Here is a 57,671-nt window from a genome sequence, read left to right on the forward strand (position 1 = left end):
AAGTTTGGAGTTAGACTTCTTGTGAAACCAAATCACTTTGATTTCTAAATACAAGTTTGTCATCAAAAGCATCCAATAAAATAATACTGTCGGTATTTACCGTTCCTGCGAGTATTTCTTTACTTAAAGCATTTAAAACTTCTTTTTGAATAACACGTTTTACAGGTCTAGCGCCATATTCAGGATTGTATCCTTTTTCGGCTAAATAATCAATCGCTTCCAGAGTGGCATCAAAAGTGATGCCTTGTTTGTTAATCATTTTAGTGATGCTCTTTAGTTGTAAGCCTACAATATCCTTAATGTTTTCCTTAGATAGAGGTGTAAACATAATGGTGTCGTCTATACGGTTTAAAAACTCTGGTCTCACACTTTGTTTTAATAAAGCAAGCACGTCAACTTTAGCTGATTCAATTGCAGAATCAAGGTCTTTAGTAGCTTCAAAACGGTCTTGGATTATTTGACTACCAATATTTGATGTCATAATAATAATAGTGTTTTTAAAGTCAGCTACACGTCCTTTGTTATCTGTTAAGTGACCTTCATCCAATACCTGTAATAAGATGTTGAAGGTGTCCGGATGCGCTTTTTCGATTTCATCTAATAACACAACAGAATACGGTTTGCGTCTTACGGCTTCGGTTAACTGACCACCTTCGTCGTAACCAACATATCCTGGAGGCGCACCAACTAAACGACTTACTGCGTGGCGTTCCTGATATTCGCTCATATCGATACGGGTCATGGCGTTTTCGTCATCAAACAGATATTCAGCCAAAGCTTTTGCTAATTCGGTTTTACCAACTCCTGTTGTTCCTAAGAATAAGAAGGTTCCAATTGGCTTTTTAGGATTTTGCAACCCTGCACGACTTCTGCGAACGGCATCACTCACAGCTTCAATGGCTTCTTCTTGACCAACTACGCGTTTATGTAATTCGTCTTCAAGTTTTAAGAGCTTTTCGCGTTCGCTTTGAAGCATTTTAGTAACAGGGATACCTGTCCATTTCGCAACAACTTCGGCAATATCATCATAAGTAACTTCTTCTTTAATTAAAGAGTTTTCAGACTGTGCTTTCAATTGTTTTTGGTAGTCTTCTAATTGCTCCTGAGCTTCTTTTATTTTACCATAACGCAATTCGGCTACTTTGCCATAGTCACCATCACGCTCAGCACGTTCGGCTTCCAGTTTATAGTTTTCAATATCCTGTTTTGTGTTTTGAATATTATCTACAACTTCTTTTTCACTTTTCCACTTCGCGTTAATCTCGTTACGTTGTTCTTTAATATTTGCTAAATCGGCCTGTAAGGCTTTTAATTTAGCTTCGTCTTTTTCGCGTTTAATAGCTTCAATCTCGATTTCCAATTGCATAATCTTTCTGTCTAAAACATCAAGTTCTTCTGGTTTCGAGTTAATTTCCATACGTAATTTTGAAGCCGCCTCATCCATTAAGTCTATAGCTTTGTCTGGTAAGAATCGATTAGTGATGTAGCGTTGAGATAATTCTACAGCACCAATAATGGCTTCGTCTTTAATACGAACTTTATGGTGAGTTTCATATTTTTCTTTAATACCGCGTAAAATCGAGATGGCGCTTTCAGTATCGGGTTCATCAACCATTACTTTTTGGAAACGTCGCTCTAAGGCTTTATCTTTTTCAAAGTATTTTTGATACTCGTCTAAAGTAGTGGCACCTATGGCGCGCAGTTCACCACGTGCTAAGGCTGGTTTTAAGATGTTTGCGGCATCCATAGCGCCTTGACCACCACCAGCACCAACAAGAGTGTGAATCTCATCGATAAATAATACAATATCACCTTCGCTGGTTGTTACTTCTTTAACAACGGCTTTTAAGCGTTCTTCAAATTCGCCTTTGTATTTGGCGCCTGCTATTAAAGCACCCATATCCAGAGCGAAAATTTGTTTGTCTTTTAGGTTTTCAGGAATGTCGCCGTCCACAATTCTGTGTGCTAAACCTTCGGCAATGGCTGTTTTACCAGTTCCGGGTTCACCAACCAGAATCGGGTTGTTTTTGGTTCGGCGTGACAGAATTTGAAGTATTCTACGAATTTCTTCATCACGACCAATAACCGGATCTAGTTTGCCGTCTTTAACTAACTGATTTAGATTTTTTGCATATTTATTCAAGACGTTATAGGTTTCCTCTTGGCTTTGAGAAGTTACATTTTCGCCTTTACGTAATTCCTGAATACTTGCAGTCAAGGCTTTTTCGGTAACGCCTTGGTCTTTTAGCATTTGGGCTATTTTACTATTCGATTTAAAAATAGCGATGATTAAATGTTCTATTGAAACATATTCATCTTTCATCTTTTTAGCAATAATAGAGGCTTCATTGAGTGTTTTTCCCGCTTCACGAGATAGCATTAATTCACTGCCAGTAACTTTAGAGAAACTTTCAATTTGTTTGTCTAATGCCTGTTCTAAGATGCTAATATTTACATTCAGTTTTTTTAAAATGAATGGGAGTACATTTTCATCAACTTCAAGAATGCCTTTAAACAGGTGTTCGTTTTCTATTTGTTGATTACCGAAGCCTTGCGCTATTTGCTGCGCCTGTTGTATGGCTTCTTGCGATTTAATGGTATAATTATTTAAGTTCATAAGTGTTCTTTTATTTGTGTTTCGCCGGAACGATTCATTAAAATTTAGTTTCTTTACACCTTCAATAAGTCAATAATCTTACCATCTCAAACAGAGAGACAAAATGTCTTATTTGTTTGGTTTTTAGATGACGATTAGTCAGTTGTAAGGTTTGAAAATAGATTCGACTTATGCTAAAGAATAGAATAAATGTATGGGAATATTTAATAAATTTTTAAAAAGTTCGTCGGAACAAAAAGAGGTTAAGACTTTACCCTGGATTGATTTAAATTCGTTGGGGCAGCTTGATGATATTGAAAATAAATCATCGGAAAAACCTCAAATTATTTTTAAACACTCTACGCGATGTGGTATCAGTCGTATGGTTAAAAATCAGTTTGAATCGGATTATCGCGTTTCAGAAGATCAGGCCGATTTATATTATCTCGATTTATTGAATTACAGAGAAATATCAAACCAAATCGCTCAAAAATTTGGTGTTTATCACGAATCTCCTCAATTATTAGTTATTAAAAATGGCGAGGTTAAAATACATAATAGCCATGGAGGAATTAACGACTTAGATTTAGAGAAATATATTTAAAAATACGATTTATAAAACATGTATAATACGCGTACAACGTACTTATTTGTTTACGGAACTTTATTGGAAGATAGTAAAAACGACATGTCTGAGTTTTTAAGCAAACATTCAGAATTTGTAGGGAGAGGTTTTTTTTGTGGTAAATTATACGACGTCGAGGAATTTCCGGGAGCTGTTTTAAGCGATACACTGCAGGATAAGGTTTATGGAAAGATTTATGAGATTTCGGAAGCCGAAAAGGTGTTCAGCATATTAGATGATTACGAAGGTATAGAATCTCTTGAAACCGAAAAAGGGCTGTTTAAACGTGTGGTTGTCGAAGCGTTTCTGGAAGCAGGTCATACCGTAAAAACCTGGGTGTATTTGTATAATAAGTCTGTTTTAAACTTGCGATTAATTTCTTCTGGAAATTATTTAGACTCTTAAAAGCTTCTTACCATTAAAATTGAAGTGTTTAATCTTTATATCTTTGCAGCGATTTTTACAAGCCGATATGACTCATTTTTCCGATTCCCGATTTCATACTTTAAACTTAAGTAAAACAGTAGCGTTACCTGAAAAATTTACGTTTCCATTTTACTATGAGCCGCATCCGTTATGTATTGAGGCAGCAAAAGATTTACAAACTTATCTGGAGTCGCAAACGGACTTTCTTCATAATTTCGGACTTGATCCAGAAATGGAAGGTTTGGTTATAGGCAAAATGTTTGGTGTTATGGTGGTTAAAAATGAAAAGGGAGATTTAGGTTATCTCGCTGCTTTTTCAGGGAAATTATCAGATAATAATTACCTCGCCGGGTTTGTGCCGCCTATTTATAACACTCTTAATACTGATGGTTTTTATAAGAAAGGCGAAGCTGAATTAAATGCTTTTAATCGGCAAATAGAAACCTTGGAAGCAGCTCCAGAACTTAAAGATGCTCAAGATGCTTTAAGTGAAAATAAGAAATTAGCTGAAGCTGAAATTGAAGCGTTTAAAACGCTGATGAAAGCAGAAAAAAAGAAACGCAATAAAAGGCGCGATGAAGCTAAACCTGTTTTAAGTGATGACGCTTTTCAGGAACTTTTTAATGAGTTAAAGGAGCAGAGTATAGGTTACCAGTTACGATTGAAATATTTGAAATTTGAATGGGAACAAAAAATAAAGGAAGCCGAAGAAGCGCTTAACTGTCTTTTAAAGCCGATAACTGATTTAAAAAATAAAAGAGCTTCACAATCTTCAGACTTACAGAAACGTATTCATGAGCAATATCAGTTTTTAAATGCTGAAGGAGCAACTAAAGATTTACTGGATATTTTTAAAGATACGAACTCACCAATTCCACCGGCAGGTTCTGGAGAGTGTGCAGCGCCAAAATTATTTCAATATGCCTACGAAAATGATTTTAAGCCTATTGTAATGGCTGAATTTTGGTGGGGTGCTTCACCAAAATCGGAAGTACGTAAGCATAAACAGTTTTATCCGTCTTGCCGAAGTAAATGTGAACCTATTTTAGGACACATGATGCAAGGTTTGCAGGTTGATGAAAATCCAATAGAGCAGGGTATAAGCTTTGAGGCGGATTTAGAAATAGTTTACGAAGATGATTACTTGTTATTAGTTAATAAACCACATGAGTTTTTATCGGTGCCAGGGAAAACCTTTAGTGAGTCTGTATTAACTAAAATGAAAGCCTATTTACCAAAGGCCAAAGGTCCGCTATTGGTACATCGTTTAGATATGTCGACTTCCGGGTTGTTATTGGTGGCTAAAAACGAACGTATACATAAGCATTTGCAGAAGCAATTTATTGAGCGCACAGTTAAGAAGCGTTATGTGGCTTTGTTAGATGGCGAGCTTAAAACAAAATCAGGTCAGGTAGATTTGCCTTTACGTGTCGATTTAGATAACCGTCCGCAGCAATTAGTGTGTTACGAGTATGGTAAACCTGCTGTAACCAATTTTGAGGTTCAGGCTATTGAAAATGGTAAGACCAGAATTCATTTTTATCCGATAACCGGTCGTACACATCAGTTACGTGTTCATGCTGCGCATAGTAAAGGGTTGAAAACGCCTATAGTTGGAGATGATTTGTACGGTGTTAAAACAAACCGCTTGCATTTACATGCCGAGCAATTAACTTTTGTTCATCCAATAACCAAAGAGGAGTTAACTATTATTTGTGAAGCCCCTTTTTAGTATTAATTAATCAATTGGTATTCGAGAGCTATTAAGAGATAGCCACTTATCGAAGTTTTGTAATTCGGGATTAAGTTCTAATGAAAAGGCTTCGTCTCGAACTTTATTGAAGTCGTCGTTAAAATCTCTTTTAAACTGAAACATATTACCTAAATCGTCGGCTCCAGGAAAACCAAAACTTCTATAGGTCTCAGGGCTTACGTTGTTGTAAATAACATTTATGTTTAAAGCTTTTGAAAGTTTTTCAGCCATGTCGGTTCCGCTTAATTTTTCGCCAACAATACCAACGGTTTTATGGAGTAATTCTTTTCCTTTTTTGAAGATGCCATAGGCGCATTTTCCAATATCTTGGGCGGCTATTCCGGCAAGGGTTTTATCATTCATAGGGAATGCAATGTAATAATTGCCATCTTCTCCTTTTTGCGGCCCCATGCCAAAATAGATAAAATTATCCCAGTAAAAGGATGTTCTTAAAAAGGTAACAGGTAAGCCTGCTTCAGAAAAAAGTTTGTCAGCTTCACCTTTGCCATCGAAATGAGGAACTTTGTATTTGCCTTGCAACGTAGGCATGCGATCATCATTTAAAGGCACCCAGTTTCTCGTGTCTTCTAGGGTAGACCAAACAATGTGTTGAAGACTACTATCTTTAGCGGCTTTTATAAAATTCTCTACTTCCTCAATTTCTTTTTCGGCTGAAAAATGTTCCCAGAAGAAGGTTACAAAGTATGCACCATAAGCTCCTTCGATGGATTTTTCTATACTTTTTATGTCATCAATATCCGCTTCAATGATTTCAGCTCCTAAAGCTTCCAGGGCTTTTGCTTTTTCAGAATTCACATTTCTGGTCACTGTGCGCACCGAGAATTCAGAATTAGAATCTGCAAGTATAGCTTTAACAAGCCCGCCACCTTGAGCACCTGTGGCGCCAAATACAGTTATAATTTTTTTCTTTTCCATGATTTACTTTTTAATTTATGATGTTTAAATAAGCAGAAGAAATGGAAAATGGTGTCTTTGGAGTAAGTTCTCTAAAGATAAGAAAAAATCATTTTAAAATTAAGAATGAGAATTTGTGAATTATAAACTTGCGATGTCTTTTGAGTGGTCTGTGTTGTGTTGATTATACACCTGTTTAATAATTTCTTTTAATTCAGGTATAACGTTTGCAGCAATTTTTGAGTGACTATTTAAAAGCACGCAAATGCCTAAATCGTCTTCTGGAAATAATGCAATTTCGTTTCTAAAATCATTCACGCTACCACCATGATGAAGGATTGTTTTTTCTTCGTGAGTGTCTTCATCTGCATATTTATGAATACGCCATCCAAAACCGTAATAAGATTTTAAATGTCCCGGCCAGCGTTGGTAGTATTTACTACGTCCACCAATTTCAACAAAAGGATTAAAGGCGTCTAGTAAAGCTGATTTATCCATGATTTCAGGATTGTGGCCTAATAGAAAACGCATCCATTTCGCCATATCAAGAGCACTGGCATTAATTCCTCCAGCCGCAATTGCGTTATAATATTTATTGGTAAGTTTTATGGGTTTCCAGCCGTGTGTTCTTTTTATATGCGGCGAGGCTACATTTTCTGCATGAGTTAATGTTTCGTGATCCATACAGGTGGAATGCATGTCAAGTGGCTTGAAAAATCGATTCATTAATGCCGACGCTAAATCCTGCCCGGTTTCTCTGCGGATAACTTCACCGCAAAGCGCGAACATGGCGTTTTGATAACTGTACATAGAACCCGGAACGCTCACCGGTGTAATTTCTTTAAAGTGTCCTACAATATCAGTTAATGGTAAACCAGCTTCAACCAAATCAGTAAAGCTATGGTAAGGTGTACCTGCTGTATGTGATAGCAGATTTGCTAAGGTTATTTTTTCAGTATTACTTTTGTCTCCTAATTGAAAACCTGGAATATAGTCACTTACTTTATCTTCCCAATGAATAAGTCCTTCGTTTTCAAAACTTGCCGCTAATATGCCGGCGAAGCCTTTAGAAATTGACCCTAATCGAAATATGGTTTCATTGTTTATATTGTCCTCTAATTTAGCATTTCGTTTACCAAACCCTTCGGAAACCACAATGGAATCGCCTTTTACAATACTTACTCCAGCTCCTATAATATCACCTTTTGCTATGGCGCTCTCGAAATAGGATTCAACCGCAGTTTTTAAATCTTCTTGCTGGGCTTTATATTGTTTTAAAACTTCAGGATCTATGGTCGGTTTTTGAGGTAATTCAGGACTTTCAACAACTACGGTCTCAGGAGTTGTTGAGTATTTAAATATAGTTAGCGCTAGGGCAAAAATAGCCAGAACGATAAACGCAGACTTTACTAAGACTTTAGATCTTCGCATTAGGGTTAAGTTATGGGTTACTAACAGTTGGTTTTCGCAAATATAGGATAAAATGTATTGATAATCCGATTAAAAGCGTAAAATTTAATATTTTTTAACGATTTAAGATGTTGGTTTGTAGGTGTTTGGGCGGTGAATTTTATTGAAGAAATTAATAACTATATCTGTTTAGTAAGAATTTTCTATATTAGTTTTTTATTAAATGTATTTATGCGGCTCGTTATTGTAATTGTATTTTTTGGATTTTCTTTAATTTCAAATTCTCAAAATTCTAAAGAATTTGAGAAATTAATTGTGGAAGGGAACATTGCATTGAAAAATGGTGAATTGAAGAAAGCAGAAGAAATCTATTTAAAAGTTCTTCAAAAAGATTCTAAAAACACAGACGTTTTATATAATCTGGCATTAGTTGAATTCCATTTAGAGAATAGAGCAGTTCTTGCGGGTTATTACAAAAATCGTATAAATTAAAGGATAAAGGTGCAGGTAAGCTCATTAAGGAATACTGTGGTGATATTTTTTATAATGATTTTATGTTTTATGAGGATGTTGAAGTTGGGTTAAAGTTTAGAACAAGAGGTAGAGAATATGATTTAATAAAAGAAGGTAGTATTCATCCTATTTTGGTTAACCAACTATCTCAAAAGATATATGGTTCCGAAGAGTTTGTTGACTTTGATGGTGGTAAAGTTCGAGTTTCCCTTTTAGTGGATAAATATGGAGCTGTAAAGAGTAGGGTAACGGGTGGTTTTGAGGACGTATTAACTAAGACTGGCAAAGAAGCAAGAATGGAAGTTATTAATAAGGTATTTCAAGAAGAAATTGATTTCATCCCTTGTCAATACCAAGGTAAGCCAGTAGGGATGTGGAGCCCCGTTGTTTTTGTTTTTAATTTGAGAGAAAGTGGCTATCCTTTCAATTAATTATTTTGAAGGAGATTAAAAAAAAACGCCCAAACTCAGTTTGGGCGTTTTTCATTCTATCTTATGGAATAGGAATTTATAATCTGTTTGAGCTGTGCTTTAAGATCTTCACCTGTATCGTAAATCATTTGCGATTCACTAGGGAAGGGCACACGCTGGTTGTTTAAATATTGTAACAAATCGGTTTCCAAAGCACGACGATCTCCTCTTGACGTAGCAAAAATATGCTGAAATACAAATTCACTGGTAATAGGGAAAGCATCTTCCAGTTGTTTGGTGTTTAAATTTATGTATTCAACATTACCGGTAACCTGTACTGATTTAAATTGTGTCGATTCGTAATACTCGCAACGTACAGTTTTTAAATTATCTACCTGAATGGTATTGCCTAAGCTGTCTTTTACCTGATTGCCATTTGCGTCCAGTAAATTCTTTTTGCCATCAGCAATTTGTTTTTCTTTAATAATTTGTCGCTCTTTAATTTGTTCGGGAGAAATGCTGATGCCTCTCAAATTCACACGCATACTGTAATCGTAATTTACATCGTTTACAGCATTGTTGTGGTAAACCGTCCATAAGTTGTTTAATCCGTAGGTGCTGAAATTAAGTAAATCGTCTTCCAGGCGCTGTGGAATTACCTTTTCGGTATCGTTAACCATGTCTACTAAAACAAAATCGGTTCCTTTAGCATGCGCAACATCCATAAGTTGACGTACGTCTTTGAAATTCGGATTTATAGTTTCAATTTCTTTGAAATCGTTATAAGCCTGACGGTAATCTAACTTGTTTTTTGAATTTAGTAACGACGATGCTGTTTTATACATTTGTTGAGATGCATCATTTTTAAAAGAAATAATGTGGCTTGAGTAATTGTTAAAATCAAATTTTACTTCTTTGCCGTTAATATATAATGGTAAAACAGGTTTAATGCGTTCCTGACGATTATCTAAATTCACATAGGTATCGTAGATGCGAATGTAGTTCTCGGGGTTATTATCTTTCTTTAAAAAGTCAACAGAGCTTAGGTCGCGTTCGGTGGCTTTATTGTAAGCCTCGTGAAGCATTACAATATATTCAGCTTTTCCTTTTTTATCTTTGTTGGTACGTAATTTATTTAACGCATCATAAATTGCCTGGTCATAATTACCTGAGCTTAATGATTTTTCAATTTGCTTGCTGCTACTACAAGCACAAAGTATAAACAAAGAAAGAATAGAGAGTAGTTGTTTTTTCATGCTTTAAAATTTTGAGTTTTGATAAGGGGTAAACAATAGTAATGCCATTTTATAATAAAGAACCCTCAAATGTAATATTTGAGGGCTAATATTAAGGGGTTAAAATAAATTTATTTCTTTTTAAATACGGGTAATAATTTGGTTGACACTTCGCCGAAACCAATTCGTGTTCCGTCTTTTTCGCAATAGCCTCGCATGATTACGGTATCGTTATCATTAATGAATTTACGTTCTGTGCCATCTTTTAGTTTGATTGGTTTTTCGCCTTTCCAGGTTAATTCAAGCATCGAACCATAAGATTCTGGAGAAGGCCCCGAAATGGTTCCGCTTCCCATTAAATCACCAGAATTTACAGGGCAACCATTAATAGTATGGTGAGCCAGTTGCTGCGAAATATTCCAGTACATATATTTAAAGTTAGACTTCGATACAATATTTTCTTTAGCACCTTCCGGCTGTATCGATACCTCTAAATTAATATCGAAACTTTTCTTTTTACCAGAATATTTAAGATAATCTAACTGTGGTTTTACAGGTTTTGGGCCTTCAACACGGTAAGGGTCTAGCGCATCAAGAGTTACAATCCACGGAGAAATAGAGGTTGCAAAGTTCTTAGCCAGGAAAGGTCCAAGTGGTACATATTCCCATTTTTGAATATCGCGTGCACTCCAGTCGTTTAATAATACTAAACCAAAAATGTATTCTTCGGCTTCGTCAACAGGAATAGGTTCTCCTAAATCGTTGGCGGCTGTAGTTATAAAAGCCATTTCTAATTCGAAATCTACCAATTTACTTGGTCCGAAAACTGGTTCGGTTGCGCCTTCCGGTAAGGTTTGACCTTGCGGACGATGTACCGGAATGCCTGAAGGAATAACCGAAGAACTTCTTCCGTGGTAACCTACAGGAATATGAAGCCAGTTTGGTAACAAGGCATTCTCAGGATCTCGAAACATAGTCCCTACATTTGTAGCGTGTTCCATGCTTGAGTAAAAATCGGTGTAATCACCAACTTCAACAGGAAGTTGCATTTCAATTTCGTCTAAACGAAACAGGACAATTTCTTTATGACTTTTATTATTTTTTAGTGTGGTGTTTTTGCTGTCGAAAACTTCGGCAATACGGTCTCTTACGGCACGCCAGGTTTTTCTACCATCAGCAATAAAATCGTTTAACGAATCCTGAAGAAAGATATCATCGGTTAAAGGAATGCCATCAAAATACCCTAACTGGTGTAAAGCCCCTAAATCTATAGCGGTATCACCAATACGGGTTCCGATAGTAATGATGTCATCACGCGTTAAAAAAACACCAAACGGAATGTTCTGAATTGGGAAATCTGAATTTTTATCGACGTGTAACCACGATGTTCTATCTGGATTGTTAGCTGCTAATCGCATAACGTTTACTTTTATTTAATAGTTGATAATATTCAAACCTACATAAATTTTTCATTTTTAAGGAAAAAAATAAATAAAAATTGGGTTTAAATACCGGGTTATCAAAAAGGTTAAAAACTTAATAGTAAATATATGTTTTTTGATGCTTTTAACTAATCTATTTGTTACTTTTGCACAATATTTAACTAGAATTTAATTTTATATGCAACGCGACGAACAAATTTTTGAATTAATTCAAGCTGAAAATGAGCGCCAATTACATGGTTTAGAGCTTATTGCGTCTGAAAACTTTGTAAGTAAACAAGTTATGGAGGCTGCTGGTTCAGTATTAACTAATAAATACGCAGAAGGATATCCAGGGAAACGTTATTACGGTGGATGTGAAGTAGTTGATGAAGTAGAGCAAATAGCTATTGATAGAGCAAAAGCTTTGTTTGGAGCCGAGTATGTAAACGTACAGCCGCACTCAGGAAGTCAGGCAAATACAGCTGTTTACCATGCATGTTTAACACCTGGTGACAAAATTTTAGGATTCGATTTATCTCACGGAGGTCACTTAACACACGGATCGCCAGTAAACTTCTCAGGAAAATTATATAACCCTGTATTTTACGGTGTTGAAGAAGAAACAGGCGTATTAAACTACGATAAAATTCAAGAGATTGCGACTAAAGAGCAACCAAAATTAATCATTGCCGGAGCATCTGCTTACTCTCGTGATATTGATTTTGCTCGTTTTAGAGTTATTGCTGATAGCGTTGGTGCTATTTTAATGGCTGATATTTCTCATCCAGCAGGTATGATTGCAAAAGGTATCTTAAACGATCCAATGCCACACTGTCACATTGTAACAACAACAACTCACAAGACGTTAAGAGGTCCAAGAGGAGGTATGATTATGATGGGTAAAGATTTCGATAACCCATTCGGAATCACTTTAAAAGACGGAAGCTTACGTAAAATGTCTTCTTTATTAGATTCAGCGGTATTCCCAGGAAACCAGGGAGGTCCATTAGAGCACATTATTGCTGCTAAAGCAATCGCTTTTGGTGAAGCTTTAACCGATGAGTTCTTACACTACCAGTTACAAGTAAAAGCTAATGCAGCAGCTTTAGCTAAAGCATTAGTGGCAAAAGGATACAACATTATTTCAGGAGGTACAGATAACCACTGTATGTTAATCGATTTACGTAATAAAGATATTTCAGGTAAAGATGCAGAGCAGGCTTTAGTAAAAGCAGATATCACCGTAAACAAAAACATGGTGCCTTTTGATACCCGTTCTCCGTTTGTAACTTCAGGTATCCGTATTGGTGCTGCTGCTGTTACAACAAGAGGTTTAAAAGAAGCTGAAATGGAGCAAATCGTTGAGTTAATTGATGAAGTGATCATGAATTACCAAGATGAAGCTGTTTTAGAAGCTGTAGCTGATAAAGTAAACGCATTAATGGCAGACAGACCATTATTCGTAGCGTAATTGACTTGTCATGCTGGACTGGTTTCAGCATCTATACATATTCAGAAAATCCCGCTCATGTAGCGGGATTTTTTGGTTTTGGGCGTTACCCTTCGTTGTTACTTCGGGTCGGGCTTTTCGCGCTACATGGTAGCTTGCTACAATCCCTAACGCAATTAGATTTAGAATCTTAAATTCAATATAAAATTTGGTATAAACTAAATCAATATTGGTAGTTTTGAGATACGACTAATAAAACGAATCATCCTATGAGTATCTTCGATATAGAACACAACGTTGAAAACCATTTTGTAAAGAACAATCCTAAATATTTAAAAATGGTTTTAGGCACAGACGATGTGATGCCATTATGGATAGCAGATATGGATTTTAAAGTCGCTCCGCCAATTACTGAAGCTTTAAAAGATATTGTTGAGCGTGGGGTTTATGCTTACGAAGATATTAGTCCGCAGGTTAAAGAAGCCATTGCTAACTGGAATTTAAAGCGTCATGGTTTAGAATTGAACCCGAATAATTTTATTCAGGTCAATGGGGTGCTTACCGCCATTGCTGTTATTTTAAGAGCCTTGACAGAAGAAGGAGATGGTATCATGATTCAAACGCCAGTGTATCATCAGTTTTATACGGCTATAAAAACATCAAACCGCACAGTTGTTGAGAATCCGTTAAAAATTGAAAACGGACACTATGCGTTCGATTTCGAAAATATCGAAGAGCAGCTTAAAACCGGAAACACAAAAGTGATTTTACTGTGTAATCCGCATAATCCGGTGGGGCGGGTTTGGAATAGAGAAGAATTACAAAAGCTGGTGGATTTAGCAAATATTTATAACGTAATTATTGTAAGCGACGAGGTACACTCCGAAATTGTGTTTTCAAACTCTAAATTCCACAGCATACTATCGTTTGAAAATACTCAAAATCATATTGCTGTTCTAGGGTCTCCGGCAAAAACGTTTGGTATGCAAAGTATAGCTAATGGTTATATTTACACCGAAAACAAAGCGCAGTTTGAAACGATAAACAGTCTGGTAACCTCAATGTATTTAAATCAGGGAGGCGCGTTGTCGGCGTATGCGATTTTAGCAGCCTACACTCATGGTCATGATTGGGTAGATGCGTTAGTTGTGTATTTAGAAAAAACAGTTGACTGGATTGAAATGTTTTTAAAAACAGAATTACCACAGGTGAGAATGATTCGACCTGAAGGTACCTATCAAATCTGGTTAGATTTTTCAGCGTTGAATATCTCCGAAAGGGAATTAAAAGATTTAGTATTCAATAAAGCAAAAGTAGGTTTGGCTTTGGGCTTAACATTCGGAGCCGATTATCAATTATTTATGCGTATGAATATCGCATCGCCACTTTCAAAAATTCAACGTGCATTTCAGCAATTAAAAGCAGCGATGGATTCCTAAATCAGTTTAATTCTGCATTTCCTGCAGTTTATATAAATCGTATAGTTTTTGATTAAACGGATAATCCCAGCAGCCCATACGGTGATATAAATCGCCACCAAATCCTTTTTTGTAAACATGCACACCGTGTAACGGGTGGCTACGATTTAAATTAGGTGCCGAGCCAAACATATCATATTCGGTGCAGCCCCAGGCTTTCGATACTTTCATCGATTCCCATTGCAGAGCATAGCTAGCGGTTAAATTGTTTTTGTCGTTTGCCGAAGCACCATATAAATAAGTGCCTCGTTTTTTTGATAACACTAAAAACATAGACGATAAAAATTCGCCATCTTTTTCAGCCATTAACATTTTAACCGTAACCCCTTTTTTACTGTTGTCCTGATTATTGAAAATAGTTGAAAAGAATTCCTCGTTTTGGGCAGGCATACCATGGCGATTAGCTGTTTCCAGATACAACTTATACCAGTCGTTCATGTGTTCTATACCATATTCCTTAACGTTAATTCCTTTCTTAGTAGCTCTTCTTATGTTATATCGCGTGTTATAGCGCATATTGTACAAAAGGTCCTCTTCATCTAAAGATAAATCGATAAAAAAGGTGTTTTTGGGAAGATTATCGCCTACACTTTTTTGTAAGTTCCAGTTGGCGGTATTGAAATTCACACGAAATTCCTGTGTTTTGTTGGGTGGCGGACCAATCCAGTTGCCGTCGTTATCAAAATATTCCTCTTCGGTAGCCCATTGGTTTTCCCAGATTAAATCGTAACGGATAAAAATACAGTTAGGTGGGAGGAACGGACGTATAGATTCTGAAAGTTGCTCTAAAAACAACCCTTGATTTTCAAAGTCGGGCTCTAATTTAGGGCCGTAAGGTACGTAAGCAAAGCAGTGATTCTGATCCACGTACTTAATAAGTATTAATAAATCTTCGCCCTTTTTTTCAATAGAACTGGCATCGCTAACCAATAAGTCTTTTGAAATGGTAAGTTCAAAACCTTTAGGAATGAACCCTTGGTTTTCTTTTACGCGGCCCCAGAACGGCGTTTGCGGTAGTATGTTTGTTGCATCAAATTCTTGTATATCCTTTTCGCGTAGCTCACAAATCATGTTTTTGGCTGCAAAACTACAGAATCATATATATAATATGAAATTATTAAGGAGTTTATGTTCGAATTGGGTCTTATTTACAAAACCAACTCATGTATTTTAATTCTCCTCCTCTGGAAATGTAATATGTTGGTAAGCACCTAAATCGGGAGTAGTCGTTCGGTTTACATTTAATATATCGGTTGGAACCTGTGATGCAAAACCAGGTAATCCTTGATTGATTGCAGCCGAGTTCTCTCCAATAATCAACTTATTTTCTTCAGGATTAAAGAAGTCGGGTGTTTGATTAAAGATATTCCCTTCGTAATGTATAGTATCTTCAAAATCGTAATTGGGCCCTGAGTAATAATTGGTGTAATCCTGAAAACGAATTAAACAGTTGGTAAATTTAAAATTAAAGTTTACGGTTTCTTCTTCAACTTCATCGAACAAGAGCTCTGGGTTGTCGTTTCCGTATATAATGCAGTTGTTAAAATTAGCTTCGGTTAAATCGGTAACCACTATGTTTTCATCGGCATCAACAATATAATTATTTAAAAGCAGGGCGGGGAACTGTCTGGCATTATTCCAGTAATTGGCAATCGTACAATGCGTAAAATTATAACGGCCACCAAAAGTACCAGCAAACGATGATTGTCCGGCGTTATTCAACACCACGTTTTCAGCAGTAATCGAGGTATTTCTTCCTAAAATGCCAAAACCTGTGTTGTTGTAAATCTGCGAATTGGTGATTTTTAAAGCGTCTTCTGAAGCTTCCGCACCGCCATCGCATAAAATACCGATAGAGCCATTTTTAATGGTAGCGTAGTTAATAATATTGTTCGTGCTGCCTTCAAAAAGCCATATGCTGCCCCATTGACCAGGAATGTCAGAGAAGTCAGGTTCTAAGCGGTCTCCTTCAAAAATGACTTCGTTTTCCAGTAAGTCCTGATCTGAACTGAATTCACCATTTACGTGAAGTGAAGCGCCTTCAGAAACCAACAGCCCTGAACTTTCATGGAAATGAATACGTGCCCCGGCATCGATGGTTAGCGTGTAGCCATTAGGTACGGCAGCATATCCGTAAATGACATAAGGTTTTTCGTTTGTAAAATGTAATTCATTGGGTTGTAAAGTGCGTCCTTGAATATCGGTTTCGTATTCCTCACCACCAATATTTAAGCTTAAGGTTTCAATAATTTTAGTGTCGTAATCGCGATTCGGATAAATAAATACGGCATCCTGAACCAAAGTTACCAGTTCTACATTTTGCTGGTTAGTTCCGTCATCAAACTGAATTTGGTCTGTATATAAAAAGGTACCGTCATTGGCGAAATCGTTAATATTGATAGTTGATTCTACAAAAATATAAATACTGTCTTTGGCTTGAATTTGCACATTGCTAAATACTTTCCCCGCCATGCCATCAATATTTAAGCGGTAGTTTGAACCGTTGCCTAAACCTAATTGCACAGACGGAATATTGATGTCGGTATTACTACGATTATATACTTTTAGTGTGTAGGTGCTGGACCCAATATTTGTAAACGTGGTGTCCAAATACACAGTATCTTTTGAAAATTCCAGATTTCCGGTACTTGGTGAAAACTCAAAATCTTTGCGACAAGAACTCCAAAACATTAAAAATAAAAAAGTAAGTAAAAAGTATATGTAGCGTTTCATTAAAGGCATTTGTTTTGTAGGCTAAAAATATAACTTTTGAAGTTATGATTTAGTGTATTGTTTTAAAAATTAAAAACCTGATGGAGTGCATCAGGTTTTATTGTTCATCTATTTTTTTAGAGGCTATAGTAAATTACGAAGCATTTTTACAGCGCTTTCTGCTGTAATATCGCGTTGGGGCGAACCAAACATTTCGTAACCTACCATAAATTTCTTAACCGTTGCACTACGTAATAATGGTGGGTAAAAACTCATGTGCCAGTGCCAGTGGCTGTTGTCTTCCCCATTGGTTGGTGACTGATGAATACCACTTGAATATGGGAATGAAGTGTTGAACAACTTATCATAAGCCTTGGTGATTACCGAAATGGCTTCAGCAAACAATAAGGTTTCGTTGTCTTTCATTTCAGAAATATTTGTCTGATGTTTTTTAGGGACAATCATGGTTTCAAAAGGCCATACTGCCCAGAATGGAATTAACACCACAAAAGCATCATTTTCAAAAATAATGCGCTCTTGTTTCTCTAATTCCTGAGCAAGATACGTTCCTAAAATACTTTTTTTATGCTCGTTATAGTAATTACGTTGCTGTGTATCTTTCTTTTCAACTTCGTTAGGTAGTGTTGTCTGGCTCCAGATTTGTCCGTGAGGGTGCGGATTACTACACCCCATAACAGCACCTTTGTTTTCAAAAATCTGAACGTAATTTATTAAGTCGTTATCACCAAGTTCCTTGTATTGTTTTTGCCATTCTAAAACGACCTGCTCAATTTCTGCAGGAGCCATGTCCGCTAAACTTTTAGAGTGGTCCGGACTAAAACAAATCACTTTGCAAATACCTTGTTCGCTTTGCGCTTTTAATAAACCGTCGTCTACTGTAAAGGTTTTTGAATCGGTTTGAAGTGCTGCGAAATCGTTGGTAAATACAAATACGTTTTCGTATTTCGGGTTTACTTCTCCATTAATACGAGTGTTGCCTGCGCATAAATAGCAGCTTTCGTCGTAAGATGGTCGTACTTCGTTTGAAACCGCTTCGTTTTGTCCTTGCCATGGGCGCTTTGCACGGTGTGGAGATACTAAAACCCATTCACCTGTAAGTATGTTGAATCGTTTGTGTGAGTAATCTTGTAAATCGGTATTCATTGTTTTTTTAGCTTTAATCAGTTACTAATCCGGTTCCATCCGCCAGTTCTACAGAATAGATGGAGCAGTCTTTACCAAATTCGTTTTTATAAAGTTCTGAAATTTTTGTTTTAAAATCGTTAACGGCAGATTTGGCAATCAGGTTAATGGTGCAGCCGCCAAAACCACCTCCCATCATTCGGGCACCAAGTATCTGGTCGTTTTCTTTAGTTTGATCTACTAAATAATCAAGCTCTTCACAGCTTACTTTGTATTGGTGTTGCAGTCCGTGGTGAGAGCCGTAAATGAGTTCTCCTAAAGTTTTTAAATCACCATCGGTCATGGCTTTAGAAGCTAATTCGGCACGTTTATTTTCCTGAATAACGAACAACGCTTTTTGGTAGTTTTCTTCTGTAACTTTGTCTTTTACGGTTTCTAAATCGGCTTCAGTAGCATCTCTTAAAGCTTTAATGTTTAGCATTTCAGAAATTGATTCACAAACCGAACGACGATCGTTATAAGCACTATCGGACAGGCTGTGCTTTACATTGGTGTTGATTAACATTAATTCGTAACCTTCAAAATCTATATGGAAAGGTTTTGCTTCAATCGATCTGCAATCTAAAAGTAAGGCGTGGTCTTTAATACCAAACATGCTCGCATATTGGTCCATAATGCCGCAGTTGACACCCACATAGTTGTGTTCTGCTTTTTGGGAAATAAAAATCATTTCTTGACGGGTTAATCCTAATTCGAATAATTCATTTAACCCAAAAACCACGCTGTTTTCAAGTGCTGCTGAAGAGGACATTCCTGATCCCGCAGGAATATTTCCACTGAAAACCACGTTGAAGTTTCCAACCGTAAGTCCTTTTTTCTGGATTTCAGCTATAACACCTAAAACGTAATTTCCCCAGCTTTCTTTAGCTAAAGGTTGAATGCTGTCTACTGAAAATTCTAAGGTATCTTCAACATCAATCGCATAAGCTACAGAAGTGTCAGAATCGTTTTTTTGAAATGCCGCAACAATACCTTTGTTTACGGCAGCCGGAAATACAAACCCGTCGTTATAATCGGTGTGTTCTCCAATAATATTGATACGCCCTGGAGAAAATACCACGAGCGGTTGCGCGTTAAATTTATCTACAAAGGTTTCTATTACCTTGTTCACTAATGCTTTATTCATCTGTAAATATTTATTTTTTAAGTCAGATGGAATACCCTAAAAGGGGTATTTCATAATTAACTATTGTAGTTTAATGTTCCAGTTTAATTGATAGGTTTCTTTTGGTTTTAAGGTTTGTAATCCCATGTTATTATTGAAGCTATCTGAGACACCTGTAGTTGGCTCAATAGCTACATGCGTTTTTTTAGGCGGTGTATAGATTTGTAAATAACTTTCTTTTGAAGAACTACTCATTACAAAACTATATTCCGGCGTATTGAATGTAATATCGTTATGGTTTAACAGGAAGCAATCGTCAAGATATTTATCCTTAATTTCAAAAAGATTGGTGCTTGAAGCATCTGTTGTTCCTGTAGTAATGCAACGTTCGTTTAAAACCAATTGTTTGTCACTGTCAAAACTTAATGTGCTTTCAAAAAGGTTAGCCGATTCAAAATACGGATGCCATCCCAAAGTAAAAGGAAATGTTTTATTATCGGTATTTTTTATAGTCACATTTAAATCTAAAGACGTCGCCGTTAACACATATTCCAATTGAATCGCAAAAGTATATGGGAATCCTTCAGATTCGTTTTTTTCTAAGTATTCCAATTTTACTGAAGCTTGATTATCATCAGCAACTTGTTCAATAATTTTAAAAGTTTTATTGAATACCAAACCGTGCAGTGCATTGTTATTTCCCGGTTCGTTTATTGGAAATTGAAACGTTTCGTCTTCAAAAGTATAAGTGCCATTGTCTATTCGGTTTGCAAAAGGAAATAAAATCGATGATGCGTAAGTATCGGAATAGGGTAGCGGGTCTAATGAAGTTATTAATGGTTTTCCATTTAGAGTTAAAGCTTGGAGGCTGGCACCCAGACTGGTATATATTTTTGCGGAGGTTTGAATTGAGGAATTCTCAATTTCAATATATTCTAAACCATTAGAATTATCCGTTTTAAGATTTATGTTGTACAATTTTGTTGAATTAACAGATTAAGAACTACAAATATACTAACTAAATATTGAAAAATAATGTGTTATAAACGTATTTTTTACGTTTAATTAAAATGGTTTTTTTTGAATAATTCAGTGTTTGTTGTAGATTATTAAAAAAAAGCCCGTAAACGAATTTACGAGCCTTTAAATTATGATAATAAACGTGTTTATTGCTTTTGAAATTTTTTACTGAATACCAGAAATAATACACCACACATTAGCCATGTTGGTAAAGTAACAAACGATAAAAAGATATCGAATTGAATGGAAATAAAATAGAACAGCCCAAAACTAATTGCCCAGGCAAAAAGTACTGATTTGTTAAACTTAATTCCTGCGTGCTCGGCATAGTTTTTAATGATACCATATTTTTTTGCAAAGAAATGCTCGAATACAATTACTGCTCCAATAGGTGCTAAAATAAATCCGTAGAAAGCGACAAAATCTAATAATTTCATGGCGAATGCAGGGAATATTCCAGCTAAAGTTGCAATGGTACCTGCAATAATGGTTACCCAGAACGTTGATACTTTTGGAATAATTGCTTGAAACGCTAAACCAGCTCTGTAGATGGTTGGGTTAGCTGTTGTCCATCCAGCCAGAATTACAGCAATGATACCGAATACACCAATAGCGTTATATGCTAAAGGGCCTGGAGCTACCGAAGGAGCCTGACCAGTTCCTAATAAAGCCTGGGCTTCTGGAGACTGTAAATACACAGCATATAATAAACAAGCAGCAATCCAAGCCATGTAGTGACCTACATACATACCTGCAGCTGTTGTCCATCCTGAACTTGCCTTTTTTGCAAAACGGAATACCGATAAATCAGACATACCAATATGCATAGCTGCATTTGCAAACCAAGACCAGATAACCACGTGCCAGAAGGTGTATTTAATTTGTCCAGGAAATGGTTCTGAACCTTCTCCCCAGATATTCCAGAAATCGGAAAAGCTTTCAACTCCTAACTGATTTAATGCCACAATACCACAGGCTAAAAACGCCAAAACAATAATAGGAGACATGTAATTTGCTGCTTTCGATACGGTATCATAACCACGAGCTGCGATAATTGAAATCACAGCACCAATAGCCAATACGATAACAATCCATGTTACGCCGTTAGGCATAGTGTCTGTTAGTTTTGGCATTGGCATATCAAAAGGGATACCTACCGCTGTTGCTGAAACGGTAATCATGGAACCTGCAAGAAAGCAGAATAAAATTCCGTTAGCTAAATTGTATACAGTAACTAAGTTTTTACCGCTTATTTTTTCTAATTGAAAATATAAGGTTAAACGGTTTTTTACCGCAACTTCAGCAGTAAGGAAACGCCAGCTTAATACGGCTAACAAGTTTCCTAAAAGTAAGCCTATAATTAAATCGAAAGCACTAACTCCGGCAGTTAAAAACAGGGGGCCGATTACGAATTCGGTACCTGCGGCATGCTCACCGGCATACATACCTAAAAAGCTTTTCCAACCTTTTAATTTTGATTGCGGGACAGGGGTTCTCTCAAACTCCCCTCCAGCAATATCTTCTATCATGTCTTCTTCTTGATGATATTGTGTCATATATGTTAGTTTAGTTAATTGTTTATTTATGTTAAAAATTTCTTTCTTAATTCTTCTACCTGATCGTCGTTAATAGGCACCATATTACCTAAAGAAGCTCCTAAAACAATAGATTTAGCACTAAATTCGGCAACTTCAAGGTAGTCGAATGTTTGTAATAATTTATCGCCCGTAACAATCACAGAATCGTTTTCAATAATTAAAGCTGTTGTACAATCGTCGATAATCTGAGAGTTGTTATTCGCTTTAAAATGCGTACCGTATTCCACCATAGGTATATCCTGTAAAAAGATCCAGCTTTCCGGAATGGTTCTCACGTTTAAATACGATTTAGTCACCGAGAATGCCATTAAATAAGGCGATTGCGTCATGATAATGGAATTCACCTTCGGATTACGTTTATAGATTTCCTGATGTATCCATGTCGCTCTACTAGGGTTTTTACCAGCTTCTCGTTGTCCGTCTTTAATTTGAACAATATCTTCAATAGCCATATCCCAACGATTTACGTGAGTAGGGGTAATTAAGAAATCATCCCCTTTCCAACGCATAGAAACGGTTCCGTAAGAGCTTATCATTAAACCTTGTTCACAAGAACGCTTAACAATGTTACAGATTTCCAAACGCTTTTCAACTTCATCCGAAGGATACTCCGTAGTTTTCATTTCAGGAAGTGTCGACTGGGTTTGAGATTCAAACTGTTCTATTTGATCGTCGGTTAAGTAATTAGGTGTTCCTATTTGAGAACCGTATAAAATAGTGCGCGCACATAATTCTAAAGCTTCAAAGCGCTCGAAAGCATCATTTAAATCGCTTCCACCTAAAACAGTTCCGTGGTTTTCCATGATAACTGCTTTAAATCCTTTTTTAAATTCTTCAGCAATAACATCTCCTAATTTATGACTTCCAGGCAATTCGTAAGGCGCATAACCAATAGGTCCGCAAACGTGTTTAGCTTGTGAAATGATATTGGTATTTGGAATTTGGCGAACAATACTGAAAGACACCAACGCCGGTGGATGCGCGTGTATTACCGATTTAATATCCGGCCTAATATCGTATATGGCTTTATGAAAAGGAAACTCAGACGACGGTTTGTGTTTACCAACCACGGTACCATCCTTCCTGACGCAAATAATATCTGATGCTTTTAGCGATCCTTTATCGATTGCTGAAGGTGTTACCCATATATCACCGTTGTCATCGATGATAGAAATATTACCACCCGAAGTGGTCGTCATGCCCCTTTTGTAGATTCGACTAATAATTTTTGTAATCTGATCTCTGGGGTGCTCCAAATTTAATTTTGAGGCCATATAGATTTAATTTAATGTTAGGCAAATATTAAAACATAACAAGCTATAAGTTTAGGTTAACTGATAATAAACGGTACGTGTTTTTTTAACGAGTAGTTCTTTTTCAGGAATTTAGAATTCAGTTTGCTATCGGAAATAGAAATCGCAGCACCTAAAGCCGATCCCAGTGAAGAATCGGTGGTCCTTAGTTTCATATTTCTGAAATTATGCGATAACAGTTTAATGAATAAATCGTTGTCGCTAAAACCTCCGTCAACATATAAACGTTTGATTTCCTCGTCGCCTATAACATCTTTTATACTCTTAATTTGAAGTTCAACCAGCTCAATCATTAACTGATGGAAGGCTTCCTCAAAATCTTTGTATGGCAGTTTTGTCTCGGCAGGCATATCTTTTGAAGACAGACTTTCCCACTTAAACATGTGTTCAAAATCGTTTACGATTTCAGTATAAATCTCGTAATTGAATTTGATATGACGATGAGTATCTTCAGGAACGTTATAATGTTTATGAAGCTTACTAACCTGAATTTTATATTCGTTACCTAAAAATAAACGCGTTGCTTTAACTGGTTTTCCGTTAATACGCATGTAATTAATCGAATCCTTATCTTTTGTGTCTTCAATAATTGGATGATCTGCAAACGGATTTAAGGTAATGCTCCATGTACCTGTTGATACCAAAACAAATTTCTTTTTAATGCTTCGAACGTAAGGTAATAGAGCAGAAGAACTATCGTGAATACCAACACCAATTTTAATGCGTCGTCCATTATAGTTCATATTTATGCTTGTTTCGGTAGAAACAATGGTTGGAAGAATATGGTGTAATTCTTCTTTGTATACCCACTCGTGGTAATCTTTTTTAGCGTAATCCCATAGTGCTGTATGACAACCAATACTGGTGTATTCGCTTAATGGAATTCCGGTAAACACATAACTTAAGTATTGTGGTAGATGTAACGAGTATTTAATTTTTTTGAATATTTCAGGTTTACTGTACTTTAACCAGTACAATTGTAAACCTGAATTTAATAAACTTAAATCGAAACACCCGGTAGTTTTTAAAAACTCCTCTTTAGGGCCGTATTTGTCTAAAAATGAATCAACAACTTCCTGGTTTAAAGGCTTTGTATAGTTGTAAAGCGGCGTTAATACTTCGCCATTTTCATCTATATGTACAAAACTTGCGCCGTAAGTTGAAAAGTTTATGGCTTTTACATTAAACTCCTGAGCGTCTAAAATGTTTTGAAAAACACTTTTTAGCCAGTTTTGAAGCGCTTCTAAATTTTCGGTAGGATGACCATCTTCATCTTCAATTTCCTCGAAACTCGTATATTCTTTATAAACTTCCTTGTAGTCTTTATCGAATAGGAAGAATTTTTTATTGGTTTTTCCTATATCAAATACAGCAGTTACATCTATCATACTCTTATAATCCTGTTGCTACAGTGTGTTTTCCTCTTTCTTCAATTAATGTATCTCTAACACCTAAGGCGCGGTAAGCGTTAATCGGGCTTAAAGCACCACCAGCCAAACGTCTTGCTTCAGCTAAAAGCGGACGAACATCGGTTCTGTAGGCGTCTTGTAAAATTTCCTGACACTTCACAACGTCGTTGTTTAATTGCGCTGCTTTTAATTCAGCTTGATCAACTAATAAGGCTTTAGCATAGGCTTCCTGAATAGCTTCTAACGATTGGATTAAATCTTCTAACGGATCTTTTACGTTGTGGCTCGCATCAATCATCCAGGCTAAATCCGGGTTTTGAGGATTGTTTTGCATACCGTAAACCAATTCGTTGAAAATTAAGAATAAGGCATAAGGCTTAATACTTCCAACGGTTAAATCGTCGTCACCGTATTTGCTATCGTTAAAGTGGAAACCACCTAATTTACCTTTTAACATTAAGATAGAAACAATTTGTTCGATGTTACTATTTGGTAAGTGGTGACCTAAATCTACTAACGAATAGGCTTTTTCTCCACAAGCATTAGCTAACATAAACGATGTTCCCCAATCCTGGATAACCGTGCTGTAGAAATTAGGCTCGTAAGGTTTGTACTCGATTAACATACTCCAGTCTGCAGGCAACCCTTTGTAGATTTCTTTAAGACTGTTTTCTGTATTTTGTAAAGCCGTTTGGAAATTATTTTGTCCAGGGAAACAAGACCCATCAGCTAACCATACTGTTAAACTTTTCGATCCTAACTGGTTTCCTATATTGATAACATCTAAGTTATGTTGAATAGCTTGTTGTCTTACTGCTTCGCTGGTATTGCTTAACGATCCGTATTTATAAGTTTCCTTAGCATCTTTTTGGTCTTGGAATGTGTTCGAGTTAACTGCATCGAATTTAATATTTAATCCGTTAGCTAATTCTTTAACCGCAGCATAATCCTGTGGAATGTCCCATGGAATATGTAAGGATACCGCTCCAGCTGTTTGTGTTAACGAGTGAATTAACCCGATATCCTGAATTTTTTGTTCTAAGCTTGATGGCTCACCGTAGAAAGAAAAACGTCCGAAACGTGTACCTCCAGCACCTAAAGCCCAACTTGGGATAGCTACTTGAAAGTCTTTTAATTTACTTACAATTGCTTCTACATTAGCTCCTTTTTTAGAAAGGTTGTTTGCTAAAAAATCGAAATTTTCCTTGTGTGATTGTAAACCAGATTTATTCGTATCCTGAATGTGGTTTTGAGATATTTTCATGTCTTTAATTGTAATTGGTTACTACAAGATACAATCATTTTTTTATAGTAGTTATAGAAAATGAAGTATCTGAAATTGAAAAAAAAACTCCCATAGATATTTAACTATGCTATGGAAGTTTTTACAAACTAAAACTAACTATCGTTTATCTTACAAATGCATTAGCCATACCGCCATCTACATTTATAATGTTTCCTGTTGATTTATCTAAGATACCCACGAATGTGAAAACACCGTTAGCAATATCAGCAGGAGTAATGATTTCGTTTAATAAATTTCTTTTTGCATAAAATGCAGGAAGTTCTTCAACGGTGATTCCGTTTGCTTTAGCACGACCTTCGGCCCAAGCACCTTCCCAGATTTTACTTCCAACAATAACACCATCAGGGTTTACGGTGTTTACACGTACTTTATCTTTAGCTAACTCAGCTGCTAATAAACGTACCATGTGTTGTTGTGCAGCTTTAGCTGTACCGTAAGCAACGTTATTTGGCCCTGCAACTAAACCGTTTTTACTTGCTATGGCGATATAATCACCTCCCAAGTTTTGTTGACGAGCAATCGCTGCAAATTGTTTTGCTAAATCGAACTGACCTTTTACTAAGATGCTTTGTAAAATATTCCAGTCTTTATCGGTTGTGTCTTCTAAAGATTTAGAGATTGCTAAACCAGCACTGTGTACCACGATATCAACACCTCCAAACTCTAAACATGCTTTTTTGTAAGCAGAAGCAATAGATTCAGTATCGGTAACATCACATACAGCGTAAGTAGACACGTCACGTTTGTAAGTTGCATGTGCTACTTTTAAGCTTTCTTCGTTAATATCTGTTAATACAACGTTAGCACCTTCTTCAGCTAATTTATCAGCAATAGCTTTACCAATTCCACCACCTGCACCAGTAACAAAGGCTACTTTTCGAGATAATGGTTTTTCTTTTGGCATACGTTGTAATTTAGCTTCTTCTAATAACCAGTACTCGATATCGAAAGCTTCCTGTCTTGGTAAAGACGTGTATTCTGTAATCGCTTCTGCGCCACGCATTACATTAATCGCGTTGATGTAGAACTCACTTGCTACACGTGTTGTTTGTTTGTCTTTCGAGAAACTGAACATACCAACGCCAGGATAAATAATAATTACCGGGTTTGGATCACGCATTGCAGGACTGTTATCTTTTTTGCAAGTATTGTAATAATCTGCGTATTCTTGTCTGTATTGTTCAAAAGCAGGCTCTAATTTAGCAAGCACAGCTTCAGCATCTGATAAATCTTCTTTAGGATCTAATGTTAATACTAAAGGTTGAATTTTTGTACGTAAGAAGTGATCTGGACAAGAGGTTCCCATTGGAGCTAAACGCTCAAGATCGTTACTGTTTATGTATTCCATCACCACATCGCTGTCAGCAAAGTGTCCAATCATTCTGTTTTCAGAGGAACATAATCCTCTTAATAACGGCATTAATTGCGCAGCTTTTTCTAAACGCTCTTCCTGTGGTAAGCTTTCTACTTTTTGTCCACCAAAAACAGATCCTTTTTCAGCAATCTTTTTATTGATATATTCAGAAGCCATTTCAATAACTTCTAAACTGTTCATATAACATTCGTAAGATGTATCTCCCCAAGTAAATAAACCGTGGCTACCTAAAACGATACCTCTAATTCCAGGGTTGTCAGCTAAACATTTTTCTAATTGTAAACCTAAATCGAAACCAGGACGTTGCCAAGGCACCCAACCCATAGTGTCTCCCCAAATTTCTTTGGTTACTTTTTCGCTGTCTTTTGCAGCAGCAACAGCAATAAGAGCATCTGGGTGTAAGTGGTCTATATGTTTAAAAGGTAATAAACCGTGAAGCGGCGTATCGATAGATGGTGCTTTACTGTCTAAATCATAAATACAGTGGTTAAATAACCCAACCATACGATCTTCATCTGCTAAACCTCCATATACATTTTTTAAATCGCGTAATCTTTCGGTGTATAATCCGGCAATACCAGAGCGTGTTAAGGTACCAATATCTCCACCTGAACCTTTAACCCACATCACTTCAACTTCAGCATTGGTTAACGGGTCTTTTTCAATGGTTTTGCAGCTTGTATTACCACCGCCATAGTTGGTAATTCTAAGGTCTGCACCTAATATATTTGAACGGTATAAGAATAAAGCAACCTGGTCATCACCTAAGCTTTCAGCTTTCTTGTCATCCCAAAGATAATCTACGTATTTAAATTGTTTTTCAAGTGTATTCATGAGAATTATTAAAATATTTGAACTCAAAATTAAAGGAATAGAATATGCTTTCTATCCTGTACTGTACTGTTATTTGAATAAAATTTTATCGAATTGATATTTATTTATAAACAAAACAGCATTATTGTTATAATTTTAGATGTTTTGTTATATGATATTGTTAGTTCTTTGTTTTTTGATTGTCAAAAATTTAAAGAAATAATTATTCTTGTAGTTATTTTAAAAAAAAAGAAGAAACAGTACAGTGCAGTACAGTAATTGTAATGTATATGCTTAAATTTGCTATTCTCATCATGATTTTAATTATTCATAACAATAAATGAACTTATTCAATTTACAAGACAAAGTAGTTCTTGTTACCGGAGGTGGCGGTGTTTTAGGGGGCAGTATGGCCGAATATCTATTACATCAGGGAGCTACAGTAATTATATTACATTACAAACAAGAAACTGTAGATGCAACTGTTGAGCGCATGAAATCTATTAGCAAAAAAGTTGATGGGTATTTATGCAATGTTGTCGACGAGGCAAGTCTTCAGGACGTATCTGATGCGGTTATCGCAAAATATGGAAAAATTGATGTGCTGATTAATGCGGCCGGAGGTAATATGCCTGGGGCAACTGTTGGACCAACACAATCCTTTTTCGATATTAATATGGATGACTTTAAAAAGGTTGTCGATTTAAATTTATTTGGAAGTATTATTCCTTCTATCGTTTTTGGAAAGGAAATGGTAAAGAGCAAATCGGGAGTGATTATCAATATTTCTTCAATGGCTGCCGACAGAGCCATTACACGTGTAGCAGGTTATTCAGCATCAAAAGCTGCGATTGATAATTATACGAAATGGTTAGCGGTAGAGTTAGCCACAAAATACGGAGATGGCTTACGAGTTAATGCCATTGCACCAGGATTTTTTATTGGAAACCAAAACCGAACTTTATTGTTAAATGAAGACGGAAGTTACACAGATAGAGGTAATACAATCATAAACAATACGCCAATGAAACGCTTTGGTGAAGCTGACGAGTTGCACGGAGCATTACATTATTTATGTTCTGATGCCTCAAAATTTGTGACCGGAATTGTTATTCCTGTTGATGGTGGATTTAGCGCGTTTAGTGGTGTTTAATATTATTCAGATTTAAAAGAAAATGCAAGAAACATTTAGATGGTTTGGAGTCTCAGACTCTGTAAAATTATCAGATATAAAACAAGCAGGAGCAACAGGTGTTGTAACAGCTTTGCACCATGTGTCTAACGGTGAAGTATGGGAAGTAGAGGAAATTCAGAAAGTAAAAAAACTTATTGAAGATGCCGGTTTAGTATGGAGCTTTATCGAAAGTATTCCTATTCACGAAAACATCAAATTACGCAAAGGCGATTATTTACAACGTATAGAAAACTACAAGCAAAGTTTACGCAATGTAGCGGCTTGTGGTATTAAAAACGTGTGTTATAATTTCATGCCGGTTTTAGACTGGACACGCACACAACTGTTCTGGAAATTAGAAGATGGTAGTACGGCGTTACGTTTCGATAAGGTTGAAATGGCAGTTTTCGAAAAATTCATCATGGAGCGTGAAGGGGTAGAGGAAGCCTATACTTCTGAAATTTTAGCTTTAGCTGAAAAGCGTTTTGCTGAGATGTCTGTTGAAGAAAAACAAGCACTTGAAGACAACGTCTTAAAAGGCTTACCAGGAACAGTTGATGATTTAACGATTCCGGTGTTTAAAGACATGATTGCGCAGTACGATAACTTGTCGCATGCCGATTTAAAAGCGAATTTATCGTTTTTCTTAAATGAAGTGATTCCGGTATGTGAAGAGAACGGCATTGTTATGGCTATTCATCCAGACGATCCACCAATGGACATTATGGGCTTACCGCGTATCATTAAATCGGAAGCAGATTTAACCGATTTAGTAAACTTTATCGATAGCCCGTCAAACGGCATCACATTTTGTACAGGGTCGTTAGGAGCTAATCCAAATAACGATTTACCAAGTATGATTAGAAAATTTGCCGATCGCATTCACTTTTTACACCTTAGAAATGTAAAACGCGAAGACGATGGTAGTTTTTACGAGGACAATCACTTGGACGGTTCTACCGATATGTATGAAGTGGTAAAAGCTGTTTTAGAAGTAGAAAAACAAAGAAATATACAATTACCAATGCGTCCTGATCACGGACACCAGATGCTAAGTGATTTAGAAAACAATAAAGCGTACGCGGGTTATACGGCTATTGGTCGTTTACGTGGTTTGGCAGAATTACGTGGTTTAGCACTTGGTATTTCAAGAAGTAATAATTAGTAATTAAAAAGTATTAATATGAAAGTCGGTTTATTTATACCGTGTTATATAAATCAACTCTATCCGCAAGTCGGCATCGCATCATTAGAACTTCTTGAAAAATTAGGAGTCGATGTAGAATATCCGTTAGGACAAACCTGTTGCGGACAGCCTTTAGGGAATTCAGGATACGAAGACGATTCTAAAGGAACCTGTCAGTTATTCGTTGAAAATTTCAAAAACTATGACTATATCGTAGGGCCTTCTGGAAGTTGTGTATATCATGTAAAGAAGCATTTTGATATTTTAGAACAAACCGAAGATGTGAAACGCATTCGCGAAAACACTTATGAGTTGTGCCAGTTTATATATCAGGTACTTGGTAAAACCGATTTAGGAGCGTCATTTCCTCATAAAGTAGGTATTCATAAAAGTTGTCACGGCTTACGTGGATTACGTTTGGGTTCATGTTCAGAGCGTATGGATCCACATTTTTCAACTGAAGAAAATTTACTAAATGAAGTCAAAGGTTTAGAGTTAAAAACGTTGAATCGTGCAGATGAATGTTGCGGATTTGGAGGAACATTCTCGGTATTTGAAGAAGCCATTTCTGTAAAAATGGGAAAAGACCGTATTCAGGATCATATTGATAGTGATGTAGAAGTGATTACCGGAGCTGACCATTCGTGTTTAATGCACTTGGAAGGGTTAATCAATAGAAATAAGCAGCCACTTAAGGTGATGCACATAGCAGAAATTTTAAACAGTAGTATCTAATTATGGCACACGCAGAAGCAGCAGCAAAATTTAATGAGAACGAGGCTAAGGTAAACTGGCACGACAAGGCTTTATGGTTTGTTAGACAGAAACGCGATAAACAGGCATATAAAGTCCAGGGTTGGGAACAACTACGAGACTACGCTTCAGCACTTAAAGCCAATGTGTTATCTAATTTAGATAGCTATTTGGTGCAGTTTGAAGAAAATGCCAAGAAAAATGGTGTAACTGTTCACTGGGCAGCTAATGCCGAGGAGCACAATAAAATTGTTCACAGCATTCTTCAAAAGCACAATGCCAAAAAGATTGTAAAAAGTAAATCGATGCTGACTGAAGAATGTCATTTAAATCCGTTTTTGGAAGCCAATGATATTGAAGTTATCGATACCGATTTAGGAGAGCGTATTGTGCAGTTAGCACAAGAGCCACCAAGTCATATTGTGTTACCTGCTATTCATAAAACCAAAGAAGAAGTTGATGAATTATTTCAGGAGCATTTAGGTACCAAGCCAAGTGGTGGAAATCCTGAATATCTAACTCGTGAGGCCAGAAAGCATTTAAGAAATAAGTTTTTGCAAGCCGACGCGGCGATTACTGGGGTTAATTTTGCAGTTGCTGATACCGGTGGTTTTGTAGTCTGCACCAACGAAGGAAATGCCGATATGGGAGCACACTTAGCTAAAGTACATATCGCTTGTATGGGAATGGAAAAGTTAATTCCGCAGGAAAAACACTTAGGTATCTTTTTGCGTTTGTTAGCAAGAAGTGCAACAGGTCAGCCTATAACGACTTATTCATCTTATTTCAACAAACCTGAAGAAGGTAAAGAAATGCATATCATTATCGTTGATAATGGAAGAACGGAGCAGTTAAGTCGAGAGGATTTCAGACGATCGCTACACTGTATTCGTTGTGGGGCATGTATGAACACTTGCCCGATTTACAGACGTAGTGGCGGACATAGTTACGATGCAACCATTCCAGGACCTATCGGGTCTATTTTATCGCCAGGTAAAGATTTAACTAAACACAGTTCGTTACCATTTGCGTCTACACTTTGCGGATCTTGTAGCGATGTGTGTCCGGTAAAAATTAATATTCACGAACAGTTGTATAAATGGCGTCAAATTATCGTTAAAGATGTGCCGCAACCATTTGTAAAGAAGAATATTATGAAAGCTGCGGGTAGTATTTTGGCGAAACCAAAGACGTATGATTTTGTTGGAAAGTCCACGCGTTTTATGCTGAAAAATACGCCAAAGTCATTAATCAATTCAAAAATTAATACCTGGGGGCATGCCAGAGATTTGCCAGAAGTAAAAGGTGATAATTTTGAAGAATGGTACAAAAAAAGACAGAAAAATGAGTAGAGAATCTATATTAAATGCGGTAAAAGCAAATAAACCGGAAGCCTTACCATTACCAGATATCGATTTAAGTGTTTTTGATGAAGACATTAATTTAATTGAACGCTTTAAAGAAAATATTGAATTTGTTGGTGGACGTCTTTTAGAATTAGATGGATTAGATACCCTTGATATAGAAATAAAGGCGTTATATCCTGAAGCAACTAAAATTGTTTCATGCATGAAGGAATCAGCCTTAGGTACAGTTCCTGTCTCAAAAGATACCGATCCGCATACGCTTGAGGACATCGATTTAACCATTATAAAAGGAAATTATGCAGTCGCTGAAAATGGAGCGGTTTGGGTATCAGAAGACGATATTATTGTTCGTGCTTTACCTTTTATTACCAACGATTTAATTTTGGTAGTCCCTAAAAATGCTGTTAATTTGCATATGCACCAGGTTTTTGATGCCATTTCAGAGCGTGAAAGAACTTTTGGAGTCTTCATTTCTGGACCTTCAAAAACAGCAGATATAGAACAATGTCTGGTGGTTGGTGCTCACGGTGCTATCAGTTTAACCGTCGTTCTTTATTAGAACATAGAAAAAAGGATAAGTTTTATTTTATCCGTAGATATAGCTTAAACGTTTAAGCATTGAAATTATTAAAAAAATTAAAACTATAAATTATGTCAGTTAGTTATGAATCGCGTTACGCATCGAGCCCACAAGGTGTAAAAGGCTACGATACAGCGCAATTAAGAAACGAGTTTTTAATTGAAAATCTTTTTGAAGCCGATAAACTAAATTTAGTGTATTCACACTACGATCGTTTTATTACGGGAGGTGTATTGCCGGTTTCTAAATCAGTGTCGTTAGGTGCTATCGATCCCCTTAAGGCAGAATTCTTTTTACAAAGAAGAGAGCTTGGTATTATTAATATTGGTCAAACAGGAACAGTAACTGTAGACGGAACGGTATACGAGTTAAATCATAAAGAAGCGTTATACGTAGGACAAGGTAATAAAGAAGTGGTATTTGCAAGTACATCGGCAGATAGTCCTGCAATGTTCTACTTAAATTCAACACCAGCTCACAAAGCATATCCAACAAAGAAAATTGGAACGGATGATGTAGAGGTAATCGAATTAGGTGCTCCTGAAACAGCTAATGCACGTACTTTAAGAAAGTACATAGTAAACAGCGTTGTTGATGTATGTCAATTACAAATGGGAATGACGTCTATTAAAGTTGGAAGTAGCTGGAATACGATGCCGGCTCACGTTCACGACCGTAGAATGGAAGTGTATTTCTATTTCGAAATCCCTGAAGGACAATCGGTTTGTCACTTTATGGGAGAACCACAGGAAACAAGACACATCTGGATGCAAAACAATCAGGCGGTAATTTCTCCACCGTGGTCTATTCACTCAGGTTCGGGTACAAGTAATTACTCGTTTATCTGGGGTATGGCAGGTGAGAATTTAGATTACGGCGATATGGATGTTTGTGCTATTCCAGAATTGAGATAGTAGTTTAGTAAAGATTTAAAAAAAGGCGTTGAAACTTAGTTTTAACGCCTTTTTTAATTTGTAGTATTTTATGTGATTAAAAATGAGTAAATTAAGATGTTTTTAATATCGCCAATATGAAACATCTTGCAACCTTATTTTTTGTGCTAAATGGCTTTTTGGTTTTAGCTCAAGATCCGTTTTTAACGGTAACTTCCAACGATTCCATAAATAATCAGCCACGTATTAAATCCAGTTTGGGAGTTAATATGAAACTGAATGGTTATATGGATATTTTTGGAGGCTTAAATGATAATGAGACGTTTAATGTCGGACTTATTAATGTATTTGGAACTGAAGAAGAAAAAAGTCTTAAAGCCGATTTGTATCAAACACAACTAAGGTTAACCACCCACATGGTGCAGAAAAACGGCAATGTGATTAAGGCGGTTGTAGAGTCGGATTTTTGGGGAGGAAATGGCAAAATGAGGTTGCGAAAGGCCTATGTAGAAACGGAACACTGGCAAATAGGACAGATGTGGAATAATTTTAGTGATGAAGACATCTGGCCGGATATTATGGAACTGGAAGGTCCTCCGTCCGGGGTTTGGCTTAGAACACCACATGTGAAATATAAAAACACATTTGGAAATCCTCACTGGATTTACGAAGCTAGTATCGAGGCACCAATTGCTACAAGTTTTACTTATGCCGAATTTCAGCCATTAGTAGACGAAGCCGATCAGTTTATGCCTGATTTAACTTTTGCAATTAAATATCAAAAGGATTGGGGACATCTTAGATTGTCATCCATTTTAAGAAGTGTACGTTATAAGTTAAATGATGAATTAGATAAATTTACAGGTTATGGATTCAGTTTTAGTGGTAATTACAAACCTGGTTTAAATAATTTACAGTTTCAGTTGGTAGGTGGTAAAGGGATCTCGGCATATTTAACAACTGTTTCTGGAGGTGGCTATGATGGGTATCCAACAGGAAATAATCAAATAAAAGCGACACCTGCTTTTGGAGGATGGGCTTCATATGGATATTTCATTACAAAAAAATTACATACTAACGTTGTGTTTGGGGCATCGCAATTTAAGTTAGATGATTCCGAGCGACTCATTATTCATGAAGCTTTAGAAGATACTACGGTGTTCGTCGAAGGTGATTTTCTACATAAGCATTATTACGGCATATTTAATGTGATGTATGATGCTTATGAACGCATGACCGTTGGTTTGGAATTAGATTATGGTATAAAAACATTGGAAATTGATGGTCAGGTTAATGATGTGGCGCAATCCATTGACAAAAGTCGGGATGCGATGCGCATTAGTTTTGGTTTTATGTATAATTTTTAAGAGAAACCAGGAGTCTTTTATATTTAATTTATAGCAATTCTAAGTCAAAATTAAGTTACATTTATAGAGCAATTTATTCTGTAATTTTAAAAGATAAATATTTTGACTAACCCCATTATAACTAGAGCTTTGTCAAGCTTAATCTGTGGTTTCTTTTCAATTGTTTTATTGGTTTCTTGCAAAGAAGAAAAAAAGTATGAGGCTATAACTCATGATGATATTTTTACATCTACTGCTTTAATTCCTGATAATCATTTTTTAGGTGATGAAACCTGTAAAACCTGCCATAATACAGAATTTAAGGAATGGCAGGGTTCTCATCACGATAAAGCCATGCAAATTGCTGATAGTTTATCGGTTTTAGCTGATTTTAAAGGGGAAACATTTACCAGTCAGGAAGTCACTTCGCGATTCTATAAAAAGGATGGTGATTATTATGTGCATACCGAAGGACCGGATGGTGCATATCAGGATTATAAAATAGTTTACACCTATGGTTTAACACCATTGCAACAGTATATTGTACAATTTCCCAATGGAGCCTATCAGTGTTTAAGTACGGCATGGGATTCGGTTGAAAACAAATGGTTCAATTTATTTCCGGATTTTAGAGTCGTTCATGAAGAGTGGTTACACTGGACCAATAAAGGTTTAAACTGGAACACCATGTGTTCCGATTGTCATTCAACAAACGTTAGAAAAAATTACGATCTTAAAGCTGATAGTTACGATACAAAGTATGCCTTAATTAATGTGAATTGTGAAGCTTGTCATGGGCCAGGAAAACAACATGTCGATGATGTTGAACGATTAGGTGATGCTTACGCACCAACAGGAACCATGAAAATGACGAGCAGAATAGCACCTAAACAATTGGTTGATGAATGTGCTCGTTGTCACGCCCGTCGCGAGCAGTTTACCGAAAATTATAATTACGAAGGCACGTTTTTAGATCATTATTTTCCGCATTTAATTGTACAACCCCAATACTATCCTGACGGACAAATATTAGATGAAGATTATGTGTATACTTCCTTTCTGCAAAGTAAAATGTATAAAAACGATGTAGCGTGTAATAGTTGTCATAATACACATTCCTTAAAATTAAAAATGGAAGGGAACGCTCTGTGTACGCAATGCCATACACCAACAAAGTACAATACACCTGAGCATCATAAACACGACATGGGAACCGAGAGTGCAGAATGTATTAATTGTCACATGCCAGGGCGCTACTATATGGGAAATGATTTCAGACGCGATCATAGTTTTAGAGTGCCTCGTCCCGATTTAAGTTTGAAATATAACACGCCAAACGCTTGTGTTGGTTGTCATGAAGGTAAAGACAATACATGGGCCTGGGAATCTTTTCAAAAATTATATGGAACGGTAGATTCTCTGCATTTTTCAGATAAGTTAGCTCCCGGTGTTTTAGGCGTTGCTCATGCCGATGCAGGTCTGATTGATTTAATTCATGATACCTCAGAAAACGAACTGGTAAGGGCTTCGGCGTTGCGTGCCTTATCAAATTATGATGTTCAACAGCATTTAGATGAATACATTATGCGATTAAATGATGCATCACCTATGGTTCGTGCAACAAGTGTAGATGTGTTGAGTAATATTAATACTAATGATTATATAAATTATTTGCTACCCCTTTTAGAAGATCCAAAAAGAACAGTTCGTGTTAAAACATTTTATGCACTGGCAGGTGTTAGCGAACTTCAAATTCCAGAGAAATATAAAGCCTCTTACAAAAAAGTAAAAAAGGAGTTTGATACTTACTTAGAGGTGAATACCGATTTTGCTGGCGGATTAGCCAGAAAAGGTAATTATTACATTAAACAAGGTAATTTACAACAGGCTATTTTTTATTATGAAAAAGCTCTGGAAGTTGATAATCTGGAGAATAATATAAGATTAACCTTAGCTAATTTATATTACAATACCGGCGATTACAAAAAAGCAGAAGACACATTTAAACTTATTATTCAGCAAGAACCAGATTATGGTTCAACCTATTATTCTTTAGCATTATTATTAGCTGAATTAAATAGGGAGGAGGAAGCCATTTCGTATTTAGAGCAAACCATTACCAAAATGCCTGATAATATTAGAGCCTACTATAATTTAAGCCTAATCTACGATAAATTAAATCAACCTAATAAAGCTGAATCAACTTTAGCAAAAGGTTTAAAAGCAGATCCAAATAACGAGAGTCTATTATATGCTTTAGCATATCATTATCTGAATCATAATAATACAAATAAAGCTAAAAATATCGCGAAACGATTGGTAGAATTATACCCAAACAATCAGCAATATTTGGCATTTTATCAGCAGTTATTAGCTATATAAGGGAATGACGATATAATAGACATTTACTAAATCTATCGCTATAATAGATGTAAATTATACATTTAATCTTAAAAATTGTTAAAAATGCCAAACTTACATAACAAATATACTGTTTAGTATAGCACTATCAGCTAAAATTAATATGTTTGTGTTCGAGCACATTTTGATCAATATGAAATGTGTCATAACCTAAAGATGATTATTGGCGAATGACATCTGTCTGATAAAAACAACATAATTTAACCAGATGAAAAACAACTTAACAAACTTAACTCTCTTTTGTTTTACAAATTTACTCTTAGCCCAAGAGTTACCTAACGATTTGAAGCATTACATTCAAAATCCGCAGGTAATTTCAGAGAATAAAGAAGACACACACACAACGTTTTATTCATTTTCTTCTGAAAATGATGCTTTAAAAAATAACTGGAACACTTCTGCAAACTATCTTAGCTTAGATGGTCAGTGGAAATTTAAATGGGTTCGTAAACCTGCAGACAGACCTCAGGATTTTATGAAACCTGAAGTTGATGTGACAGGCTGGGATGATATTAAAGTACCGGCGAACTGGGAGGTTGAAGGTTATGGCGTGCCTATTTATGTAAACCATCAATACGAGTTTGCCGATTATAAAGCACCGGTTTCAAGTGAAATTACTTTTACAGATAAAATTTATCCGTCTAATCCGGGGCAAGTACCATTTGATTACAATCCGGTAGGGTCTTACAGACGAACATTTACATTAAGTAAAGGCTGGAATGAGAAAGAAGTGTTTCTGCACATTGGAGCTATGAAATCAGGAGGTTTTGTCTGGATTAATGGAAATTATGTTGGGTATTCTCAAGGGAGTAAACTTCCGGCAGAATTCAATATTTCAAAATATTTAAAAGAAGGTGAAAACACCATAGCGCTTCAAATTTTCAGATGGACAGACGGTTCTTATTTAGAATGTCAGGATTTCTGGCGTATCAGTGGTATAGAACGCAGTGTTTATGTATATGCTCAGCCCAAAGCACGTATAAAGGATTTTGAGGTTATGGCAACCTTAGATGGTGCTTATACTACAGGTTTATTAGACCTTACGGTAGCTGTTAATAATGCAGATGTAAAATCGAAAACAGTTGATGTTTTTTATGAGGTTTTAGATAATAAAGGTTCGGCGGTTGCAAAAGGAAACCAATCGGTAAAAGTGCCTTCCAATGGAACCATTAATGTGAATTTAAAAACGCAAATTTTTAATGCCCTACCGTGGACAGCCGAAACACCAAATCTATATCAGGTGGTCGTGACGACTAAAGAAAAGGGGAATATTTTAGAATCAACTTCCTCAAAAGTTGGGTTTAGAACCGTTGAAATTAAAAACGGATTGTTACGTGTAAACGGACAGGTTATTACCTTAAAAGGTGTAAATACGCAAGAGCATAATCCTGAAACCGGACACGTGGTTAGTGAAGAGCAGATTTTAAAGGACATTCAGCTATGGAAAGAAAATAACATTAATGCCGTTCGTTTAAGTCATTATCCGCAACAGGAGAAGTTTTACGAGTTATGTGATACTTACGGAATTTATGTAGTAGATGAAACCAATATAGAATCGCATGGTATGTACTACGGAGACCATTCACTTGCAAAAGTAGAAAGTTGGGAAAAAGCACATGTCGATCGTATGGTCCGTATGGTAGAGCGCGATAAAAATCATCCGTCTGTAATTATCTGGTCTATGGGTAACGAGGCTGGAAATGGTATTAACTTTTTTGCAGGTTACAAAGCCATAAAAGCACACGATAAACAAAAACGTCCGGTACAATATGAGCGTTCCTATAAAGATGTCGATGGTAATTTATTCGATATGGACGAGAATACCGATATTATTGTGCCTCAGTATCCGTCTCCAGCGTCTTTTGAAAATATTGGAAGATCGAAAACCGATCGTCCGTTTATACCTTCAGAATATGCACATGCTATGGGGAACAGTACTGGGAACTTTCAGGATTACTGGGATGTGATTGAACAACACGAAAATTTACAAGGAGGTTTCATTTGGGATTGGGTCGATCAGTCCATTTGGAAAACCAACGAAAAAGGCGAGAGGTATTATGCTTATGGAGGTGATTTTGGTGAAGGCATGCCAACCGATAATTCTTTCCTGAATAACGGACTTATTTTTCCAGACCGTACGGCGCACCCTGGATTATATGAAGTTAAGAAAGCACACGAATTTATTAACTTTAAAAACAAGGGCATCAACGGCGATAATCAGGTTAGAGTTTTAATTGAAAATTTATATGATTTTACAAATCTGGATAAGTTCGACATTAAAGCAAAAATTAAAGCCGATGGCGAAGTTTTAGATACGTTTAATGCAGGTAGTATTGCTGTAGAACCGCATACAGGGAAATTGGTAAGAGTACAATTGAGTAATATTGAATTTAAAGAAAATACCGAGTATTTTTTAGAAATTGAAGCCATTCTTAAAGAAGATTGGGGTATTTTAAAGGCAGGTTACACGGTGGCACACGAGCAGATTTTATTAGGCAGAAAGCTGAAATGGCAAGAAGAAGTTATAGCAACAGATAAGGCTGTTAAGGTTAATGAAACTAAAGATGTATTAGAACTTTCGGGTGATGATTTTAAATTAGTATTTGATAAAGCTTCAGGTAAAATGGTATCATATGTTTTTGCCGGTGAAGAACTAATTAAAGACCAAAACGGACCAAAACCAAACTTTTGGCGCGCACCAACCGATAACGATTTTGGTAACCGTATGCAGGAAAGAAATATAGCCTGGAAAGAGGCTTCGTTAAACTACAAAGTAGCTTCGTTTACAACAGATAAATCAGAAAACGGAAAAGTAACTGTAAATGTAACTTATAATTTACCAGGTGTTGAAACAATTTTTGTGTCTGTATATTCAGTATTTGCGAATGGTGTTGTAAAAATTGATAACACGCTAAATACAACAACATATGAAGCCGATATACCTAGAATGGGCATGCGCATGCAATTACCGAAGGCATTTAGTAAGATGACGTATTACGGACGCGGACCATGGGAAAATTATACCGACAGAAAAGCTTCAGCGTTTGTAGATGTCTATGATTCTTCAGTATCCGATCAGTATGTGCCGTATATTCGTCCTCAGGAAAACGGATATAAAACCGATGTACGTTGGGCAGCTTTTGCCAATTCAGATAACAATGGTTTGCTTGTAGTGTCTTCCGCAGGTAATAAAAAAGACCTAGGTTTAAGTGCGTTACATATGCTTAATGAAGATTTTGATGCTACCGATGGTTTAAATTATGCCGTTGAAAAGAAAGTAGAAAAGCATGCAACCAAAGACGAGAACTATAGCGATGGTATGCCTGAAGTGAATAAAAGTAAGCATACTATTGATATTATTGAACGTGATTTAGTTCAGTTAAATATCGATATGGATCAACGAGGTCTTGGAGGTGATAACAGTTGGGGAGCAAAACCTCAAAAAGAATACATGTTAACAGGAAACCATGTAAATACCTATAGTTTTTATATGATTCCGTTTAAAAATGGAAACAAAGAAAAGTTTATCGAACTATTTAAATCGGTTTACACGAGTAAATAAATTTCAACTCTTAAGAATTTAAAAAATCCGTAGTTTTTTTTAACTACGGATTTTTTTTATTTAAGGGAATATATAGTAACTAACTAGATTACAAAATACAAAATAAGAGTACCTTGTTAATAAATGATTGATTAGTGTTCTACTATAGAAGGTGTTAAAAAACAGAGATTTGTATATTTAAAAAAGTTAAAATTTTATTAATTTTTTTTAGGGGATACGTGCGTTATTTCACACTTAATAAGTAAATTTAATATCTAATCAGCTGAAAACTCTAATCACATGGAAAAAAACTACGCAAATAAACCTCAAAGCAATTTTAGTCTTAGCTTTCGTTTTACTTCAGGTTTTATTAAAAAACAGGTTTTAGTCCTGTTTTTCTTTACTTCATTAAGCAATTATTTCTATGCACAAACCACCTTTGATGTGGCATCAGAAGCAGAATTAAATACTGCAATTAGTTCGGCTTCAAATGGAGATATTATCAATTTTACTTCAGATATTATTTTGTATACAGATCAAGTGAGTATTGATAAATCGTTGACTATTGAAGGAAACAACTATTTGTTAACGGTGCCAAGAACAGGATTAAATAGTGCTGGTGGTTTCAATACTAACCCATCACCCTACAGGGCAATTCAAATTTTAAATTATGGTGGTAGCAGTACGGTTATTATTAATGCTTTAAAAATAAGAGGAGGTTTTTATACTGGAGCTGGTGGAGCCATTATGCTTGAAAATTATGATGTTGCATTGTATCTTAATAATTGTGAAGTGTCCTATAGTAGATCCTCTGGTGGTGGCGGTGGAATTTATACTACTAGTAACCAAAACAAACTTTACATTAATAACACATTAATAGATCGAAATGCAGGAAATTTCGGCGGGGGTATTGTGAATAAAGGGTTTTTAAAAATGGAAAGTAGTACCATTACCGAAAATCGATCTACTTCAGGCAGTGGAGGTGGTGGAGCCATGGAAAATAATGCGGGTATAGCCCTTATAAATAATTGTACCATCAGTAATAATCAAAGTACAGAAATAGGAGGGGCCATAAATAATAATAATTCAGGAAAAATTTATTTAGTAAATTCAAGTGTTACAGGAAATGTCGGGTATGGTACTTTAACAACCGGTGCTATTGGGAACAACGCAGGTGGTGCTGGAGGTATTTGGGCTGTAAATTCTGTTTTTGCCTATAATTATAAAAGGTCAGGAGGTACTTCAAATAACCCTACAGCTTACACTCTAGATGATTTATCTGCTTATTCTAATCAGGGACGTGTATTTTTATATTATTCGGTTTATCACGGTACTTTACCAAACGGTATGGGGGCAGATGTTGGTAATGTTCAATATTCAGGAGCAGCCGATGGTAGTGATGATACAATTTTTACAGGAGGCAGTCTTAGTAAAATTTTTGATGCTTCTGGAAACCAAATTGGTACAACCGAGGTTTTTAGACCGTATTTGGTAAGAGATCAAGGGTCTGTGGGGCCAACCTTGCGAATAGGTAGTTTTTTAGTGTCAAATAAAGGTACTCAAACAAGGGTGTCTGGATCTGGTTCAAGTGATGTTGTGCTATCGTATTTTGATGGTTCGAGCTGGATAGATTTAGTAAACACAAGTAATTCAGGCCAACTTGTTACCACAGATCAAATTGGGCAAACCAGATCAGATCCGCCTTTACGTGGTGCTCTGGAGGCGTTTGTTGACGATGTTTACATGTTAAAAGTTTTAGCAGCTTCTAATGGTGCGGTTGAAGGTGGTTCGGTTTATGGTGATTTGTATCCTTATGGAACAGAAATTACCCTTACAGCAAACCCTTCAGATGGTTATGGTTTTGATGGTTGGACATATGCTCAAGGCACAGGAAGTACAACAAACAATCCTTTGGTAATTACCTTAACTGAAGATATAACCATTCAGCCATCTTTTGTGTTAAGTGCGGATGAAACAATAACTTATGTAGGGAATGGTAATACAGGAGGAACTGCGCCAGCGACACAAATACAAGATGCAGCTATTTCACCAATAACTATTTCTGATAAAAATACATTAGTGAAATCTAGTTATGAGTTTACCGGTTGGAATACGGTTGCTAATGGTTCTGGAACAGCCTACAATCCAGGTGATGTATATAGTCAAAATGCAAATCTTACACTTTATGCTCAATGGGTGTATAGTCCATCACCAGGAGGTGTTACAGGTGTTAATCTATGGCTGAAGGGGAATGATGGCATTACGGCAAACTCTGGAACTCTTAATGCATGGGTAGATAAATCTGGAGTTAATACGTTTTCTATTACAGGAACACCAGGGTTTCAAGAAAACGCTATCAATTTCAATCCAACTATTTCATTTAATAATACAGGTGCCGCTTCTACTTTGCCAACAAATCGATTAGAGGGAAATACTTCTATTCAGGTTCAATCTGCAATAGTGGTCATGAAAAGTAATTCCAATTCTTCTACTTTAATGGGGAGTACGGTATCGGGTAGTAGTTTTGGACCGGGTCTATTTGGATATAGAAATACTGAAGAGCAGTCAGTTGGTCAGGGAGACAATATATTTAAATCCTATTTTAATCCATTACGCTCAGAATATTCAGTAGCATTAATAGATTTTTCAGGCTTACCCGGTAAATACTTTTTGAATAATGGAACTGAAGGTATTTTTTCTTTTACCACTAATTTTAGGGATATCACCTTAACCCCAATGATAGGGGGAACTAACAATAACGGAAATAATGGTGGTTGGAGCCCTTTTGATGGTGAAGTGGCAGAGATCATAACTTATCCTTCTACTTTATTGAATGATTCAGCAAATATTCGTCGATTAATGACCTACATGGCCATTAAGTATGGCATCACTCTAACAAGAAATACACAGACATTAACCCACTATGAAGATTCTAACGGAACCGTTCTATGGGATGATACTAATTACTGGAACGATGTTTTTGGTATTGGTAAAGATGAGGCTAGTGAATTAAATCAAATAGCTTCAAATAGTATAAACACTGGCTCTGGAAATGGTTCTGGTCAGCATGGAAAGGGAAATATAGTTATAACCAATGCATCCTCGTTGGATGATGGCGATTTTTTAATGATAGGTCATGATAATGGTGCTTTAACCGAACAATCAACAGATTTGCCTGCCTCAGCCAGTTGTTTTGCTCGATTATCTAGAGAATGGAAAGTGAAATCAACTAATAATCCGGGAAGTATAACGCTTACTATTCAATTAAACGGTCTTACTTACGGAGGTACTTCTGCAAGTGATATTAAAATACTTATCGATAGTGATGGAGATGGCGATTTTTCTAATGCAACAAGTTTTGGTGCTGAAAGCTTCAGTAATGAATTAGCTATTTTTAAAGGTATTACTTTACCAAATAATGCCGTGTTCACGTTTATAACCGGTACGGAAACGATACCTCCAACTATAACTACTTTAGGAGACTTAACATTTGCAGCCAATGCAGGTGTTTGTACCTATGAGACTTCTAAATTACCACAACCAACTACTGATGATAATTGTGGTGTAGCAACGGTTGAGGCGAGTCCTTCTGTTTTAGTTTTAGGGGTTAATACGGTGACCTGGACGGTAACCGATGTTTCTGGTAATGTTAACACGGTTGATCAGTCGGTTACCATTATAGACAATGAAAAACCTACCATAGCAACATTGAGTGATTTTACTGTTGATGCTGATACAGGTGTTTGTACCTATGACAGTTCACAATTACCACCACCAGTAACGAGTGATAATTGTGGGGTAGCTAGTGTTACTGTAAGTCCTTCTATTTTAAACTTAGGGGCAAATACAGTAACCTGGACTGTAACTGATGATTCAGGAAATAAAAATACCTCGACCCATATAGTTACTGTTCAGGAAAATGAGCTACCAACTATTGCCACCTTAGGTGCTATTACAGTGCATTCAGATGCAGGTGTTTGTATCTATAGTAGTTCGCAATTACCATTGCCAGCAACCAGTGATAATTGTGGTGTAGCAAGTGTTGTAGCAAATCCATCTGAATTGGCTTTAGGTTTAAACATCGTAACCTGGACAGTAACCGATGATTCTGGAAATACCAGAAATTCAATTCAAGAAGTAACAGTTGTCGATAATGAAGATCCAACAATTGGAACTTTAAATGCAATAAGTGTAAATACAGATGTTGGCGAATGTACTTATGATATGTCACAATTGCCACCACCAGCTACCAGCGATAATTGTGGTGTAGCCAGCGTAGTTCCTAGTCAAAGCATATTAAGTTTAGGTTTAAATACCATAACATGGACGGTTACTGATGATTCTGGAAACACCAAAAGCTCAATTCAGGAAATAACAGTAGTCGACAATGTGGCTCCAATAGTAAGCTGTCCTTCAAATCAAACAGTACACCCAGACCCAGGAAGTTTGTATACACTTCCTGATTATTTTGGAACATCGGAGGCTATGGCGGTCGATAATTGTACGAATCCATTAACCATTTTAACACAGAGTCCTAGTCCTGGAACACAATTGGGAGATGATGTACATACCATTACGTTTACAGCACAGGATGCAAGTGGTAATATAGGAGCCTGCAGTTTTGATTTAATTGTTGATTCAACACGAAGTTTAGATGTTAATATAGATGTATTAAACGGCATAAAGCTGTATCCAAACCCAACATCAAGTATTGTTAAAATACAAAACCTTTCAAATATAAAATTAAGTCGTTTAACTATTTATGATATGATGGGACGTGTTATAAATAGTATTGACTTAAAACAAATGGGAGAAGAAAAAGAGATTGATTTATCTCCGTTTGAAAGTGCTGTGTATTTATTTGAAATCCACAGTGAACAAGGAAAATTGGTTAAGTCAGTTGTGAAACAATAATGTATTTATTAATTAAATGGAATTTTTATGAATATTAAGAGTTTTTTGTCAATACTACTTTTAGTAATATTACCTGGCATGTCCTTTGCTCAAATTATAACTAAAGAATTAAATTTTGACTCAGATAAGGCAAACCTTGTTATTGAGGATGTGTTTAAAGGTGAAGAAATTATTGATTATGCCTTAAATGTAAAAAAGGGAGATTCGGTTAGTATTATTTTGAATAGAAAAATAAACTCAAGCTATTTTAATTTGTTACCGCCAGGTTCTAATAATGTAGCCGATTTTATTGGTCAAACCCAAGGGGATACCTGTAAAATGGTGTTGCAGCAAACAGGAGTTTACAAAATTAGGGTATACCAGATGCGAAGTTCTGCCAGACGAGGCACTGAAGTGAAATTTAAACTGGATGTAAGTCTCTTTGAATCTAAAGTTTCGAATCCTGAAAAAGAGTAAAACAATAAACTTGACTAATACCGAAAAGAGCCTGATAAGAAAAATTATCAGGCTCTTTGGTTCTTAATACATAGGTAATACTTAAAAAAAACAATGTGGATTTTGTTTCAAATGTTTACATTTGAAATTAACTATTATTTTGCTATTTTTAATTTATGCTCTCACAGGATTCAGATATTGTAGACCGACTTAAAAAAGGGGATAAGAAGGCTTTAACTGAGCTTTACGATAGCTATTGGAAGCCTCTATATATCAGTTCCTATAATCTTCTTAAGGATAAAGAACTCTGTGAAGAAATCATTCAAGATGTTTTTATTGATGTCTGGAATTATAGAGACAATCTTCAAATTAAAATATCATTAAAATCGTATTTATATGCTTGTGTAAGATATAAGGTGTTTAGCGAATTTCGAAAAAATAAAATTCAGCGTGTAGAATTATTTGAAGGACTAAACGATCGATTTCAATATGCTACGCCCGAAACCAAACTGATGCATGAAGAGTTGGTGATGCAAATAGATACGATTGTTAAGACACTACCCGAACGTTGCCGGGAAGTCTATATTTTAAGTAGAAATGAGCAATTAAGCCATAAAGAAATTGCCGAAAAACTAGGCATTTCACCAAAAACAGTTGAGAATCACATCACACTGGCTTTAAGAACCATCCGTTCGTCGCTAGGATACTTGTTAAGTATAGAAATGCTGTATTTTATACATTAATCGATATTCCTTTTTTCGCAGTATTACTTTCTTTATTTGAAAAATAATTCAGTGTTATCCCTTTAATTACTGAGGGTTTGTCGTGTTTGTAAATAAAAAGTTAAATTTTTTTTAAATTTCATTAGGGGATAGGTCTTTTATTCTACACATAAAAGATGAACCCAGTTTTTTAAAAATATTTTAATGGACAATACCGAAATGAATAATAAGTTTTTCCGAAGATTGATAGAACGCTATCTTGAAGGGAAAACGACTGCCGATGAGTTAAAGCTCTTGGTTAATTACTACGAAAGTTTCCAAAAGGAAAATGAGTGGGTTGAAGCCTTAGGGCCAGAAGACGTTATTAAAGAACGGATGTTAGTTAACATCTTGGAAGCTATAAAAGATGATGAAGAAATTAAGCAGCCAAAGGTGATTTCTATATTTAGGTCTGCTTATGTAAAATATGCGGTTGCAGCTTCAATATTAGCATTTGTAGCAATCTATACAATTATAAATAAAGGGACAGACTTTATAGTTCAAGAGGACGCTGTTGTTAATACGAGTATTGAAGTAGGAACCAATAAAGCGGTATTAACCAGAGAGGATGGTTCTAACATTACTTTAGAAAAAGGAGAGCAACTTGCCTTTGATAATTTAGAAAGTAATGGAGAAGAACTTGTTTATACTAATAAAGAGGCAGCATCAAAAGCCATTGCCTATAATTATTTAACCATACCAAGAGGCGGACAATTTTTTGTAAAACTATCTGATGGTACTCAGGTTTGGTTAAACTCCGAATCAAAATTAAAATACCCGGTTACTTTTGTAGATGGCGAAAAACGTATGGTGGAACTTTTGTATGGTGAAGCCTATTTTGACGTGTCTCCAAGTACAGCTCATAAAGGTTCGAAATTCATGGTAACCAATAACAATCATGAAATAGAAGTATTAGGAACGGAATTTAACGTTAAAGCCTATAACAACGAATCGAATATAACCACCACTTTAGTAGAAGGAAAGGTAAATATTAAGTATCAAGGGGAAGATCATATCTTACTTCCAAATCAGCAATCTGTATTAGATCGTAGTACCAACACCATAACATTTAATGAGGTTGATGTATTTCACGAAATTTCATGGAAAGAGGGCATTTTTAGTTTCAATAATAAAACCTTGAAAGAGATTATGATGGTATTGTCGCGATGGTATGATTTTAATGTAGAGTTTAAGAATAAAGATGTTGAAAATGAACTATTTGTAGGGACTCTGGGTAAAGATGAAAAAATTGAAAATATACTTCAGAATTTAAAAGAATTAGGAATCATAAATAAATATGAATTTCATGAGAAAAACATAAGTATTGAATAAAAAAAAAGGGAGCTAAGTTGAAACATTTGGCCGTGTAGTAACTTTCTCCCTCTTGTATGTATTAATTAAAGTAATGTCTAACTAACACAAAACAAATTTATGAAAATTAAATTAACTAACTATCGCTATCTAATACGAAAGCGATTACCCTTATGCATTATGAGAGTATTTATCTTTTTGTTGTGCGCAACGGTTTTTGGTTTTAACCCGAATACATCCTTTTCACAGGAAAAAGTATTCATTAATCAAAACCAGTCTGTTTCAGTAGATGAAATGTTTAACATCATTCAGCAACAAACCAATTACCACTTTATATTTCCTAAAAAGTTATTCAAAGATTCGCCTACTATTCAGTTAGAGCAAGGAGAAGTATTGGTTATAAGTCTTTTAGATAGAGCACTTAAAAACAGTAGTCTGGAGTTTGAAATAGATGAAAATAACACCATTTTAATCAAAAAGGTAGATCATACTTACGACAGAAGACAACAAAAGGTGAAAGTGTCAGGAACCATTACCGATGCCACAGGTATGCCATTACCAGGGGTTACCGTTATGGAAAAAGGGACTCAAAATGGTGTAGCAACAGATTTCAATGGGGTCTATTCTATTACGGTAGCAGATAATGCCGTTTTAGAGTTTTCTTATGTGGGTTTTTTAAATGAAACCAGAGAGGTTAGTGCTTTAACGTATTATAATAACGTTAATATTACCTTAAAGGAAAATGTAAACGCGTTACAAGAGGTCGTGGTTACTGGGTATCAAACGCTTTCAAAGGAGCGTACAGCAGGTTCTTTTACAAAGTTAACCGCAGAAGATATTCAGTTAAGACCATCTTCTGCTAACATTTTAGACAGACTTAGAGGGCAGGTATCTGGTCTTAGTGTTAGTCCAGCTACGGGTCTCATAAATATTAGAGGTCGTTCTACTATATTTTCCTCTCAAGAAACCCCCTTAATAGTTATTGATGGATTTCCTATGTCTGATCAAAGTGTAGGAAATTTAAATACTAACTTAGGAGGTGTAAACCCAGAAGATATTGAATCAGTTACGATACTGAAAGATGCTTCTGCTGCTTCTATATGGGGTTCTAGAGCTGCAAACGGAGTTATTGTAATTACAACAAAATCAGGATCTAAAAAGAGTCGTACCAAAGTTGATTTTTCATCTTTCGTAGAGTTGGAAGAAAAAATTAATACTGATGATTTTATGTGGATGAATACTGCTGAAGAAATTGAGTTAGATCAGGAATTTATAGATAAAAATTGGGTGAATTTTAATACTTTGGTAAACTCACCTTCTAGTATAAATGATTTACATCTGGCCTATATTTATCGCAACGGAATTTCGCCTGACGGTAATGTATGGTCTCAGAATACCTTTAACAACTATATTGAAGAACTTAAAAGTAGAGACATTAATAAGGAATTTTCGAAACATTTCTTCAGAAATGCAATTCGCAAGACTCATAACCTTTCAATGTCTGGTGGAGGAGAAAATAATACTTACTATACCTCTTTAGCTTATACAGATTATCAGTCGGCTAATATTGGGAATGATGATGACCGTTTAACCTTAACCGTTAATAATACGTATAACTTTAACGATAAAATAAAGTTTACCTCTTTAGTAACAGGAGCTATGAGGAAACAAACAAACAATTCAGTAAGTCCAAGTTTTGGTACACCAGGAGCGGCCCAAATTTTACAACAGTTACAGCCATATGATCGTATTTTAGATGACAATGGTAATTTACAACAGTATTATGTTCTTTATAATCCCTGGATATCCCAACAAAGGGAACAAGAAGTAGGGGCTCCTCATACGTTTAACTGGTTGGAGGAAAGATTGAATAAAAATGACACAGATTTAAGGTTAGATTTTAGAACACGTTTTCAATTAGATGCAGAAGTATTTAATGGCTTAACCTTATCAAGTGCTTTTGCATATGAACTTAACTATTTGAAAAGTGATATATATAGAGGTATGAATTTGCCTTCACACCGCAATTTTATAAATAATTATTATGTGAATGGCGAGTATCAAATACCATTAGGAACTGATTATGAGCATGAAAGAAATGTACGTCGTGGATGGGTGTTCCGTAACAGTATCAACTGGGACAAAACCTGGGATAATCACCAATTAACCGTGTTGGCATTGGGTGAATACCAGAAGTCTTTTTCAGATAATATTTTTAATAGACAATTAGGATTTGATGAGCAAAGTCTTCAATATGCAGCTGTAAATGAAACTTTAACCAATGGCGTGGCTGATTTTAATGGCGCTCGTCTTTTTAGCAGACCATCAGATTATTTTAGACAGGGTATTGAAGATCTTCGTCAGGTTAGTTACGCTTCTAATTTAGCTTATACATATGCTGATAAGTATACCTTTAACGGTAGTGTTAGGGTTGATCAGGCTAATGTATGGGGAAGTGACCCTAAATATCGTTACAAGCCACTATGGTCTACGGCAGCTGGCTGGGAGCTAGGAAAAGAAGATTTTATGTCTGCTTTATCTTGGGTTGACCGTTTAAAATTACGTGCTTCATACGGTATAGGAGGTATAACCAGTGATTCTTCATCGCCTTATGCTCAGGCCTTTGCTACTTCTATTTTCTGGGGCAGACAATATCCTTATACACGTTTATCTGTGCCTGCTAATCCAGGTTTAAGATGGGCACAGGTGGCTACTACCAATATTGGATTAGATTTTTCCTTATTTGGAAATAAATTCTCAGGAAGTGCAGAGTATTATGTGCGTAAAAGTTCTGATATTTTAGGACGCAGAGGTATCGACCCTACTACTGGCTGGGATTCAGCAACCCTTAATTATGCAGCTACAGATAATAAAGGTATTGAGCTTACTTTAAAAACCGATGTTCTTAACAGGAATAATTTTAATTGGAATATTCAAGCTAATATTAATTATAATAAAAATATATTAACTGAATTTTTTGGAGAAAATAATACCAATCCAAGCGCCTTAGTTAATGGGGCAACATTCCTGGAAGGTGATCCATTCTTTACTCTGTATGCATATAAATTTGGAGGCTTAAACGAAAACGGGGAGTTAATGGTATGGAGAAATGAGAGAAAAGGTAATGAGCTACTTGGTGAAGCTGATGAACCGGCTAGACTTGTTCATTGGAGAGATATTCCTTCCCAAATAGAATTAGAAGATATGGAATCTCAAGGGTCTGAAATAGCTCCACATTACGGTGGTATTATTAATACGTTCACTTATAAAAATTTCGACCTGACGGTTATGGCAGATTATCAGTTTGGACATATTTTTAAAGATCGTTTAAATTACTCGTCTTCTTCTCATGGTGCGTATAACAATTTTAATAATACAGCTAATAATGTTAGAACACATCAGATTTGGAATGACAGATGGAGAGAACCAGGAGATGAAAACTTTACAAATGTACCAAGGCTTTATTACAATGGAACTAATCCATTAACAGGAGCTGGCGAAAGTCGTTTTGATACCAATAATCAAGCTTTCTATTGGACAAGTTCGAACATAAACTATCATAAGGCAGATTTTATAAGAATACAGGAAATTATCTTAGGTTATAATATGCCTCAGCAATTTTTAGATAAAACGTTTTTTAACAATTTGAGATTTAGTTTTCAGGTAACTAACCCATACTTATGGACGGCGAACGATGTGGGGCGTGATCCAGAGGCTAATTATCAGGAGGCCTTTATAAATCTTACAAGATATACATTCGGACTTAGAGCAACTTTTTAAAATAAAATGATTATGAAAATAAAATATATAATATTAAGTCTGGTTTTAACTTTTACATTTTCATGTCAGAATCCAGATGAATTTTTAGATGTATTACCAAAAGGTAGGGTGATTCCATCCACATTAAAGGATTATGATGATTTATTAAATAATTATGCCATTTTAAGAGGGAAAGGAGAGAATACCCGTTACATGGATCCCGATGTTTTTATGACTCCAAATGTTTTTGGAGAACTGAATGAACTTAATACAAATGGTTACGGGTGGAAGCATGATTTGTTTGCTGAAAATGCTATTGATTATGATTATCAAGAATTTTATCAATACATCCACATGGCTAATTTTATATTAGAGAATATAGGTGATGCTGAAGTTGGTGCTTACAATGAAAGTCAAAGAAATATCATTCGAGGTGAAGCCCATGCACAACGTGCTTTTGAGTATTTTCATGTGGTAAATGAATATGCACCGCATTACGATCCTAATAATACAGATCAACCTGCGATTGCAATGCCGTTATCGGTAGATTTGGAGGCTTTGTTAGGTAAATCAACTACAGGTGATATTTATGATCAAATTATTAAAGATTTAAACAGAGCTTTAGAGTTGTTAGGTCCGAATTATCAGGCTATAAATGAGTATCAAAACTGGCGTCCGGGTAGAGCCTCTATTTTGGCATTATTGGCCGAGGTACATCTTTATATGGGTGATTTTCAGGAGGCTGTAACGTATTCAAATCAGGCATTAGCCTTATACGATTTTCTTTACGACTATCAAACGGTTGTTTTTAGAAATTCATCAAACCCTTGGCTTGGTTATAGTGTTAATGGCAATAATGATGCCTGGTATTATGGTACCTTAAATCAGGAAATCATTTGGAACCGTTATACCATTTGGGGCTTTAGAACACCACAACTAATACATCCGGATCTTGAAGCGTTGTATGACAAAGTTAATGATAGAAGATGGGGTTTAATGTCTACTCAAACAACCTATGGAGGTTTAGATACATCACCTTACTATTGTTATGTTTATCCAGGAGAGCGCAGTGTGGGGCTTACGACTTACAGATTAATGCTAACGAATGCTGAGGCTAAAGCAAGAACGGGGAATGGTGCAGGAGCAATAGCTACGTTAAATGAGCTTTTAGAAATGCGTATATCTAATTTTATGCCATACACACATTCAGATAACGCATCAACCTTACAGCTTATCAAAAATGAAAGACGTAAAGAATTAATAGGTTCTTCTCTTAATTTGTTTGATCAGAAAAGGTATCATATTTACGGTGAAAACGTGCCAAATTTCACAAGGATTCATCATGATACAGGAGAAGAATTAACACTTGTGCCAGGATCTGAAGGGTATTATGTGGGCATTTCTCCAGGGGTGCTACTTTATAACCCAAATCTTGCTGACTAAAATAAAATGGCGACAGGAAAGCGATTTTTTTCCTTTTCTGTTGCTTAAAAATATAACTTTTAATAATAAAAATATTAATTATGAAACACAGAGCTATATGGATGCTTGTTATTATAATTCTTCCTTTTTTAAATTCATGTGATTCGGAAGATGAGCCCTTAGGATTTTCAAATCCTAATTCAAAATGGTCAGATACGGCAACTCTTAAATTTACTCCAGCGGTAGAAAATGTTGATGCTTTTGAGTATTATATTGAGGCAGGCGTAAATGGCAAAGAATATTGGAATACAACTGATTTAGATTTTAATATCTCTCTTGAATTAGACGGAGCTAGTCCAACTGATATAAGTAAAATTGATATTTATGCTTATGCTGAAGAAACAGATGGTGAGAGCTTTACATATTTAGGGGGTGAGCAAGGGAAATTATATGAAACCATTCTAAATCCTTCAGATGCATTTGTGCTTTCTTTTTCAAAAGATAAGTTAGAGGAATTATTTAAAAATGATTTTTCTCCAAATCACAATGGTCAGGTAACTACCAATGATATTTTTGAATTTAAATGGGTTATTACTGGAAAGGATGGATCTGTAGTAGATTCAAGAGTGGATTGCTTCGGGTTTAATTGTACCTATGGAGTAGCCACAAATGTTATACAAGTAGCACCGCCAATCTGGGAAGGTACATTTGATTATGAATGGATTGCAGCAACTGCTAATGCGCAAAGTTATGGTAGGATAAGTGTAGGACAAACAGGAACAATGACTTTTACACTACAACCGGGCTCTTTTACTGTGTATGACGCAAGTCACTTAACTGCGGATTATTACTATGGTAGTGCCGGAACCTTAACTTACGATTACGAAAGTGGTCTGGTTGAAATTGAAGGACGATATGCTCAGAAATGGGATATCGTTGATGTGAGTGGTCCAACATTAACCATTGATTTTAGTTACCAATATTCAGCAGGATATGATGAGTATGGAACCTTTACACTTACCAGAACAGATGGTCAGGACTGGCCTTCTAATATCTACACAAACTAATTTGTAAGTCATATTTTATTGGTGTCGATACCGGTTGCAGCCTGTATCGGCATACAATAAACGTATTACATTAATTTTTAAAAACATGAAAACAGTAAAAATACTGGGAGCCATATTAATGGCTTCTACGGGATTCTTTGGCTGTAAAACTAAGGATATTGGTTTGCAAAAGGAGATGTCATCAACATTTACGCTAAAGGCGAATTTAGAAAATCTTGATACAGAATACTTGATTTATTCTGAAAAGAATAATGCGTATCCAGATGGTTACCGAAGAGATACCCTTTGGGTGAATAATGGGAAGTTTACATTTACCGACTCGGTTGATGATTATAAACTGTATTTCATTCATGTTGTAAATACCAGAAGTTGGGTGCGAGAATATGATGGTAAAACCTATACATCTTCAACAAAAGCCGATGTGAATAGATTATGGTTTATCGGTTATCCAGGCGCTGAAATTACCTGTACAGGTAGAGTAGACGATTATATGGTAAATGCAAAGTTGTCTGATAAAAAAGGCGTCAATCAGGATTTTACAATTATCCAGGAAAAGACATTTCCATTAATTGATAAAGCTCATGCTTTAAAAGTTAGAACATATACCGAAGAATTAAGTGAAGAAGAATCTAAAAAGTTGTCAGATTCATCAAATGTGCTATTTAAACAAGCCATAGACTTAAAGAAAGAATTTGCTAAATCTAATCCTAAATCTATCGCAGCGTCTTATGTATTTATGGATGGGTACTACAGAAAGTACTTTACGCACGATGAAGCCAAGGCAGTTCTTGAAGGTTTTGATGCTGAAACCCTAGCTGGTACACCTTTCTATGATGAAGTAAAGCAAAGAATAGAAGCGGTTGAAAGTACACAATTAGGTATGCCGGCCCCTGAGGTTGTAACCAATAATACTTTAGATGGTTCAGAATTTAAATTGTCAAATTTTAAAGGAAACTATGTGTTACTGGATTACTGGGGGACCTGGTGTGGACCTTGTATGGCCGAAATACCAAAAATAAAAGAGTATTACAATAAATATTCAGATAAAAATTTTGTTGTAGTGGGTGTTAATTCTGGAGATGCAGTTCCGAGATGGAAGAAAACCGTTGAAGAAAACGATTATAACTGGGAGCATATCCAAACCACAAATGAAAATAATTTGTTGGTACCGTTTAATGTAAATTCTTTTCCAACCAAAATATTAATAGACCCGGAAGGTAAGATTATTTACAATTCAAAAAATCCGGAAAAGGTAGACATGTATGCCATGTTGGATAATATTTTTAAAAAAGGATAATATAAAATCACTGAACTAAAATGCAAAAAGTATCTATAATTCTTGTTTTACTTATCCTTGCCTCGTGTAAAACAAAGTCTAATTTAGAATATGGGATCATAAAAGGCCATATTACTAATGGGGAAGACATTGAAAAAATATACTTAACTAATAATGACCGCGATTTTAAGTATGAAATCAATTTGTCAGAAGATGGTAGTTTTCGCGATTCTCTTACCATAGAACCTGGGATGTATTCTATGTCTATCGGATCCAGAAAATCTGCGCAAATTGTTTTTTCAAAAGGAGATGATTTAACCATAATAATGGATGCAAATTATTTTAAGGATTCCTTGAAATTTGAAGGACAGGGATCTAATGAAAATAAATTGTTGCAGACCATAAATAAAAAAATAATCGACTGGGATCAGAAACAATCTGAAGCATACAGTTTAGGTGAAGGCGATTATAAAAATTTACTATCAGAAAGACAAAAGGAGTTAACAGCTTTGCTATATGGAAATCAGGAGTTAAATCCGTTATTTGTAGATTTTATGAAGCGCCATATAGATTATTGGAAATTTTATGGTTTAACCTATTACCAAGTGTATCACAGGTATTATACAAAGAATCCAGAGTTTACTATTTCGAGTGATTTTTTAGATGAAGCAAGAGCATTGGATTTTAATAGGGAAGTAGATTATAAGGCTAGTGAATACTACTATAGGTTGGTTATGAGCGAACAAATAAAAAGAGCTGATACTATTGGAAAATCAGGCGTATCTAATAAAACTCTGGCCAGACTTAAGGCTTCAGCTGGTTTTCAGTCCGACTATATTAAAAATGATCTGTTATTACAAACCATAATGGGAGGCTTAGGTTTCGATAATGAATTTACATCAAGCTATGATGCTTACATGCAATTATCGACAAACCCAGACCATATAAACAAAGTTTCAGAACGGTATAACGAAGTAAAATCATTAGAAAAAGGTAATCTATCTCCTAAGTTTGTGAATTATGAAAACTATAACGGCGGTGTATCATCCCTTGATGATTTTAAAGGAAAATATGTGTATATAGATGTATGGGCAACATGGTGTGGGCCTTGCAAAGCTGAAATTCCATTTTTACAGGACGTAGAAAACAAATATCATGAAAACGATAAAATAGCGTTTGTGAGTATATCTGTTGATAAAGAAAAAGATTATGAGAAATGGAAAGCTATGATAGAAGAAAAGGAAATGAGTGGCTATCAGTTAATTGCTGACAATAATTTTAGGTCAGACTTTATAGAAGCTTACCAGGTTAGGGGTATACCTCAATTTATTTTAATAGATCCTCAAGGTAATATTGTTAATCGAAATGCGCCGCGT

General features: G+C 35.8%; 40 protein-coding genes (1 of these 40 running past the window's edge). 25 read left to right on the forward strand and 15 right to left on the reverse strand.

Translation table 11 applies throughout. The annotated features are described in order from the left end of the window. Positions 1-10: 10 nt before the first annotated feature. Entirely contained in the window at positions 11-2,617 is a 2,607-nt protein-coding gene (clpB, locus tag NO995_RS16450) for an ATP-dependent chaperone ClpB (protein ID WP_258228446.1), read from the reverse strand. A 193-nt stretch (positions 2,618-2,810) separates the two neighbouring features. Between clpB and ytxJ the strand changes: the two genes are divergently transcribed. From ytxJ to NO995_RS16465, 3 genes are all read left to right on the forward strand, one after another. Continuing rightward, entirely contained in the window at positions 2,811-3,200 is a 390-nt protein-coding gene (ytxJ, locus tag NO995_RS16455) for a bacillithiol system redox-active protein YtxJ (RefSeq protein ID WP_258228447.1), read from the forward strand. Between the two features lie 18 nt (positions 3,201-3,218). After that, complete coding sequence (locus NO995_RS16460) at positions 3,219-3,626, forward strand: gamma-glutamylcyclotransferase (protein WP_258228448.1); 408 nt, start codon at positions 3,219-3,221, stop codon at positions 3,624-3,626. A 67-nt stretch (positions 3,627-3,693) separates the two neighbouring features. Then, positions 3,694-5,379 (forward strand): RluA family pseudouridine synthase, encoded by a 1,686-nt coding sequence (locus tag NO995_RS16465; protein ID WP_258228547.1) that lies wholly within the window; start codon positions 3,694-3,696, stop codon positions 5,377-5,379. 6 nt (positions 5,380-5,385) lie between these two features. On the opposite strand, the gene NO995_RS16470 is transcribed toward NO995_RS16465, so the two are convergent. Both NO995_RS16470 and NO995_RS16475 read right to left on the reverse strand, forming a co-directional pair. Next, positions 5,386-6,336, reverse strand: a complete 951-nt coding sequence (locus tag NO995_RS16470; protein WP_258228449.1) for an NmrA/HSCARG family protein — start codon at positions 6,334-6,336, stop codon at positions 5,386-5,388. A 120-nt stretch (positions 6,337-6,456) separates the two neighbouring features. Continuing rightward, positions 6,457-7,746 carry a serine hydrolase domain-containing protein gene (locus NO995_RS16475; RefSeq protein WP_258228450.1) on the reverse strand — a complete coding sequence of 430 codons (1,290 nt, stop codon included), beginning with the start codon at positions 7,744-7,746 and terminating at the stop codon, positions 6,457-6,459. 210 nt (positions 7,747-7,956) lie between these two features. Here NO995_RS16475 and NO995_RS16480 point away from each other — a divergent pair, with 210 nt between their 5' ends. Further along, positions 7,957-8,217: a tetratricopeptide repeat protein gene (locus NO995_RS16480; protein WP_258228451.1), complete on the forward strand. Its 261-nt coding sequence runs from the start codon at positions 7,957-7,959 to the stop codon at positions 8,215-8,217. Positions 8,218-8,279: 62 nt separating this feature from the next. Then, positions 8,280-8,669: a hypothetical protein gene (locus NO995_RS16485; RefSeq protein ID WP_258228452.1), complete on the forward strand. Its 390-nt coding sequence runs from the start codon at positions 8,280-8,282 to the stop codon at positions 8,667-8,669. A 56-nt stretch (positions 8,670-8,725) separates the two neighbouring features. Here the strand turns inward: NO995_RS16485 and NO995_RS16490 are convergent, their stop codons facing one another. Both NO995_RS16490 and fahA read right to left on the reverse strand, forming a co-directional pair. Next, on the reverse strand, positions 8,726-9,904 hold the full coding sequence (locus tag NO995_RS16490) for a hypothetical protein (RefSeq protein WP_258228453.1): 1,179 nt from the start codon (positions 9,902-9,904) through the stop codon (positions 8,726-8,728). A 110-nt stretch (positions 9,905-10,014) separates the two neighbouring features. After that, positions 10,015-11,301 (reverse strand): fumarylacetoacetase, encoded by a 1,287-nt coding sequence (gene fahA, locus NO995_RS16495; protein WP_258228454.1) that lies wholly within the window; start codon positions 11,299-11,301, stop codon positions 10,015-10,017. Positions 11,302-11,503: 202 nt separating this feature from the next. On the opposite strand from fahA, the gene glyA reads away from it, so the two are divergent. Together glyA and NO995_RS16505 are read left to right on the forward strand one after the other, a co-directional pair. Then, the gene (glyA, locus tag NO995_RS16500) at positions 11,504-12,778 is read left to right on the forward strand and encodes a serine hydroxymethyltransferase (protein ID WP_258228455.1); all 1,275 of its coding nucleotides are present in this window, start codon (positions 11,504-11,506) and stop codon (positions 12,776-12,778) included. 248 nt (positions 12,779-13,026) lie between these two features. Next, positions 13,027-14,196, forward strand: coding sequence for a MalY/PatB family protein (locus NO995_RS16505; protein ID WP_258228456.1), 1,170 nt, complete (start codon positions 13,027-13,029; stop codon positions 14,194-14,196). A 6-nt stretch (positions 14,197-14,202) separates the two neighbouring features. Here the strand turns inward: NO995_RS16505 and NO995_RS16510 are convergent, their stop codons facing one another. From NO995_RS16510 to NO995_RS16555, 10 genes are all read right to left on the reverse strand, one after another. Then, entirely contained in the window at positions 14,203-15,306 is a 1,104-nt protein-coding gene (locus NO995_RS16510) for a peptidoglycan bridge formation glycyltransferase FemA/FemB family protein (RefSeq protein WP_258228457.1), read from the reverse strand. A 99-nt stretch (positions 15,307-15,405) separates the two neighbouring features. Further along, positions 15,406-16,968 carry a hypothetical protein gene (locus tag NO995_RS16515; RefSeq protein WP_258228458.1) on the reverse strand — a complete coding sequence of 521 codons (1,563 nt, stop codon included), beginning with the start codon at positions 16,966-16,968 and terminating at the stop codon, positions 15,406-15,408. A gap of 123 nt (positions 16,969-17,091) precedes the next feature. Beyond that, positions 17,092-18,111: a UDP-glucose--hexose-1-phosphate uridylyltransferase gene (locus NO995_RS16520; protein ID WP_258228459.1), complete on the reverse strand. Its 1,020-nt coding sequence runs from the start codon at positions 18,109-18,111 to the stop codon at positions 17,092-17,094. 13 nt (positions 18,112-18,124) lie between these two features. Continuing rightward, the gene (gene galK / locus NO995_RS16525; RefSeq protein WP_258228460.1) at positions 18,125-19,276 is read right to left on the reverse strand and encodes a galactokinase; all 1,152 of its coding nucleotides are present in this window, start codon (positions 19,274-19,276) and stop codon (positions 18,125-18,127) included. A gap of 60 nt (positions 19,277-19,336) precedes the next feature. Continuing rightward, on the reverse strand, positions 19,337-20,233 hold the full coding sequence (locus NO995_RS16530; protein ID WP_258228461.1) for an aldose 1-epimerase: 897 nt from the start codon (positions 20,231-20,233) through the stop codon (positions 19,337-19,339). Between the two features lie 188 nt (positions 20,234-20,421). Then, positions 20,422-21,831: a cytosine permease gene (locus NO995_RS16535; RefSeq protein WP_240573204.1), complete on the reverse strand. Its 1,410-nt coding sequence runs from the start codon at positions 21,829-21,831 to the stop codon at positions 20,422-20,424. 26 nt (positions 21,832-21,857) lie between these two features. Next, on the reverse strand, positions 21,858-23,147 hold the full coding sequence (locus NO995_RS16540) for a class II aldolase/adducin family protein (protein WP_258228462.1): 1,290 nt from the start codon (positions 23,145-23,147) through the stop codon (positions 21,858-21,860). A gap of 56 nt (positions 23,148-23,203) precedes the next feature. Then, positions 23,204-24,574, reverse strand: coding sequence for an FGGY-family carbohydrate kinase (locus NO995_RS16545; protein WP_258228463.1), 1,371 nt, complete (start codon positions 24,572-24,574; stop codon positions 23,204-23,206). Between the two features lie 4 nt (positions 24,575-24,578). After that, positions 24,579-25,859: a sugar isomerase gene (locus NO995_RS16550; RefSeq protein WP_258228464.1), complete on the reverse strand. Its 1,281-nt coding sequence runs from the start codon at positions 25,857-25,859 to the stop codon at positions 24,579-24,581. Positions 25,860-26,004: 145 nt separating this feature from the next. After that, positions 26,005-28,110, reverse strand: a complete 2,106-nt coding sequence (locus NO995_RS16555; protein WP_258228465.1) for a bifunctional aldolase/short-chain dehydrogenase — start codon at positions 28,108-28,110, stop codon at positions 26,005-26,007. A 319-nt stretch (positions 28,111-28,429) separates the two neighbouring features. On the opposite strand from NO995_RS16555, the gene NO995_RS16560 reads away from it, so the two are divergent. The 18 genes from NO995_RS16560 to NO995_RS16645 form a co-directional block, all read left to right on the forward strand. Then, positions 28,430-29,242, forward strand: a complete 813-nt coding sequence (locus tag NO995_RS16560) for an SDR family oxidoreductase (RefSeq protein WP_258228466.1) — start codon at positions 28,430-28,432, stop codon at positions 29,240-29,242. A 22-nt stretch (positions 29,243-29,264) separates the two neighbouring features. Next, a complete protein-coding gene (uxuA, locus tag NO995_RS16565) occupies positions 29,265-30,428 on the forward strand; it encodes a mannonate dehydratase (RefSeq protein ID WP_258228467.1) in 1,164 nt (387 codons plus the stop codon). An 18-nt stretch (positions 30,429-30,446) separates the two neighbouring features. Then, complete coding sequence (locus NO995_RS16570; RefSeq protein WP_258228468.1) at positions 30,447-31,184, forward strand: (Fe-S)-binding protein; 738 nt, start codon at positions 30,447-30,449, stop codon at positions 31,182-31,184. 2 nt (positions 31,185-31,186) lie between these two features. Next, positions 31,187-32,554 (forward strand): lactate utilization protein B, encoded by a 1,368-nt coding sequence (locus NO995_RS16575; protein ID WP_258228469.1) that lies wholly within the window; start codon positions 31,187-31,189, stop codon positions 32,552-32,554. Beyond that, on the forward strand, positions 32,547-33,128 hold the full coding sequence (locus NO995_RS16580; protein ID WP_240573195.1) for an LUD domain-containing protein: 582 nt from the start codon (positions 32,547-32,549) through the stop codon (positions 33,126-33,128). The genes NO995_RS16575 and NO995_RS16580 overlap by 8 nt, the downstream gene beginning before the upstream one ends. Positions 33,129-33,220: 92 nt before the next feature. Then, positions 33,221-34,063: a 5-dehydro-4-deoxy-D-glucuronate isomerase gene (kduI, locus tag NO995_RS16585; RefSeq protein WP_258228470.1), complete on the forward strand. Its 843-nt coding sequence runs from the start codon at positions 33,221-33,223 to the stop codon at positions 34,061-34,063. Between the two features lie 116 nt (positions 34,064-34,179). Then, positions 34,180-35,409: a hypothetical protein gene (locus NO995_RS16590; RefSeq protein WP_258228471.1), complete on the forward strand. Its 1,230-nt coding sequence runs from the start codon at positions 34,180-34,182 to the stop codon at positions 35,407-35,409. A gap of 129 nt (positions 35,410-35,538) precedes the next feature. Then, positions 35,539-37,770 (forward strand): tetratricopeptide repeat protein, encoded by a 2,232-nt coding sequence (locus NO995_RS16595; RefSeq protein ID WP_258228472.1) that lies wholly within the window; start codon positions 35,539-35,541, stop codon positions 37,768-37,770. A gap of 247 nt (positions 37,771-38,017) precedes the next feature. Then, positions 38,018-41,371 (forward strand): glycoside hydrolase family 2 TIM barrel-domain containing protein, encoded by a 3,354-nt coding sequence (locus tag NO995_RS16600; protein ID WP_258228473.1) that lies wholly within the window; start codon positions 38,018-38,020, stop codon positions 41,369-41,371. Between the two features lie 279 nt (positions 41,372-41,650). Continuing rightward, positions 41,651-46,264 (forward strand): HYR domain-containing protein, encoded by a 4,614-nt coding sequence (locus tag NO995_RS16605; RefSeq protein ID WP_258228474.1) that lies wholly within the window; start codon positions 41,651-41,653, stop codon positions 46,262-46,264. Positions 46,265-46,291: 27 nt separating this feature from the next. Continuing rightward, positions 46,292-46,720, forward strand: coding sequence for a hypothetical protein (locus tag NO995_RS16610; protein ID WP_258228475.1), 429 nt, complete (start codon positions 46,292-46,294; stop codon positions 46,718-46,720). Between the two features lie 155 nt (positions 46,721-46,875). Then, positions 46,876-47,442: an RNA polymerase sigma-70 factor gene (locus NO995_RS16615; RefSeq protein WP_240573190.1), complete on the forward strand. Its 567-nt coding sequence runs from the start codon at positions 46,876-46,878 to the stop codon at positions 47,440-47,442. A 183-nt stretch (positions 47,443-47,625) separates the two neighbouring features. Continuing rightward, the gene (locus NO995_RS16620) at positions 47,626-48,792 is read left to right on the forward strand and encodes a FecR family protein (RefSeq protein ID WP_258228476.1); all 1,167 of its coding nucleotides are present in this window, start codon (positions 47,626-47,628) and stop codon (positions 48,790-48,792) included. A gap of 159 nt (positions 48,793-48,951) precedes the next feature. Then, positions 48,952-52,551, forward strand: a complete 3,600-nt coding sequence (locus tag NO995_RS16625; RefSeq protein ID WP_258228477.1) for a SusC/RagA family TonB-linked outer membrane protein — start codon at positions 48,952-48,954, stop codon at positions 52,549-52,551. A 12-nt stretch (positions 52,552-52,563) separates the two neighbouring features. After that, entirely contained in the window at positions 52,564-53,973 is a 1,410-nt protein-coding gene (locus NO995_RS16630; RefSeq protein WP_258228478.1) for a RagB/SusD family nutrient uptake outer membrane protein, read from the forward strand. Between the two features lie 80 nt (positions 53,974-54,053). Beyond that, positions 54,054-55,019 carry a hypothetical protein gene (locus tag NO995_RS16635; RefSeq protein WP_258228479.1) on the forward strand — a complete coding sequence of 322 codons (966 nt, stop codon included), beginning with the start codon at positions 54,054-54,056 and terminating at the stop codon, positions 55,017-55,019. An 85-nt stretch (positions 55,020-55,104) separates the two neighbouring features. Then, positions 55,105-56,316: a TlpA disulfide reductase family protein gene (locus tag NO995_RS16640; RefSeq protein ID WP_258228480.1), complete on the forward strand. Its 1,212-nt coding sequence runs from the start codon at positions 55,105-55,107 to the stop codon at positions 56,314-56,316. Positions 56,317-56,336: 20 nt separating this feature from the next. Beyond that, a protein-coding gene (locus tag NO995_RS16645; RefSeq protein WP_258228481.1) for a TlpA disulfide reductase family protein crosses the window boundary here: on the forward strand, positions 56,337-57,671 show its 5' portion. It continues 48 nt past the right edge of the window; 1,335 of the gene's 1,383 nt are visible here — the first part of the coding sequence; the start codon lies at positions 56,337-56,339; its stop codon lies off the right edge, out of view.

The organism is Aestuariibaculum sp. M13 (assembly GCF_024723255.1).
Classification (GTDB): Bacteria; Bacteroidota; Bacteroidia; order Flavobacteriales; family Flavobacteriaceae; genus Aestuariibaculum; species Aestuariibaculum lutulentum.

What these genes read in the sequence shown, in the direction of transcription:
- NO995_RS16510 (WP_258228457.1), bottom strand. Translation starts at nt 15,306, where the DNA reads ATGATTTGTGAGCTACGCGAAAAGGATATACAAGAATTTGATGCAACA.
- NO995_RS16590 (WP_258228471.1), top strand. Translation starts at nt 34,180, where the DNA reads ATGAAACATCTTGCAACCTTATTTTTTGTGCTAAATGGCTTTTTGGTT.
- galK (WP_258228460.1), bottom strand. Translation starts at nt 19,276, where the DNA reads ATGAATAAAGCATTAGTGAACAAGGTAATAGAAACCTTTGTAGATAAA.
- NO995_RS16465 (WP_258228547.1), top strand. Translation starts at nt 3,694, where the DNA reads ATGACTCATTTTTCCGATTCCCGATTTCATACTTTAAACTTAAGTAAA.
- NO995_RS16475 (WP_258228450.1), bottom strand. Translation starts at nt 7,746, where the DNA reads ATGCGAAGATCTAAAGTCTTAGTAAAGTCTGCGTTTATCGTTCTGGCT.
- NO995_RS16615 (WP_240573190.1), top strand. Translation starts at nt 46,876, where the DNA reads ATGCTCTCACAGGATTCAGATATTGTAGACCGACTTAAAAAAGGGGAT.
- NO995_RS16545 (WP_258228463.1), bottom strand. Translation starts at nt 24,574, where the DNA reads ATGATAGATGTAACTGCTGTATTTGATATAGGAAAAACCAATAAAAAA.
- NO995_RS16540 (WP_258228462.1), bottom strand. Translation starts at nt 23,147, where the DNA reads ATGGCCTCAAAATTAAATTTGGAGCACCCCAGAGATCAGATTACAAAA.
- NO995_RS16630 (WP_258228478.1), top strand. Translation starts at nt 52,564, where the DNA reads ATGAAAATAAAATATATAATATTAAGTCTGGTTTTAACTTTTACATTT.
- uxuA (WP_258228467.1), top strand. Translation starts at nt 29,265, where the DNA reads ATGCAAGAAACATTTAGATGGTTTGGAGTCTCAGACTCTGTAAAATTA.
- NO995_RS16460 (WP_258228448.1), top strand. Translation starts at nt 3,219, where the DNA reads ATGTATAATACGCGTACAACGTACTTATTTGTTTACGGAACTTTATTG.
- NO995_RS16610 (WP_258228475.1), top strand. Translation starts at nt 46,292, where the DNA reads ATGAATATTAAGAGTTTTTTGTCAATACTACTTTTAGTAATATTACCT.
- ytxJ (WP_258228447.1), top strand. Translation starts at nt 2,811, where the DNA reads ATGGGAATATTTAATAAATTTTTAAAAAGTTCGTCGGAACAAAAAGAG.
- NO995_RS16575 (WP_258228469.1), top strand. Translation starts at nt 31,187, where the DNA reads ATGGCACACGCAGAAGCAGCAGCAAAATTTAATGAGAACGAGGCTAAG.
- NO995_RS16490 (WP_258228453.1), bottom strand. Translation starts at nt 9,904, where the DNA reads ATGAAAAAACAACTACTCTCTATTCTTTCTTTGTTTATACTTTGTGCT.
- NO995_RS16470 (WP_258228449.1), bottom strand. Translation starts at nt 6,336, where the DNA reads ATGGAAAAGAAAAAAATTATAACTGTATTTGGCGCCACAGGTGCTCAA.
- NO995_RS16515 (WP_258228458.1), bottom strand. Translation starts at nt 16,968, where the DNA reads ATGAAACGCTACATATACTTTTTACTTACTTTTTTATTTTTAATGTTT.
- NO995_RS16485 (WP_258228452.1), top strand. Translation starts at nt 8,280, where the DNA reads ATGTTTTATGAGGATGTTGAAGTTGGGTTAAAGTTTAGAACAAGAGGT.
- NO995_RS16605 (WP_258228474.1), top strand. Translation starts at nt 41,651, where the DNA reads ATGGAAAAAAACTACGCAAATAAACCTCAAAGCAATTTTAGTCTTAGC.
- NO995_RS16480 (WP_258228451.1), top strand. Translation starts at nt 7,957, where the DNA reads ATGCGGCTCGTTATTGTAATTGTATTTTTTGGATTTTCTTTAATTTCA.
- glyA (WP_258228455.1), top strand. Translation starts at nt 11,504, where the DNA reads ATGCAACGCGACGAACAAATTTTTGAATTAATTCAAGCTGAAAATGAG.
- NO995_RS16560 (WP_258228466.1), top strand. Translation starts at nt 28,430, where the DNA reads ATGAACTTATTCAATTTACAAGACAAAGTAGTTCTTGTTACCGGAGGT.
- NO995_RS16640 (WP_258228480.1), top strand. Translation starts at nt 55,105, where the DNA reads ATGAAAACAGTAAAAATACTGGGAGCCATATTAATGGCTTCTACGGGA.
- clpB (WP_258228446.1), bottom strand. Translation starts at nt 2,617, where the DNA reads ATGAACTTAAATAATTATACCATTAAATCGCAAGAAGCCATACAACAG.
- NO995_RS16535 (WP_240573204.1), bottom strand. Translation starts at nt 21,831, where the DNA reads ATGACACAATATCATCAAGAAGAAGACATGATAGAAGATATTGCTGGA.
- NO995_RS16520 (WP_258228459.1), bottom strand. Translation starts at nt 18,111, where the DNA reads ATGAATACCGATTTACAAGATTACTCACACAAACGATTCAACATACTT.
- NO995_RS16580 (WP_240573195.1), top strand. Translation starts at nt 32,547, where the DNA reads ATGAGTAGAGAATCTATATTAAATGCGGTAAAAGCAAATAAACCGGAA.
- NO995_RS16555 (WP_258228465.1), bottom strand. Translation starts at nt 28,110, where the DNA reads ATGAATACACTTGAAAAACAATTTAAATACGTAGATTATCTTTGGGAT.
- NO995_RS16505 (WP_258228456.1), top strand. Translation starts at nt 13,027, where the DNA reads ATGAGTATCTTCGATATAGAACACAACGTTGAAAACCATTTTGTAAAG.
- NO995_RS16600 (WP_258228473.1), top strand. Translation starts at nt 38,018, where the DNA reads ATGAAAAACAACTTAACAAACTTAACTCTCTTTTGTTTTACAAATTTA.
- NO995_RS16550 (WP_258228464.1), bottom strand. Translation starts at nt 25,859, where the DNA reads ATGAAAATATCTCAAAACCACATTCAGGATACGAATAAATCTGGTTTA.
- NO995_RS16620 (WP_258228476.1), top strand. Translation starts at nt 47,626, where the DNA reads ATGGACAATACCGAAATGAATAATAAGTTTTTCCGAAGATTGATAGAA.
- NO995_RS16635 (WP_258228479.1), top strand. Translation starts at nt 54,054, where the DNA reads ATGAAACACAGAGCTATATGGATGCTTGTTATTATAATTCTTCCTTTT.
- fahA (WP_258228454.1), bottom strand. Translation starts at nt 11,301, where the DNA reads ATGCGATTAGCAGCTAACAATCCAGATAGAACATCGTGGTTACACGTC.
- kduI (WP_258228470.1), top strand. Translation starts at nt 33,221, where the DNA reads ATGTCAGTTAGTTATGAATCGCGTTACGCATCGAGCCCACAAGGTGTA.
- NO995_RS16625 (WP_258228477.1), top strand. Translation starts at nt 48,952, where the DNA reads ATGAGAGTATTTATCTTTTTGTTGTGCGCAACGGTTTTTGGTTTTAAC.
- NO995_RS16570 (WP_258228468.1), top strand. Translation starts at nt 30,447, where the DNA reads ATGAAAGTCGGTTTATTTATACCGTGTTATATAAATCAACTCTATCCG.